At 63.1% G+C, this 54,715-nt stretch carries 56 protein-coding genes, 1 tRNA gene and 2 pseudogenes (1 of these 59 cut by a window edge); 33 read left to right on the forward strand and 26 right to left on the reverse strand.

Features of this window, described 5'->3' with window-relative positions:
- The 5 genes from N5A92_RS00005 to N5A92_RS00025 all read right to left on the reverse strand — a co-directional run.
- Positions 1-525 (reverse strand): hypothetical protein (locus N5A92_RS00005; protein ID WP_260899752.1); only part of this gene is annotated, 525 nt, incomplete at its 3' end.
- Between the two features lie 181 nt (positions 526-706).
- Positions 707-2,353, reverse strand: a complete 1,647-nt coding sequence (locus N5A92_RS00010) for a hypothetical protein (RefSeq protein WP_260899754.1) — start codon at positions 2,351-2,353, stop codon at positions 707-709.
- Between the two features lie 76 nt (positions 2,354-2,429).
- Positions 2,430-3,749: a DNA-packaging protein gene (locus N5A92_RS00015; protein ID WP_482155896.1), complete on the reverse strand. Its 1,320-nt coding sequence runs from the start codon at positions 3,747-3,749 to the stop codon at positions 2,430-2,432.
- On the reverse strand, positions 3,658-4,194 hold the full coding sequence (locus tag N5A92_RS00020; RefSeq protein ID WP_260899756.1) for a hypothetical protein: 537 nt from the start codon (positions 4,192-4,194) through the stop codon (positions 3,658-3,660). The genes N5A92_RS00015 and N5A92_RS00020 overlap by 92 nt, the downstream gene beginning before the upstream one ends.
- Positions 4,195-4,572: 378 nt before the next feature.
- On the reverse strand, positions 4,573-5,172 hold the full coding sequence (locus tag N5A92_RS00025) for a hypothetical protein (RefSeq protein WP_260899757.1): 600 nt from the start codon (positions 5,170-5,172) through the stop codon (positions 4,573-4,575).
- Here N5A92_RS00025 and N5A92_RS00030 point away from each other — a divergent pair.
- Complete coding sequence (locus tag N5A92_RS00030) at positions 5,166-5,336, forward strand: hypothetical protein (RefSeq protein ID WP_260899758.1); 171 nt, start codon at positions 5,166-5,168, stop codon at positions 5,334-5,336. The two genes, N5A92_RS00025 and N5A92_RS00030, sit on opposite strands and share 7 nt — an antisense overlap.
- Before the next feature lie 396 nt (positions 5,337-5,732).
- On the opposite strand, the gene N5A92_RS00035 is transcribed toward N5A92_RS00030, so the two are convergent.
- Entirely contained in the window at positions 5,733-6,716 is a 984-nt protein-coding gene (locus N5A92_RS00035; RefSeq protein ID WP_260899759.1) for an IS1595 family transposase, read from the reverse strand.
- 552 nt (positions 6,717-7,268) lie between these two features.
- Between N5A92_RS00035 and N5A92_RS00040 the strand changes: the two genes are divergently transcribed.
- The 5 genes from N5A92_RS00040 to N5A92_RS00060 all read left to right on the forward strand — a co-directional run bounded on the left by N5A92_RS00040 (position 7,269) and on the right by N5A92_RS00060 (position 12,312).
- The gene (locus tag N5A92_RS00040) at positions 7,269-8,177 is read left to right on the forward strand and encodes a hypothetical protein (RefSeq protein ID WP_260899760.1); all 909 of its coding nucleotides are present in this window, start codon (positions 7,269-7,271) and stop codon (positions 8,175-8,177) included.
- Between the two features lie 2 nt (positions 8,178-8,179).
- The gene (locus N5A92_RS00045; protein WP_260899761.1) at positions 8,180-8,719 is read left to right on the forward strand and encodes a hypothetical protein; all 540 of its coding nucleotides are present in this window, start codon (positions 8,180-8,182) and stop codon (positions 8,717-8,719) included.
- A 211-nt stretch (positions 8,720-8,930) separates the two neighbouring features.
- The gene (locus N5A92_RS00050) at positions 8,931-11,075 is read left to right on the forward strand and encodes a transglycosylase domain-containing protein (RefSeq protein WP_260899762.1); all 2,145 of its coding nucleotides are present in this window, start codon (positions 8,931-8,933) and stop codon (positions 11,073-11,075) included.
- A gap of 108 nt (positions 11,076-11,183) precedes the next feature.
- Positions 11,184-11,768, forward strand: coding sequence for a DUF1214 domain-containing protein (locus N5A92_RS00055; protein ID WP_260899763.1), 585 nt, complete (start codon positions 11,184-11,186; stop codon positions 11,766-11,768).
- The gene (locus N5A92_RS00060; protein WP_260899764.1) at positions 11,761-12,312 is read left to right on the forward strand and encodes a DUF1254 domain-containing protein; all 552 of its coding nucleotides are present in this window, start codon (positions 11,761-11,763) and stop codon (positions 12,310-12,312) included. The genes N5A92_RS00055 and N5A92_RS00060 overlap by 8 nt, the downstream gene beginning before the upstream one ends.
- 2 nt (positions 12,313-12,314) lie before the next feature.
- Here the strand turns inward: N5A92_RS00060 and N5A92_RS00065 are convergent, their stop codons facing one another.
- Positions 12,315-12,491, reverse strand: coding sequence for a hypothetical protein (locus N5A92_RS00065; RefSeq protein ID WP_260899765.1), 177 nt, complete (start codon positions 12,489-12,491; stop codon positions 12,315-12,317).
- A 235-nt stretch (positions 12,492-12,726) separates the two neighbouring features.
- On the opposite strand from N5A92_RS00065, the gene N5A92_RS00070 reads away from it, so the two are divergent.
- The gene (locus tag N5A92_RS00070; RefSeq protein ID WP_260899766.1) at positions 12,727-13,653 is read left to right on the forward strand and encodes a hypothetical protein; all 927 of its coding nucleotides are present in this window, start codon (positions 12,727-12,729) and stop codon (positions 13,651-13,653) included.
- Here the strand turns inward: N5A92_RS00070 and N5A92_RS00075 are convergent.
- From N5A92_RS00075 to N5A92_RS00085, 3 genes are all read right to left on the reverse strand, one after another.
- Positions 13,629-13,973, reverse strand: coding sequence for a DUF1491 family protein (locus N5A92_RS00075; protein WP_260899767.1), 345 nt, complete (start codon positions 13,971-13,973; stop codon positions 13,629-13,631). The two genes, N5A92_RS00070 and N5A92_RS00075, sit on opposite strands and share 25 nt — an antisense overlap.
- 199 nt (positions 13,974-14,172) lie before the next feature.
- Entirely contained in the window at positions 14,173-15,060 is an 888-nt protein-coding gene (locus tag N5A92_RS00080; RefSeq protein ID WP_313958369.1) for a peptidoglycan-binding domain-containing protein, read from the reverse strand.
- Positions 15,032-16,810, reverse strand: a complete 1,779-nt coding sequence (locus tag N5A92_RS00085; RefSeq protein WP_260899768.1) for a sensor histidine kinase — start codon at positions 16,808-16,810, stop codon at positions 15,032-15,034. The genes N5A92_RS00080 and N5A92_RS00085 overlap by 29 nt, the downstream gene beginning before the upstream one ends.
- Positions 16,811-17,265: 455 nt before the next feature.
- On the opposite strand from N5A92_RS00085, the gene N5A92_RS00090 reads away from it, so the two are divergent.
- Both N5A92_RS00090 and N5A92_RS00095 read left to right on the forward strand, forming a co-directional pair.
- Positions 17,266-17,607, forward strand: coding sequence for a DUF5330 domain-containing protein (locus N5A92_RS00090; protein ID WP_260899769.1), 342 nt, complete (start codon positions 17,266-17,268; stop codon positions 17,605-17,607).
- Between the two features lie 71 nt (positions 17,608-17,678).
- Positions 17,679-18,104: a SufE family protein gene (locus N5A92_RS00095; protein ID WP_260900951.1), complete on the forward strand. Its 426-nt coding sequence runs from the start codon at positions 17,679-17,681 to the stop codon at positions 18,102-18,104.
- 60 nt (positions 18,105-18,164) lie between these two features.
- On the opposite strand, the gene msrB is transcribed toward N5A92_RS00095, so the two are convergent.
- Entirely contained in the window at positions 18,165-18,572 is a 408-nt protein-coding gene (msrB, locus tag N5A92_RS00100) for a peptide-methionine (R)-S-oxide reductase MsrB (RefSeq protein WP_260899770.1), read from the reverse strand.
- Positions 18,573-18,793: 221 nt separating this feature from the next.
- On the opposite strand from msrB, the gene N5A92_RS00105 reads away from it, so the two are divergent.
- From N5A92_RS00105 to N5A92_RS00140, 8 genes are all read left to right on the forward strand, one after another.
- Entirely contained in the window at positions 18,794-21,166 is a 2,373-nt protein-coding gene (locus tag N5A92_RS00105; RefSeq protein WP_260899771.1) for a putative monovalent cation/H+ antiporter subunit A, read from the forward strand.
- 1 nt (position 21,167) lies between these two features.
- The gene (locus N5A92_RS00110; protein WP_260899772.1) at positions 21,168-21,587 is read left to right on the forward strand and encodes a Na+/H+ antiporter subunit B; all 420 of its coding nucleotides are present in this window, start codon (positions 21,168-21,170) and stop codon (positions 21,585-21,587) included.
- Positions 21,587-21,964: a Na+/H+ antiporter subunit C gene (locus N5A92_RS00115; RefSeq protein WP_260899773.1), complete on the forward strand. Its 378-nt coding sequence runs from the start codon at positions 21,587-21,589 to the stop codon at positions 21,962-21,964. Before N5A92_RS00110 ends, N5A92_RS00115 begins: the two co-directional genes overlap by 1 nt.
- Before the next feature lie 7 nt (positions 21,965-21,971).
- Complete coding sequence (locus N5A92_RS00120) at positions 21,972-23,531, forward strand: Na+/H+ antiporter subunit D (RefSeq protein ID WP_260899774.1); 1,560 nt, start codon at positions 21,972-21,974, stop codon at positions 23,529-23,531.
- Positions 23,528-24,001: a Na+/H+ antiporter subunit E gene (locus tag N5A92_RS00125; RefSeq protein ID WP_260899776.1), complete on the forward strand. Its 474-nt coding sequence runs from the start codon at positions 23,528-23,530 to the stop codon at positions 23,999-24,001. Before N5A92_RS00120 ends, N5A92_RS00125 begins: the two co-directional genes overlap by 4 nt.
- On the forward strand, positions 23,998-24,336 hold the full coding sequence (locus N5A92_RS00130) for a cation:proton antiporter (protein WP_260899777.1): 339 nt from the start codon (positions 23,998-24,000) through the stop codon (positions 24,334-24,336). The genes N5A92_RS00125 and N5A92_RS00130 overlap by 4 nt, the downstream gene beginning before the upstream one ends.
- A complete protein-coding gene (gene mnhG, locus N5A92_RS00135; RefSeq protein ID WP_260899778.1) occupies positions 24,329-24,694 on the forward strand; it encodes a monovalent cation/H(+) antiporter subunit G in 366 nt (121 codons plus the stop codon). Before N5A92_RS00130 ends, mnhG begins: the two co-directional genes overlap by 8 nt.
- Positions 24,695-24,972: 278 nt before the next feature.
- On the forward strand, positions 24,973-25,392 hold the full coding sequence (locus N5A92_RS00140) for a Ros/MucR family transcriptional regulator (protein WP_260899779.1): 420 nt from the start codon (positions 24,973-24,975) through the stop codon (positions 25,390-25,392).
- Positions 25,393-25,531: 139 nt separating this feature from the next.
- Here the strand turns inward: N5A92_RS00140 and N5A92_RS00145 are convergent.
- Positions 25,532-25,795, reverse strand: a pseudogene (locus N5A92_RS00145) (cytoplasmic protein); the annotation flags it as partial.
- 256 nt (positions 25,796-26,051) lie between these two features.
- Between N5A92_RS00145 and N5A92_RS00150 the strand changes: the two are divergent.
- The 3 genes from N5A92_RS00150 to N5A92_RS00160 all read left to right on the forward strand — a co-directional run bounded on the left by N5A92_RS00150 (position 26,052) and on the right by N5A92_RS00160 (position 29,509).
- Positions 26,052-26,432, forward strand: coding sequence for a helix-turn-helix domain-containing protein (locus N5A92_RS00150; protein WP_260899780.1), 381 nt, complete (start codon positions 26,052-26,054; stop codon positions 26,430-26,432).
- Entirely contained in the window at positions 26,429-27,250 is an 822-nt protein-coding gene (locus tag N5A92_RS00155; RefSeq protein ID WP_260899781.1) for a DUF6456 domain-containing protein, read from the forward strand. Before N5A92_RS00150 ends, N5A92_RS00155 begins: the two co-directional genes overlap by 4 nt.
- A 156-nt stretch (positions 27,251-27,406) precedes the next feature.
- Positions 27,407-29,509 carry a S9 family peptidase gene (locus tag N5A92_RS00160; RefSeq protein ID WP_260899782.1) on the forward strand — a complete coding sequence of 701 codons (2,103 nt, stop codon included), beginning with the start codon at positions 27,407-27,409 and terminating at the stop codon, positions 29,507-29,509.
- Between the two features lie 35 nt (positions 29,510-29,544).
- Here the strand turns inward: N5A92_RS00160 and N5A92_RS00165 are convergent, their stop codons facing one another.
- From N5A92_RS00165 to N5A92_RS00180, 4 genes are all read right to left on the reverse strand, one after another.
- A complete protein-coding gene (locus tag N5A92_RS00165) occupies positions 29,545-30,462 on the reverse strand; it encodes a cytochrome c (protein WP_260899783.1) in 918 nt (305 codons plus the stop codon).
- A gap of 6 nt (positions 30,463-30,468) precedes the next feature.
- A complete protein-coding gene (locus N5A92_RS00170; RefSeq protein WP_260899784.1) occupies positions 30,469-30,930 on the reverse strand; it encodes a c-type cytochrome in 462 nt (153 codons plus the stop codon).
- 188 nt (positions 30,931-31,118) lie between these two features.
- Positions 31,119-31,718, reverse strand: a complete 600-nt coding sequence (locus N5A92_RS00175; protein WP_260899785.1) for a superoxide dismutase — start codon at positions 31,716-31,718, stop codon at positions 31,119-31,121.
- A gap of 102 nt (positions 31,719-31,820) precedes the next feature.
- Positions 31,821-32,699: a branched-chain amino acid aminotransferase gene (locus N5A92_RS00180; RefSeq protein WP_260899786.1), complete on the reverse strand. Its 879-nt coding sequence runs from the start codon at positions 32,697-32,699 to the stop codon at positions 31,821-31,823.
- A gap of 151 nt (positions 32,700-32,850) precedes the next feature.
- Between N5A92_RS00180 and N5A92_RS00185 the strand changes: the two genes are divergently transcribed.
- Positions 32,851-33,513 carry a haloacid dehalogenase type II gene (locus tag N5A92_RS00185; RefSeq protein WP_260899787.1) on the forward strand — a complete coding sequence of 221 codons (663 nt, stop codon included), beginning with the start codon at positions 32,851-32,853 and terminating at the stop codon, positions 33,511-33,513.
- Between the two features lie 194 nt (positions 33,514-33,707).
- Entirely contained in the window at positions 33,708-34,457 is a 750-nt protein-coding gene (locus tag N5A92_RS00190) for a L,D-transpeptidase (RefSeq protein WP_260899788.1), read from the forward strand.
- A 30-nt stretch (positions 34,458-34,487) separates the two neighbouring features.
- On the opposite strand, the gene N5A92_RS00195 is transcribed toward N5A92_RS00190, so the two are convergent.
- Positions 34,488-36,017, reverse strand: coding sequence for a helicase HerA-like C-terminal domain-containing protein (locus N5A92_RS00195; protein ID WP_260899789.1), 1,530 nt, complete (start codon positions 36,015-36,017; stop codon positions 34,488-34,490).
- A gap of 221 nt (positions 36,018-36,238) precedes the next feature.
- On the opposite strand from N5A92_RS00195, the gene N5A92_RS00200 reads away from it, so the two are divergent.
- The 3 genes from N5A92_RS00200 (at position 36,239) to N5A92_RS00210 (ending at position 40,857) form a co-directional block, all read left to right on the forward strand.
- The gene (locus tag N5A92_RS00200) at positions 36,239-37,678 is read left to right on the forward strand and encodes a methylmalonyl-CoA mutase family protein (RefSeq protein WP_260899790.1); all 1,440 of its coding nucleotides are present in this window, start codon (positions 36,239-36,241) and stop codon (positions 37,676-37,678) included.
- A complete protein-coding gene (gene scpA, locus N5A92_RS00205) occupies positions 37,675-39,801 on the forward strand; it encodes a methylmalonyl-CoA mutase (RefSeq protein ID WP_260899793.1) in 2,127 nt (708 codons plus the stop codon). The genes N5A92_RS00200 and scpA overlap by 4 nt, the downstream gene beginning before the upstream one ends.
- A gap of 63 nt (positions 39,802-39,864) precedes the next feature.
- On the forward strand, positions 39,865-40,857 hold the full coding sequence (locus N5A92_RS00210) for a magnesium transporter CorA family protein (RefSeq protein WP_260899794.1): 993 nt from the start codon (positions 39,865-39,867) through the stop codon (positions 40,855-40,857).
- Here N5A92_RS00210 and N5A92_RS27230 read toward each other — a convergent pair.
- Positions 40,832-41,029 (reverse strand): annotated as a pseudogene (locus N5A92_RS27230) (cation transporter); the annotation flags it as partial. The gene N5A92_RS00210 and the pseudogene N5A92_RS27230 sit on opposite strands and share 26 nt — an antisense overlap.
- A 70-nt stretch (positions 41,030-41,099) precedes the next feature.
- The gene (locus N5A92_RS00220; protein WP_260899795.1) at positions 41,100-41,549 is read right to left on the reverse strand and encodes a GatB/YqeY domain-containing protein; all 450 of its coding nucleotides are present in this window, start codon (positions 41,547-41,549) and stop codon (positions 41,100-41,102) included.
- Between the two features lie 286 nt (positions 41,550-41,835).
- Between N5A92_RS00220 and carA the strand changes: the two genes are divergently transcribed.
- Positions 41,836-43,038 (forward strand): glutamine-hydrolyzing carbamoyl-phosphate synthase small subunit, encoded by a 1,203-nt coding sequence (gene carA / locus N5A92_RS00225; RefSeq protein ID WP_260899796.1) that lies wholly within the window; start codon positions 41,836-41,838, stop codon positions 43,036-43,038.
- A gap of 4 nt (positions 43,039-43,042) precedes the next feature.
- On the opposite strand, the gene N5A92_RS00230 is transcribed toward carA, so the two are convergent.
- The 4 genes from N5A92_RS00230 to N5A92_RS00245 all read right to left on the reverse strand — a co-directional run bounded on the left by N5A92_RS00230 (position 43,043) and on the right by N5A92_RS00245 (position 46,205).
- Positions 43,043-43,555 (reverse strand): DUF2937 family protein, encoded by a 513-nt coding sequence (locus N5A92_RS00230; protein WP_260899797.1) that lies wholly within the window; start codon positions 43,553-43,555, stop codon positions 43,043-43,045.
- A gap of 29 nt (positions 43,556-43,584) precedes the next feature.
- Entirely contained in the window at positions 43,585-44,478 is an 894-nt protein-coding gene (ypfJ, locus tag N5A92_RS00235) for a KPN_02809 family neutral zinc metallopeptidase (protein ID WP_260899798.1), read from the reverse strand.
- 80 nt (positions 44,479-44,558) lie between these two features.
- The gene (locus N5A92_RS00240) at positions 44,559-45,125 is read right to left on the reverse strand and encodes an NUDIX hydrolase (RefSeq protein ID WP_260899799.1); all 567 of its coding nucleotides are present in this window, start codon (positions 45,123-45,125) and stop codon (positions 44,559-44,561) included.
- 72 nt (positions 45,126-45,197) lie between these two features.
- On the reverse strand, positions 45,198-46,205 hold the full coding sequence (locus N5A92_RS00245) for an asparaginase (protein WP_260899800.1): 1,008 nt from the start codon (positions 46,203-46,205) through the stop codon (positions 45,198-45,200).
- A gap of 70 nt (positions 46,206-46,275) precedes the next feature.
- Here N5A92_RS00245 and N5A92_RS00250 point away from each other — a divergent pair, with 70 nt between their 5' ends.
- Positions 46,276-47,118 (forward strand): DUF3750 domain-containing protein, encoded by an 843-nt coding sequence (locus tag N5A92_RS00250; protein ID WP_260899801.1) that lies wholly within the window; start codon positions 46,276-46,278, stop codon positions 47,116-47,118.
- On the opposite strand, the gene N5A92_RS00255 is transcribed toward N5A92_RS00250, so the two are convergent.
- Positions 47,025-47,768 (reverse strand): SDR family NAD(P)-dependent oxidoreductase, encoded by a 744-nt coding sequence (locus N5A92_RS00255; protein WP_260899802.1) that lies wholly within the window; start codon positions 47,766-47,768, stop codon positions 47,025-47,027. The two genes, N5A92_RS00250 and N5A92_RS00255, sit on opposite strands and share 94 nt — an antisense overlap.
- Positions 47,769-48,189: 421 nt before the next feature.
- Here N5A92_RS00255 and betI point away from each other — a divergent pair, with 421 nt between their 5' ends.
- The 6 genes from betI (at position 48,190) to N5A92_RS00285 (ending at position 52,798) form a co-directional block, all read left to right on the forward strand.
- Positions 48,190-48,777 carry a transcriptional regulator BetI gene (betI, locus tag N5A92_RS00260; protein WP_260899803.1) on the forward strand — a complete coding sequence of 196 codons (588 nt, stop codon included), beginning with the start codon at positions 48,190-48,192 and terminating at the stop codon, positions 48,775-48,777.
- A complete protein-coding gene (gene betA / locus N5A92_RS00265; RefSeq protein WP_260899804.1) occupies positions 48,770-50,422 on the forward strand; it encodes a choline dehydrogenase in 1,653 nt (550 codons plus the stop codon). Before betI ends, betA begins: the two co-directional genes overlap by 8 nt.
- A gap of 17 nt (positions 50,423-50,439) precedes the next feature.
- The gene (betB, locus tag N5A92_RS00270) at positions 50,440-51,903 is read left to right on the forward strand and encodes a betaine-aldehyde dehydrogenase (protein WP_260899805.1); all 1,464 of its coding nucleotides are present in this window, start codon (positions 50,440-50,442) and stop codon (positions 51,901-51,903) included.
- A gap of 59 nt (positions 51,904-51,962) precedes the next feature.
- Positions 51,963-52,039: transfer RNA gene (locus N5A92_RS00275), tRNA-Pro, on the forward strand.
- Between the two features lie 66 nt (positions 52,040-52,105).
- The gene (locus tag N5A92_RS00280) at positions 52,106-52,315 is read left to right on the forward strand and encodes a glycine zipper 2TM domain-containing protein (protein ID WP_260899806.1); all 210 of its coding nucleotides are present in this window, start codon (positions 52,106-52,108) and stop codon (positions 52,313-52,315) included.
- Between the two features lie 123 nt (positions 52,316-52,438).
- Complete coding sequence (locus N5A92_RS00285) at positions 52,439-52,798, forward strand: hypothetical protein (RefSeq protein ID WP_260899807.1); 360 nt, start codon at positions 52,439-52,441, stop codon at positions 52,796-52,798.
- Positions 52,799-52,831: 33 nt separating this feature from the next.
- Here N5A92_RS00285 and N5A92_RS00290 read toward each other — a convergent pair whose 3' ends face one another.
- Positions 52,832-53,950 (reverse strand): glycoside hydrolase family 88/105 protein, encoded by a 1,119-nt coding sequence (locus N5A92_RS00290; RefSeq protein ID WP_260899808.1) that lies wholly within the window; start codon positions 53,948-53,950, stop codon positions 52,832-52,834.
- Between the two features lie 190 nt (positions 53,951-54,140).
- Positions 54,141-54,715, reverse strand: the final stretch of a protein-coding gene (locus N5A92_RS00295) for an ABC transporter substrate-binding protein (protein WP_260899809.1). It continues 691 nt past the right edge of the window; the window shows 575 of its 1,266 coding nt (coding positions 692-1,266); the start codon falls outside the window, past its right edge; the stop codon is at positions 54,141-54,143.

Here is a 54,715-nt window from a genome sequence, read left to right on the forward strand (position 1 = left end):
GCCGCCGGGATCGACCGTATAGTCCTGCCCGCCGAGCGTGGTGTCGTTGGTCTCGAGGACATTGCCCTCGCAGTCCACCACCATGTGCCGCAGGAACGGTTCAACCGTGCCGTCGGCCCGGATGTCGTAGAGAAGCTGCGTCGTCGGCGTCGGCGCGCATTCCGGATCCTGCGGGCATGGGCCGACGCTCACCCCCGCGGGGTCCGCAGTGTAGGCCACGCCGTTGAGGTCGGTGTCGAAGGGCTGGCCCGTCAGCTGCCCGTCCCTGGTGACGTACCAGCGCAGGAAGCTGGTCGTCCCGCCGTCGCACATGACCTTCATCTCGAGGTCCGTGCCGTTCTGGCAGGTTCCCACATCACCCCGCACCGGGTAGGCGGCGCCGTTCAGATCGGTGTCCTCGGGCGGCTGGGTGTTGCCGTCGGCATCCTTGCAGATCCTGCGGATGAACAGGGTCGTCGCCGTCCCCACCTTGTCGCACAAAAGGAAGACCTCGCATTCGGTGTATACGCATGTGGTCCTAGCCATTTCGGGCCGCTCCAGTAAATTGGGGGAGAAATTGGAAAGGGCGGCACTCGGGCCGCCCAACTCGGATTGCATTCGATTGGAAAGTCACGATGCCGGCGCGGGCTATCGGGCAGCCGACGCGCGGTGTCGTCGATGTTCAACCGTCACCAGTGCCGTTGTCGCAGGGATTTCCCTTGCGCGCCTAGCCGCAAAGCTGAACCTGCCCCTGTACCTTGTACTCCGTGCCGTCCAGATTCACGTTCACGACAGAAAGAACCTCTCCACCGCTGTCGAACGTGATGTGCCGCAGGAATTGTACTGAATCAGAGCCGCTGCTCCGTGGCGTAACGGTCAGTCTGAACAATCCCCAAGAAGCCAATGCATTGGGGGCGCTGAGAGCAAGACTGCTGACATTCGTCAGCCGGAAACGATTGGGGGATGCGGTATCCGTGAATACGAGGTCGCGGCGCAGTCGTTTTGTGTCGTCTTCCCAGGTAACATTGGGTTGCGTCCGCTCCAGCATCTCCGTGTCCCCTGGGAATTGCAGATATTTGGAAAGCAACGGCGGGATAAATTGCGTGTCGCGGATATCGAATTCCAGATCTACGGCCCCGTTGTGGAAAGTCCACTGGTGCGTATCGGTGTTGTTGCCAAGGGACAAATAGCCCGGATTACCGCCGTTGGGCGGCGACCAGGAGCCTTGGTTGACGGAATATACGACCCCGTTGGGGGCGGTGGCCTCGCTCACCGGCGTGGATGTTATCCCCCCGTTGTTCGCGGTGAAATCAAATGTATGCGGGGTAGCAGGGGGCGCGGGCAGCACATCGCACATCAATTGCGTCGTCGACGTCACACCGCCGGAATCGCTGGAACCGGAGCACTCGCCGACGCTCACCTCCCCTTGCGGAGCATAGTCACCACCGTCAATCGTGGTGTCGGTGAAATCGAGGACGTTGCCCTCGCAATCGAGGCAGACATGCCTCAGAAATTGGAAAGGCCCGGACGCTACGGGCGCCACGGTCAGATTACGCAGCCCCCACGAGAACGCACCCAGATCAAGCGCATTGAGAGGAAGGCTGGCAGCGTTTTTAACTCGGAAGCGATTCACTACTCTAAGTGATGTGTTGGCAGTGCTGCACGCCCGCCTGGTGTCCGGGTCCCATGTCATGCCCCCTGGATTCAACTCTACAGCCTCGGTCCCCTGCGGCAACTCAACGCAGCCAACAGCGCCGTTTGTAGAGGGGCGCAGGTCAAACACCAGATCGACCGGGGGGTCGAAATTCCACGTCTGCAATGGACCGTCGCCTGCCTCTCCGAAACGCAGTAGATCCGTCGGGGGCGAGCCGACCGGCTCGTTGGCGCACTGGTCAACCTGCCAATCGACGCCGTTGGACGACGTTCCGGATGCCGGGCAGGACAGGCCAGCGAAACTGATGTCAGCCGGGTCCCCCGCGGGTGTCCCTGCATCGCACATCGGTTGCGTCGTTGAAGTTGCACAAGCGCAGCAATCGCCCACTTTTACAGGATCGGCGGGCGCGAAGTCCGTGCCGGCAAGATCGGTATCGAAGGATTGGCCGGTCGCCTGCCCGTCACGGGTGACGTACCACCGGAGGAAGGTCATCCCCGCGTTGTCGCACATGACCTGCTTTTCAAGATCATGCCTATCTCCGCAAGTGCCCACGACGCCCTGAATAGCGTAGATATTTCCCTCTAGATCGAGGTTTTCCGACCGAACGCTCCCATCAGCCTCCTCGCAGAGCCTACGGATGAAGGGGGTCGTCGCCGAGTCTGTTTTGTCGCAGAGAAGAATGCTTTCGCACTCCTCATGCGTACAGATGACCTCTGCCATTTCAGATCGCTCCTTTGGGCAAGTGATGTACGGTGTTCCAAGCCCGTACAAATCGGACTTGGCCTTCACCTCTGTTTCAAAGAAAATCCCGTATGCGCGGCTCGCCTGTGCGCCCGAGCATCAGCTCCGTGATCGCCCAGACAAGCGCATCCACCCGGTCCGGCGAGCGCCCCTGCGAGAGCCCGTCCGTGCCGAAGTCGCACATCTCGTCCTCAAGCTCGGGAAATCGCCGCGCATGCCGCACCCGCCCCTGTGCGTAGAGTGCCGCCACCGGCTCGGCCCTCAGCCACTTCCCCCGGTTCGCCCGCACCGCCTTCACCGGCACGGCGGCATCCACCGTGCCGATCACGCTTCTCACCATGTCGCCGCCCTGGTTCACCTCGGCGACGATCATGTCGGCCTGGAACCGGCGATAGAGCGCCACCGCCCGCGCCGCCCAGGCCTCCGGCTTGGCCGCCCCCACCGTCCCGTCCTCCAGCACCCAGCCGGTCCCGTCGGCGCCGAGGCCGGCCACCACGATCCCGCAGGCGTCCGACGTGCGCCGCCCGCTCGCCGGCGGGTCCACCGCCACGACGATGCGGCGCAAGGCACGCGCCTCGCCCCAGCGCCCGGCCGCCGCCTCCAGCCCGGCGCGCGTCCACAGCGCGTCCTCGCGGTCCTCGATCAGTTCGCCGTCCAGTTCCTGCCGCCCCAGCCGCGTGCCGGCATAATTCCGCTCCACCGCGCGCAGGAACCGCCGCGCCAGGTTCTGCGCATTCTCCTCCGTGCGCATCCGCGTCACGGTCACGTCCGGGTTTGCCATCAGCCGCCGGATGAGCGGCATCGGCTTCGGCGTCGTCGTCAGCATCTGCACGGGCCGGCTCCCCAGCCGCAGCCCGAACTGCAGCATGTCGAAACACGCTTCCCCATTCTTCCACTTGGCGAGCTCGTCGCACCACGCGGCCTCGAATTGCGGCCCGCGCAGGCTGTCCGGATCCTCGGCGGAGAAGACCTGCGCTATCGCCCCGCTGTCCCAGACGAGCCGCCGCCGGCTCGGCTCGTAGCGCGGCCGGTCACCGCGCGAGATCGAAAGCAGCCCCGAAGACCCCTCGATCATCACCTCGCGTACGTCCCCCAGCGTCTCCCCCACCAGCGCGATGCGCCCGTATTGATGGCGCGAAAACGGCGGCAGCCCCCGCACCAGCCCGTTCACCCATTCCGCCCCCAGCCGCGTCTTGCCGGAGCCGCGCCCGCCCATCACCAGCCAGGTGTCGCAAAGCCGCGCCCCCACCGGATATTGCGGCAGCCGCCCGGAGCCGAACCACTCAGCCAGCGCCCTCTCCGCTATCGGTGGGCTCAACCTCTCCACCGCCCATGGTGGCAGCGAGTTCACATGCAAGCTCCACGATACGGGCATCGACAAGGGCGAGCGCGGCGGCCAATTCTTCATCGCTTTTCTTCTGCCTTTCCGCCGCGCGCTCGGGCACGCGGGTCATCTCGCCGATCTTCTCGACCATCCTCAGCATCGCCGACAGCGCATCGATCCTCCCCTTGTCGTAGGTTCCGGACGCCCGCCCTTCGCCAACCGCCGCCTCCAATTCGCTCACCAGCTCGTCCGAAAGCGCCACCAGCCGCTTCTCCAGCGCTTCCGGGTCCGTCTCGGCAGGTGACTCGGGGGCCTTCTCGTCAGGCGGCCGCTCGGCATTCGCCATGCGCCAGCCTTCGACCCTGGCGACGTCCAGCCAATGCTTTACCGACCGTCCGGTAAGGTCGGCCAGGTCATCGGGCGTTACCCGCCCACTCTCCATGACCTTCCTCGCCCTCCTGCGCACACGCATCGACGGCACATATCTCAACGGCATCCCGCCTCCCCCCGAAATCCGCGCAACAAAAAAGCGCCGGAGCCCAAGCGCCGACGCTCACGAAAACCCAGCCGAAAAGGAGGTCGAGGCCCGGCCACAGACCGAACCCTCAAAAGCGGCTCCCGCCGCCGAACCCACTTTTCCGACGATGCCTGAACCCTAACAAAGGGCCGTTACGATGTCAAGGACTAAATTCCTAATTATATACTTGACGTACCTAGATCGGAAAACCTATGATTCCCGAGCGTGACAGGCTGGCAAATGAATATCGTGGGCGTGAACTGCCGGAGGGTATGACGCCGCAGTGTTTCGATGCTTTGGAGGATCTATTCGCGGCGTATGAGCGGGGCGGTTTTGATGGCCTCGCCTCAGACGCTGCTATTCGCGCTTTTGAAGTCGCTCATAACCTTCGGGCGTGAACAGTTCCTGTGTGATGGTGCTCAGGAACTTATTTGCGGTTTGAACAGCCTCGGCAAAGTGGCGCATCTGGGCCAGCGGAACGTTTATGTGCCGGGAGTGAATGTTGCCGCCGACCATCTTCATGTGGTGCAGGACGAGCGTTTGCGTGTCGGCATCAAAAGAAGCTGGAATGGAGTGCAGGAGCACATTGCGGGACACGCCTACGGAAGTATCATCATCGGCAAGCATCTTGAGCCGAGAGGTGAGCCACCGCATATCCTCGGTGTATGAGGCTATGGGCGGGTAGCGATTGAACCACTTTTTGAGTAGTTTCACCTTGTTCCCGAACGATGCGGGGTGGTTCTTCTCGAAAAGAGATTGTGAGTGATCGGGCTTATTGATCTGGACGATCAGCGCATCGATATGGTGTTCCAGCCGCGACCACGAGGCCACCACCCTTCCTAGTGCTTCTAACGCCGGGCTCGCAAGAGCCGGGTCCGCATCGACCAGGCTGTGATAGAATGCAAATTCTAGGCTGCTTCGTTCCCAGCCATCGTTGTCGGCAGGTTCCCATGTCAAAGTCAGATACCCCCAAAGACAAGGACCATGAAAAAGGCGACGAGATATTACGCCGCCTGTTGAAGACCCCTCCCGACCCAAAAGGCGGGAAGAAAAAGGGCGACGACCGAAGCCGCCGCCCCCATTCAAAAGAAGATCGAGAGAATGGCCGCAATGCCAAATAGGCAAGGCGCGACATTCACTTTCACTTCTATTGTGACCGAGGGTTTCATGAACCGAAACTCCGGTCCGTGGCCACGGAACCAAAGGGTTTCATGAACTCGCGCCGGGTAGAACGGAACAACCCGCCGTTTCCCGGTTTATCGGTGTACTTTCCGCGTCACGTGCCGCATCCAGTACGCCCCGTGTGGCTCCGGAGGATTGTGCGGGCAGCGGCCCAATTGATAGGGCGGCTACCAGCACAGTTCCGGCACGGGCTGCGATCACTATCCTGCTTGGTGGGCCAGATTGCCAGTCCGGGTCAAGCAGACCGCCGCAGTGATTCGGATGGTACACCGAGCTATTTCTTGGAGTCGAATCGCTTGTTCTTGCGTTTGTGGAGAAGCTTTCGCGCCTTCTGCTTAGGCGTGATCGGCTTCACCAATCCGCCGATAGGTAAGGCGCTTGTCGCGGGCACCGCGCAGTAGGTCTTCGGCGCGTTCTGCATCGCTGATCTTGAGCGCGGCGCGGCGATTGTAACGGAAATCGAACTCGGCAAGGTAGCGGTGAAGGTGGGCTTCGCCGCAATGCTGATAGATACCGACCATGCCGCGCTTGAACACTGAGAAGACGCTTTCAATCGTGTTGGAGTGGATAACCGCGCCGTCTTCGTAGCGGACGTATTCCTTGGCTGAATGCTTAGTGGTGCCGTGCTTTGCGAACTCGGATCCTGTTTCCGTATAGAGGCGGCTTTCGTCCGTGTAGAGGATGGACTGGCGATCAGCGTTACGCACCAGCACGTCGCGCACCGTGGCTTTGGTGGCGTCGTTCAGATGGAACATGCGGGATTTGCCACCACGTTCTACAAGGCCAACCACAATGCGCTTCTGTGCGCCGCCTGCCTTACCTGACTTGGTGGGCTTGGCGATGCGTCCACGAGCCAGTTTGCGTGGCGTTTCGCGCTTACCGATATAGGTTTCGTCTGCTTCGACGGTCTTGCCCTCACCGCCAAGTGGGCCGGAGGACTTCACGTCTTCCTTCATGGCCTCACGAATGCGATGCGCCATGAACCAAGCAGTTTTGTAGGTAACACCAAGCATACGGTGAAGCTGGTGAGTGCTCATGCCCTTCTTGGAAGCGGCCATGAGATGCGAGGCCAGCACCCACTTGTTGAGCGGGATATGCGAGCGCTCAAAGACAGTGCCGACCGTGACGGAGAACGGCTTACGGCATTCATTGCACTTGTAGACGCCGGGGCGCGTGGACTTGCCCTGCATCTTCGTGATGCGGGCTGGATCGACGTTACCGCAATGCGGGCAGATAGGACCGTTCGGCCAATGGATGGCCTCCAGATGCTCGCGGGCCTTGTCGGCGTCGGTGTATATCTCGTTCGTCAGGTCAAACATGGCCGTAACTCCTTGACCTGATAATCGCAAATCCGGCCTAGTACGTCAAGTATATAATTAGGACTAAATTCCTATTATATAGGCGAGAAGTACGGGAAATATGTCCTATGATCCAGCTGACGGGGCCGGCACTGAAAAGACAGAGGAAATCCTTCCCCGTCTACGCCATGCGGCGCATATGGACGGTGTGGAATTGACCGGGCCAGCCTGGGAGGTCGTTTTCCGCAGAAAAGCCCAGCCAGAATTAGCTTAAAGTCTCTTGCAGTGGTCGCACTTCGGAAGACCACCTGTGCCGCTTACGCGATTTTTCTTTTCAATGTTGTTGCCTTCGGTGCACTTGTCATTGTCGTGATAGACTTTTGTACCCAAAAGCTTTGAGCGGAAGGGTGATACTTTAGCCATTGTCTGTCTCCTCCTATTTTCTAACGCAAAACGCATATCACGAAATTTAACAACTTGTAACTAATGAACCGTGCGCTGAGCGCACTTGGCTCGCCCAATTGCAAGAATCATGCTTCTATGCGCAACGGGCGCATGGAGGGGTACTGACGCATGCCATTTGCAATTGGGCTTCGTTTCTATCGTATTGGAATTCGCAGAAAAGCTGACAAGACGCCGATGAACATTGGTCCCGGCGCAGAACCTTGCGATCTGATCGACTTTGCCAATGACTTCGTTGCTCGAAAGAGCGAGCCGACCGTTGAAACGACTGAGCAGCGGACTTGGTTTTTTGAGCCTCGAGCCACGAACTCAATCCGCACGGTCCATGGACACATCAACTATGGCACCCACGGGTTCGAGAGCAAGTTTAAGGACGTTAAGACTCGAAAGGAAAAGTATCAGAGAAAGGCGACTGATCTGGAAGAAATACCACTCTACTTCCAGATATGGGTGCCGAGTGATTCAGATTTTGCCCTCATGGCATTCCAATCGTTCCAGGGGCGCTCATGCGTCTCGTTTGTACGGTCGTCCATGATTAAGGATTTCGAAGACCGTTTTCCTGGATACGCAATGACATTCAGGGTTGTTGCGTCGACAGCATCGTTTCTCGATGCCGCTCCCGTCAAGACTGTGACGTTCCTCAAGCCTAAGTCCATGAAGGATAAGGCCGATCGCTATCTGCTGGGTAGGCGAGTTGATGAGGTCGATTATGAGGTCACTGTGCGAGCTCGCAAACGAGGGTCGGCTTTATCAACCTACAAGGAGTTGCGTGAAAGATTTACGTCGAGCGGTGACGGTTTTGTTGAATTCGATGGACACGAGTTCGAGAGGGTAAAGGCCGACGTGACGGTGGGAAAAAAGCGCCGTACCGTCGGCGTATTTGGGTCAGGGTACGACGCTGGACTGATCGACGTTTCTGAAGATGTTAAGCGATATCCCAGCGGCCATCCGGTATTCGAGAGTATAGAGGACGAGGTTGATGGTCTTATGGAAGATTTCTACGACGGCATGAAGACATAGAAATGCAGAAGATCAATGTTTTTGGCATTGTTTCGTGGCATCTGAACACGCTCAGAAATGAGAAGGGTAGGCTTCTGTGGTCGGACATCGGAACATTCTACGGGGTGCCAATTGCAATGGGCTTGGTATTTTTCCTCTTAAACTGGAGGATTCCGAAGGATGCCTTCGGCCTGTCGATCACCGTTTTCTCTATCTTTGCCGCGCTGCTCCTGAGCGTTCAGGTTGCGCTGTATAGCGTGTCTCTTCGCCCGTTGTTGCCGCCCAACGATCCCAAGAAAATCAAGAACTTTGAAGACTTGAAGCGGTCTAGAGACAGTCTCATCAGGGAATTGAACGACAACATTTCGTACCTCATATTGCTGTCGGTTCTTTTCATTACGATGCTGCTGGCCGCCTACGTGATGCGATGCCAAGGTCCGCTGGTATCGGGTCTCGTCTTCGCGCTGTACGTCCACTTTTTTCTGACGCTTCTCATGATTGTGAAGCGCGCAAGCATTGTCTTTTCAAGAGAATATGAATCACGCAGCCACGACATTTCCTGAATCGAGCGATCTACCCTGCTCGAAGGTTCCGTTCGCCTCTGAGCTGGCGATATTTACCTTGTCGTACACAGTTCATCTCCCCAACAATTTCCCCCACACCCCATTCCCCAAAATATGCTAAACCTCCCTCAGGGGGACGACTTTGCGCACTTGCCGCGGCTTTTTCCGCGGCAGGTCGCCAAGCAAGGGGAAGAGACTGGGCGGTCCAGGGATGGAAGAGAAGCGCACCAGAAAGGGGCGGGCGCCGAGGGCAACGAAGCTCCTCGAGGTCGATGCGTGGATCGATTCCACGCTCTATGAGGCCCGCTTCAAGCTTTCCGAAGCCTGGGAAAACATCACCATCTTCTTCCGCCGCTTTCGCGTCTACGGGGCAAAGCGCGCCGCGGTAGAGCTCCTCAGCGAAAGCCTCACCCTCGCCACCGTCGGTGCCGTCGTCATGCTGGCGCTCGCCATCCCCGCCTTCGAGGAGACCTCCGCCAACTGGCGCGCCCAGGACGACTACGCCGTCACCTTCCTCGACCGCTACGGCAACGAGATCGGCCAGCGCGGCGTCATCCAGCGCGATTCCGTCCCCGTCGACGAGATGCCCGATCATGTGGTCAAGGCGGTCCTGGCAACGGAGGACCGCCGCTTCTTCGAGCATTTCGGCATAGACTATCTCGGCCTCGTGCGCGCCATGACGGAGAACGTGCGCGCCAACACCATCGTCCAGGGCGGCTCCACCGTCACCCAGCAGCTGGCCAAGAACCTGTTCCTCACCAGCGAACGCACGGTCGAGCGCAAGGTCAACGAGGCTTTCCTGGCGCTGTGGCTTGAGGCGAACCTTTCCAAGAAGGAGATCCTGCAGCTCTATCTCGACCGCGTCTATCTCGGCGGCGGCACCTTCGGCATCTCGGCCGCGGCCGATTTCTATTTCGACAAGCACGTCCAGGATCTGACCTTGGCCGAGGCGGCGATGATCGCCGGCCTGTTCAAGGCGCCGGCGCGCTACGCCCCGCATATCAACCTGCCCGCCGCCCGCGCGCGAGCCAACGAGGTGCTCACCAACCTCGTCCAGTCCGGCCTCATGACCGAGGGCCAGGTGCTGCCGGCCCGTCTCAATCCGGCAAGCGCCGTCGACCGGGGCGAGCGCGACAGCCCGGACTATTTCCTCGACTGGGCGTTCGAGGAGGTCAAGGAGATTGTCCCCGACGGCGCAACCCATTCGCTGGTGGCGCGCACCACCCTCGACCCCGACCTGCAGCAGGCGGTTGCGGAATCATTGGAGTACCACCTGCGCCAGCACGGCAAGGACTACGACGTCACCGAAGGTGCGGCCGTGGTCATGGAGACCGACGGCGCCGTGCGCGCTATCGTCGGCGGGCGAGATTACGGCCAGAGCCAGTTCAACCGCGCCACCCAGGCGCTGCGCCAGTCCGGCTCCTCCTTCAAGCCCTATGTCTATGCCGCCGCCATGGAAGCGGGTTTCGAGCCCGGCTCGGTCATCTCCGACGCGCCGATCTCGTGGGGCGGTTGGGCGCCGCAGAACTATACGCGCCGCTATGCCGGCCGCGTCGACCTCGCCACCGCGCTCATCCATTCCTACAACACCGTGCCCGTCCGGCTTGCCCACTCCCATCTCGGCCTTGAGCCGATCGAAAAACTTGTGGCGGCCATGGGCGTGGAGTCGGAACTGAACGGCCACAAGACGATGGTGCTCGGCACCTCCGGCATGACGGTCATGGACCAGGCCACCGGCTACGGCGTCTTCGCCAATGGCGGCTATGCCGGCACCCGCCACGGCATCCTGCAGCTCACCACCCATTCGGGCAAGGTCGTCTACGATTTCGCCCGTGACGCTCCGGCGCCGCGCCGCGTCCTTTCCGAAAAAGCCGTCTCCGCCATGAACAGCATCCTCGTCCAGGTTCCCGAGCGCGGCACCGGCCGGCGCGCCGCGCTTGCGGGCGTGCGCTCGGCCGGCAAGACCGGCACAACCCAGTCCTACCGCGACGCCTGGTATGTCGGCTATACGGGCAACTACGTCGCCGCCGTCTGGCTCGGCAACGACGACTATCGCCCCTCGCGCCGCATGACCGGCGGCTCGCTGCCGGCGATGGTCTGGCAGCGCTTCATGACCTATGCGCATCAGAACACGGAACTTCGGCCCATACCCGGCATCGAAAACCCGCTACCGGCGCCCGACGCCACCACGGTTGCCACGGCCAGCGAGGCGGAAGGCCAGATAAACGGCCTCGCCCGGCCGCCCCGCTCAATGCCGACAGCCACCAGCAACGTCTTGAAGGGCATGGCGAAACATTTCCGCCGCGCCCCGCCTTTGAAACCCACCGCCGGGCCGGAGACGCTGTCGGCCCTTTGAGAACATTGCACCACAGGCGCCCGCCGGGCAGGATGAAGTTTCGGTTGAATCGGAAAGGTGCATGAAAGTATCACGCGCGTCCCCCACCACCGGGAACACCGGCCTGCCATGCTGAAGACGCTTTTCCTGACCCTCCTCGTGCTCACGATCGCGGTCGGCGGGGGTGCCGCCAGCGTGTGGGTGATGCTGGAGGAAGCAGGCCCCGTAGGCGCCGTCAGCGCCGGCCCGTGGACGGCATTCCCGAGTGCCGGAACGCGCGAGGCCGACCCCTATTCACGCGCCCGCTTCGCCCGCCGGGGTGGCGTTCCCCTTGGCCCCTCGGAGGGCATCACGTTCACAGCTGGGCGGGATTCGAACGGCCGCGGCCTGAGGCGCGAGTGCGCCTACAGGATCGCAGGGGCGATGCCCGCGTCTCGTTTCTGGACCTTTTATGCGGCCGGCCCGGAAGGCGCGTTGCTGCCGCCCTTCAAGCGCCGCCGTGCCGCCCTTCATTCGCAGATGGTGCTGCGCCAATCCGACAATAGCTTTTCCATCGCCGTCTCCCGCCATCCCATGCCCTCCAACTGGCTGGCCGTCACTGGCGAAGGGCCGATGCAGCTTGTGCTGACTCTGTTTGACACGCCTGTCGCTTCCGGCGCTCGGGTCGATGAACTCTCCCTCCCGAGGATCACCAGGACGGCCTGCGATGGCTAGACTTTCCTACGCCCTCCTCCTCGGCCTCGTCGGCGCCGGCATCGTTCACCTTGCTATCCTCTTCCTGCTGCCGAGTTATTCCGTGCGCGATGCGTGGACGCGGCTTTCTGCCGTCGCCGCGCCCTACGACACAGTGCGGTTCGACCGCGAAAAGCTCGCCGGAAAGGTGCCCATCCCCGCTGATCCCTTCATCGAGGCCGCCGCCTGCCGCTTCGACCTTTCGCGCGGCTCGCTCCACGTTCACGGCGAAGGCTCGGTCCCCTTCTGGTCCATGTCCCTCTATGACCACCAGGGCCTCAACGTCTTCTCCATCAGCGACCGGGCAACTCCCGACGGGACGCTCGATTTCATTGTTCTCACACCGGCGCAGATGCAGCATGTGCGCAGCCGCTTTGCCCCCGACCTCGGCCAGTCCGTCTTCATCGAGACCGATGTTGAGGAGGGCATCGTGCTGTTGCGCGTCTTCGTGCCCGATGAAACCTGGGAAGGTGCCGCCACCGTCTTCCTCGACGGCATAAGCTGCGAACCGCGGCCGCTGGATTGAATTCAGCTTTTGGTACGGCGCTCGCGCTCCCGGTGCGGGTGGAGGGGTGCACCCTTGCCGCCGTCCCTGCGCTCGTAGCGTACACCGGGAAAAATGACGATCGCCGCCCCGCCTTTCGGGACCGGCAGGCGCCGGGTCATCCGCGGCGCCGCGCGCTTGAAGTTCAGGATAGTTGCCATGCTCACGTTCCCCGCTTCGGGCCGGAATGGTACGCAACGCCTCCACCCGCCATGAAACGCCTCTCATGGTTAATGGCTCCTTAACGCTCTCCCGGATGGTGAACGCAACCCTTAATTACGCGGTTAATGGGTCGCTAACGCATTGCCGATAATTTGAACGACGAGCCGGGAGGCCGCCTGCTTTGCGGGCCGCATCCCACCGACACAAGTGTTCTTGAGTATCAGGCGTTAAGGCGTGTCCACTGCGGACTTCAGGCATATCGCGTTCGGAGGGGGCCCGCGCAACTGCGAGCGGCTGTTCCGTGCCGCCATCTCCGCCTTCTGCACGCTCTCCCACCCCACGAAGCGCGAACTCGCCCAACTCGACGATCTGGCGCTCGGCCTGTTCGATGCCGTGCCTGCCGAGGCGCGCCGTTTCGCCGCCGCAGCGCTTTCCGAGTGCGACCCCGCTCCCAGGGATCTTGTTCGGCGGCTCGCCGAGGAGCCGGTGGAAACCTCCGCTCCACTCCTCGTGCGCTCTAACGCGCTTTCCGACGTCGACCTCATCGCCTTGATCGGCCGCCACGGCCTGCCGCATGCAAAGGCCATCGCCCGCCGCAACGGCCTTAACCCCGTCATCGCCGCCCTCATCCGGGCGCTCGTCGCGCGCGCGGAAAGCGAAGCCGAAATTGCCGAGAGGGCTGAGCCGGAGGTCGATGCGCTGGAGACGATTCGCTGCCAGCTTCGCGACCTGATGCAGGAGATACCGCCAGAAGACGACGAAGCAGGCGACGGACGGCCAGCCGCCGACCCTGACCAGGCCTACACCTCCCTGCGCGAGGCAGCACTTTCCGACGACAGGCAGGTCTTCGCCACCACCCTCGCCCGCTCCCTCGATGTTTCCATAGAGCGGACCCGCCGGCTTACCTCCGGCATCGGCTACGCCGACCTTTTCACGGGCCTCCGCGCCTTGGAGTTGACCGTGGAGCAGGCTTTCCTCGTCACCGCCGCCATCTTCCCGGCCCAGGTCGCCCACGCGGCCGCCATCCGCCTCTTCATCGAGCGCTACACCACCACGAGCACGGAGGCGGCCCGGAAAAAGGTTGAGGGCTGGCGGTGCAAGGACCGGCTGGAAGACCGGCAGCCGGCGGTTCAGGCTCACTCGGTGGCAACCGCCAGATAGCCGTCGATCTCGGCCGCCGTCTCCACCTCAACAACCCAGACGTCCGGATCGAAGCGCATCTCGCGCTCCAACCGCTTCTCCACCGCATCCTCCTCGGTGGTCGCCGTCACGCGAACGAACTGGCGTTCGGTAGGCCGCGCCTCGTCGTAACTCGTCTGTGGCGCGGGAGCATAAAACTCCAGTTCACCCAGCCGCGTACGCCGGATGATGAAGATCGCCCCCGCCTCCCGCGCTCCCTTGCGCCTCACCGCCGCAAAGCCGCCATCGGCGAAGACGCGCCTCACCAGCGCTGAAACCCACAACTCGCTGGTCACACGCATGCCGGCTCGGCCTTCTCGTTTGTACTCGCTCATTCAAGCACGTGATCAACGATACCCGATGCACTTGCAAGGTAATACCGGCAGGCGAACGGAGGCCTGGATTGTTCTGACGGCAGAATCCGTTATCCGTTGATCTTCAACTAAAATCTTAGATTGAAGGCCAGCAATCATACAACCGAACCTGCACGGCTCCCCCCCGTCAATTCGTCAGCCCGATCTCCCGCATCTTGGCCAGGAACGCTTGATCGGGCTCGCCCGTCACCGGCAGGCCGAACAGCGACTGGAACTCGCGGATCGCCGAGCGGGTATTCTCACCCATCACACCGTCCACTTCGATGCCGTCGTTGCCGAAAGCTTTCAGCCCGGCCTGGACGCGCTTGATCACTGGGTCGCTGCTGGCTGCCGCGGCAGCCCCGCTGTCGAGCGAAGCCGTCTGTACCGGATCGCTCTGCTCCTGCGCAGGCCGTGGCGCCGGTTTCGGTGCAGGCACTGCCAGTTCCGTCGCCGCGGGAGCCGATTCCGCTGCGCCCTCAAGCCCCAGTTGGCTCAGCAGCGGCGAATCGATCTCGGTGCCGGCCTCCAGCCCGACAATGCGGCGGTAGTTCTCCACCGCCCCACGCGTCTGTGGCCCAGTCAGCCCATCCACGGGACCGCGATAGAGCCCCAGGTCGCTCAGAACCTTCTGCACAGCGCGCACGGTGTCATCACCGCTGTCTTCTGCCACGGAGCCCGTCGATTCCGGTGCCGGCTCAGCCTCTACCTTCGGCGCCTCCACGCCATCCGTCACCGCACGCACCTCCTCGCGAGGGGCGGTGGCAGGACGGGGCGTCTCCTCCGGCGCAATCTCCATTTCAGGAGCCGCAATGAAAGCCGGCACCCGCGTCGACACAAAAGCGCTGGGGTGCACCTGCGGCTGATACCAAAGCGCGTTTGCCGAAACGAAGGCCAGCGACACGAAAAAGGCCGTCGTCCCGCCGACCGCGGCCGGATTGCGCGCGATCACCGCCCCCAATCCGGACAGCCCGGCGCGCAGCCATCCCCCCTCCTCTACGCCGTATTCAGGCCGTCTTGCGTAACGCGTCATCATTCCACTCACTGTTCAAGTTCGCCCCGCTCATCGCGGTACATTCTTCCTTCCCGCCCTCATCTTCCACGCCGCCCGCCGGCAGCGAGACGTGCACCCGCGTTCCCGTGCCCGGCGCGCTTTCGATGCTCATGGCACCGCCGGACAGCTTCACCAGCCCCTTAACCAGCGCCAGGCCCAGGCCGGTGCCCTGGCGCGTATAGCTGTTCTGCACCTGGATGAAGGGCGTGCCGACGCGCTCCAGGTCCTCCGCAGACATGCCGATGCCGGTATCGCTCACGTCGAGCTCCAACCGGCCGCCGCTGCGCCGCGCCGTCACCTTCACCTCGCCCGCCGGCGTGAACTTCACCGCGTTGGACAACAGGTTGATGAGCACTTGTTGGAGGGCGCGGCGGTCGCAGTTCACCACACCGATGTCTTCGGCGACATCGGCCTTCAGCGCCACCGACTTCCCCTCGGCCTCACGCGCCGACATGGCAAGGCAGAACTGCAACGCCTCCTCGAAGCGAAACGGATGCGCCTCCAGAGCATAGGAACCGGACTGCAGCTTTGAGACATCCAGGATAGCATTGACCACCGACAGGAGATGCCCGCTCGCCTCGCGGATGAGGTCGACATATTCGCGCTGCTTATCATTGGCGAAAGGGCCGAACATCTCGTTCGCAAGCACATCGGAGAAGCCGAGAATGGCATTGAGCGGCGAACGCAGCTCATGGCTGACGGAGGCGAGATACCGATCCTTCGCCAACGTAGCGCTATCGGCGGCATCCTTGGCACTCGCAAGCGCGGCTTCCAATTCGGCCGTCGCGGCATCGTCACGCACGACGGCGACAAGCCCCCTCCCGTCCGGCTCGGCGGCGATATCGGCGATCAGTGCACGATAGCACGCACCCGCCGGCACACCGGCCTGTGCCGGCGTGCGCATGCGCATACGCACAACGCGCCGGTCTGCGCCCTCGCGCAGGTCGGCCAGCGCCTGCAGATAGGCGATGCGATCGGCCACGTGGATACGGTCGAAGAATCCAGTCCCCAAAAGCATCTCCGGCGCCACCGCGAACAACTTCTCCGCCTGCGGCGAAGCCTCAACCACATCGCCGCCCTGCTGCATGCGAAGGACCGTTGCGCCGATAATCTCCTCGATCGGCTGTCCCTTCGTTCCGGCAACCGCCTCGCGCTCGCCGGTTAGCGGCATCCGAGAGAGGAGCGTCGCCATGTAGAGAAGCGGCACCGCCCACTGCCAGGCTGCGGCGGGCACCGCGCCGGCAAAGACAGTTGCGCTCAACGCCGCGCCGAGCCCAATGGCCGAGCAGGTCGCAGCCAGTCCAAATCCGAGCGCTCTCTTGGTCCGTCCGATCCAGCCTGCTTCCACGGCGAGTGCAGCCGCCATCGCCGTCAGCGGCGAGGAAAGCCCGCCGCCGGCGGCAGTCAAGACGCCGACCGCCACAGCCGCGAGCACGAGCGAGACAGGCTCGACAAGCCGCCGCCGGCCGGTGGCGATCAGCGCGAAGGCCGCCAGAAGACCGGTGCCAAATACCATGAAGACGGAGGCAAACGCGCCCGCCGCACCTCCATGCAGCGGCATCGCCTGCGCGGTGGCCATCGCTGCGAGCACAGGCCCCGCGAAAAGCGCCGCCAAAAGCCGCCGCTGCCGCGCGCGCTCATCCGCCTCCATGACGGAGGGATGCAGCAGGCGCTCGCAGGCCGCTTGCAGGCTCTCGGGCCAGTTCGTTGAAAGGGACGCTCGTGTACTCAACTCGACGCGCTCGCTCGTGTCCGCTTGACGGGCTCTTGTTCTGATCCGGACCCTCGCATCCAGCCTTTAAGGAAAGGATAAACGGGCGCCCGGGAAAGGCGCCGCAAGGGCTGAAACCTGCCTTATCTGGGGAAATGCCGGCAAGGGAATGCGTACATGGTTAACAAAAGATCGCTGGATTTGAACCGTCATCCGTCCACCTTCGCCACTCACGGCGAAGCCGCCCGAGCCGATTTTCCTAATCCGTACAATTCCTTAGCTGCCTGCACGAAGGTTGCCGCAATCGAGCGCTTTTAAAAGGAATTCGTTTCGAATGCCGACATTTTCGCATTTTCCGGTCATTTGCCTCCAATTTTAGCCAATTTCTCAAGAGCTCCTTTGCGCGCCTCTGCCATTGTCACTACCGGGGAAGCTCCGGACCAAAGGTTGCGGGGCGGATATTGAGGACTGAAGCCATGGGATTTCTGATCCGTTGCGCCTTCTGGCTTTCGCTGGTGCTTCTTTTTATCCCGTTCAACACGGGACAAGGGCCGGAGGCCGAGCAGGTCGGTCCGCTGCAGGCGCTGGTGGCGGCCCGCGAAGCCGTGCGTGATGTCGCCGGCATCTGCGAACGCCAGCCCGACGTCTGCGCGACCGCCAAGACGGCCGTCCACACCATCACCGCGCGGGCCAAGGAAGGCGTGCGCATTGCTCAAGATCTGATCGACGACGAGGCCGCGCCCGGAACGGAGACGGTCGAAGAGGCGGCGGAAGAACCGCAGGTGGCCGTCACCGACAGCGTCGCGCCGGCCGAATAATCCGGCGCCATGCGCTTCAAAAACCGGACTTTCCCCGTGACGGCCGCCCGCATAATCACTATATGCGGGCTATGACGACTGGTATCGACACCATCCGCGACGACTTCGCCTTTCTCGACGATTGGCAGGAGCGCTATCGCTATATCATAGAGCTCGGCAACGACCTGCCGACATTCCCCGAAGCTTCGCGCGACGACCGCCACAAGGTGCGCGGCTGCGTCAGCCAGGTCTGGCTTCATACCGAGATCGGCGAGGGCCGCGATCCGATCATCACCTTCAAGGGTGATTCCGATGCACACATCGTGCGCGGGCTGGTGGCGATCATGATGGCGCTCTTCAGCGGCCGCCACGCCAGCGAGATACTGACCACCGATGCCGAAGATACACTGCGTACGCTGGGCCTCGACGAACACCTCACCCCGCAGCGCGCCAATGGTCTGCGCGCTATGATCCAGCGCATCCGCCAAGAGGCGGAGATGGCGATGGCGGCGGCGTAGCAACCGCAGAATCCCTCATCCTGAACTTGTCGAAGGACAAGGGCGGTACACCGCTCCTGCCTACCGCTCCTCGAAATCCAGCGCGTGCCCGTTCATGCAGTAGCGCAAGCCCGTCGGCTCCGGTCCGTCGTTGAAGACGTGGCCTAGATGGGCGTCGCAATCCGCGCAGCGCACCTCCGTGCGCGTGGAAAACCATGAGCGGTCCTCGTTGAGCGATACCGCCTCATCTTCCACCGGTGCATAGAAGCTCGGCCAGCCCGTGCCGGAATCGTATTTCGTCTCGGAATCGAAGAGCGGCCGCCCGCAATTCACGCAGCGGTAAAGGCCTGGGCGCTTGTTGTCCCAGTAAGGGCCGGTAAAGGCGCGCTCGGTGCCCTCTTCCCGCGTCACGTGATACTGCTCGGGCGTAAGCTGTTCGCGCCACTCCGCGTCCGACTTCTCGACCTTCAACCGCGTTTTGCTCGTCATGATCGAATGCTCCCGTTCGTGCCGCAGCTTATGTAGGTGCAAACACTCGCTTTTGCAGCCACCCTTCTTGCTATTCGCATCGACAATTCGTGAATAACTGCACGGATTGCCGCGCCTGCCTTGCCCCGCTTGAAACGAACGTCTATGTCACGGCGGCGATCGAAGCGTATTCATTATCTTACCCGGATCGCAGGCTGCAAAACATCTAACGAGGGGAACCCATGGCAGCGGACGGGCAGTGGTTGACATTCCTTGTGCTGATCCTGCCCTTTCTCGGTGCCGCTGCAGCCCCTTTCTTGACCCGCGCCCTCGGGCACAATGCTGCCTGGGTCCTGGCGCTCATACCTGCTTTCATCTTCTACCACTTTGCTGGCTTCCTGGGAGCGGTCGCTGAGGGAGAGACAGTCGCCGCCGGCTACGCCTGGATCGAAAGCCTCGACGTCGACTTCTCCTGGTATCTCGACGGCCTGTCGCTCACCTTCGCACTCCTGATCTCCGGCATAGGCACGTTCATCGTGCTTTATTCGGGCGGCTATCTCAAAGGCCACCAGCATCTGGGACGCTTCTTTTCCTTCATCCTCATGTTCATGGGGTCGATGCAGGGGCTGGTGGTCGCCGACTCTTTCCTGACGCTGTTCGTCTTCTGGGAACTGACATCGATCACCTCCTTCCTCCTGATCGGCTTCGACCATTCGCGCGAAGCCTCGCGCCGCGCCGCGCTCCAGGCTCTGGTGGTGACGGGGCTCGGCGGATTGTCGCTGCTGGCCGGGCTTCTGGTCATTGCCAACATCACCGGCGCCACGTCGCTCTCGGCGCTTTTGGCCGAGGGCGACGCCTTGCGAGCTGCGCCGCTCTATATGGCGGCGCTCCTCCTGGTTTTGGGCGGCGCGTTCACCAAGTCGGCGCAGTTCCCGTTCCACTTCTGGCTGCCCAATGCCATGGAAGCGCCCACCCCGGTCTCCGCCTACCTGCACTCGGCCACCATGGTGAAGGCGGGCGTCTATCTTGTCATGCGCCTCAACCCGGTTATGGGCGAGACGCTGGCTTGGGAGACGATCCTGCCCGTCTTCGGCGGCACGACGCTCATCGTCGGCACGCTTCTGGCGCTGCGCCAGACCGACCTCAAGCTGATGCTCGCCTATACGACGGTCGCCTCGCTTGGCCTGCTTATCATGCTGACCGGCTTCGGCTCCAAGGTCGCGGTCGAGGCCGCCGTGCTCTATCTGGTGGCACACTCTATGTTCAAGGGTGCACTCTTCATGGTCGCCGGCGCCATCGATCATGAGACCGGTACCCGCGACATCACTAGGCTCGGCGGCATCGGCCGCGCCATGCCGGTCACCTTTGCGGCCGCAGTACTTGCCGCCCTTTCCATGGGCGGCCTGCCGCCTTTCTTCGGCTTCCTTGCCAAGGAAGAGATCTATGCCGGGCTCGCTACCGGCGGGGGCTGGGCAGCGCTCCTCACGGCCGTCGCCATCGCCGGCAACGCGCTGATGTTTGCCATCGGCTTCGCGGTGGCGCTGAAGCCCTTCACCGGCGAAAGAGCGGACACGCCGAAGTCGCCACACGAAGGGCCTATCCTCCTGTGGCTTGGACCGCTGGTGCTCGGGACAAGCGGGCTCCTGATGGCGCTCGTTTCCGGCTTCAGCCACCACATCATCTCCAGCCCCATGGCGAGCGCTGTTGCCGGCGAACCTGTCGCCGTATCGATCTCCGTCATACCGCATGTCGGACTGCCGCTTCTTCTGTCGGTCCTCACCATCGCCCTCGGCATCGCTTTCTACTTGACGCTGGAGCGCGGGCGCGCGGCAATGGCTGCGACGCTCACCGCCATTGGCTGGGGTCCCGACCGCGGCTTCGACCAGGCCGTGCGCGGCACGGTCCGGCTCTCGGCCTCCGTCACGGGCATTGTCCATAACGGGCGCCTCGACGTCTACATGACCGTGACCTTCATCGCCCTGGCGGCCGCCCTTTTCGTGCCGATGATCGCCTTCGGCGAGTTGCCTGCCGTTCCCGGGCTGCCCTCCCTGCCTTTCTATGAGGTGACGGTGCTCGCTGTCGGTTTCATCGGCCTTGGCGCCGTCATCTATGCGCGCGACCGGCTAACGGCCATCGTCTCGCTCGGCATACAGGGTTTCGCCGTGGCGCTGATCTTCATGCTGCTCGGCGCCCCCGACCTCTCCTTCACCCAATTCATGGTGGAGACGCTGTCGGTGGTGATCCTCGCCCTCGTCATGACGCGACTGAAGCTTTCACCAGCCGATCATCGGCCGACGCGCCAAAAGGTGCTCGACATCTCGATCGCCTCCCTGTGCGGCGCCGGCCTCGGCCTCATCCTGCTGCGCGTCACGCAGGTGCCGTTCGACGGTACTCTCAGCGTCTTCTTCGCCGAAAACGCCCGCGTCATCGCCCACGGCCGCAACATCGTCAACGTCATCATCGTCGACTTCCGCGGCCTCGACACGCTGGGCGAAATCGCCGTGGTGATGATCGCCGGGCTTGCCATCCTGGCTCTCGTGCGCATCCGTCCGGGGGTTGCACCCATCAAGGCGGAAAAACAGCGGGCCAAGGCCGTTGAAAAGGTGGAGGCATGACATGGACACGCTGATTTTCCGAACCATCGCGCCCTATCTTGCCAGCCTCATGGTGCTGTTCTCCGTCTTCGTGCTTTTGCGCGGGCACAACGAACCCGGCGGCGGCTTCATCGGCGGATTGATCGCGGCTTCCGCCTTCGCCATCTACGGCATCGCCTGCGGTGTGGCGCCGGTGCGCCGCGCGCTCTACTTCCACCCGATGGCCATCTCCGGCTTCGGGCTGCTGCTCTCGGCGCTGTCGGGCGCGGTGTCGCTGTTCATGGACATGCCTTTCCTGACCGGCCAGTGGACCGAAATCAGCGTGCTGGGGCTGCCCATAGACCTCTCGACGGTGCTGTTCTTCGATATCGGCGTCTATTTCGTCGTCGTAGGCTCGATCACCTCCATCGCGCTTGCGCTCGAGGAAAGGGAGCACGCGTAATGGAAACAATCCTCGCCGCCACGGTCGCGATTTTCTTCGCCGTGTCGATCTATCTGATCCTGTCCAAGCACATCATCCGCATCCTCCTCGGCGTGGCGATCTTCAGCAATGCCGTGAACCTGACGATCTTTACGGCGGGCCGCGTGGTGCGCGAGGTACCGCCGATCATCCCCGTCGAGCTCGATACGCCCGACCGCCTTACGGCCAATCCACTCCCACAGGCGCTTATCCTGACGGCGATCGTCATCTCGTTTTCCATTTTCGCCTTCCTTCTTGTCCTCGCCTTCCGCGCCTATCAGGAGTTGGGCACCGACGACACGGACGGCATGCGGGTCGCCGAGCCCGAGGGCGAAGATCTCCCGCCGCTTGGATATTGAGGAGCCAATGGCAATCGAACCCGGTCACGCAGTCGATCTTTCGGGAGCCATGGTGCTGGCACCCACCACACCTGCCGACTGGCTGGTTGTGGGGCCGGTGGCCATCCCGATCGTCACCGGCGCCATCCTGCTAATGGCGCGCCACGAGACGCGGCTGCATGCGAGCCTTGCCGTCGTCGGCCTCCTTGCCACGCTTTTGTGCAATATCGGCCTTCTGGCGCGCGTGCTCGACCAAGGCCCGCTGGTGATGACCATGGGACGGTGGCTGCCGCCCTTCGGCATCTCGTTCGCAGCCGATGCGCTGGGCGCATCGCTGGCGCTGGTGGCCACGCTGGTGGCCGTCGTCTGCGCTTTCTTCGCCACCGCCGATATCGGCGCAGTGGGCCGGCGCTATGGCTTCTATCCATTCATGATGCTGATGATGGCCGGCGTCGGCGGCTCCTTCCTGACCGGCGACATCTTCAACCTCTATGTGTGGTTCGAGGTCTTTCTCATCTCCTCCTTCGGTCTCCTGGTGCTGGGCTCGCAGCACAGGCAGCTCGACGGAGCGACGAAATACGCCATCCTCAACCTGGTCGGCACAACGCTGTTCCTCACCGCCACCGCCCTTCTCTACGGCACCTTCGGCACACTCAACATGGCCGACATCGCCCGCAAGGCGGACGGTGTCAGAGAGAGCGCGCCGCTGACCACGCTTGCCGTGCTCTACTTGCTCGCCTTCGGCATGAAGGCGGCCGCCTTCCCGGTCAATTTCTGGCTGCCCGCCTCCTACCATACGCCGCGGATCGTCACCGCCGCGCTCTTCGGCGGGGTGCTGACCAAGGTCGGCATCTATGCGCTGTTGCGCACGCTGGTGATGCTCTTCCCGCCGGAGCTCGAGCTCCTGTCCGGCCTCATCGCCTGGATCGCGGCGGCGACGATGGTGATCGGCATTATGGGCGCGCTTGCGCAGACGGACCTGCGCCGCGTACTCGGCTTCGTCGTCATCTCCGGCGTCGGCGTGATGCTGGCGGGCCTTGCGCTCGGCACCTCCGAGGGCCTCGCCGGCACGGTCTTCTACGCCTTCCACTCGATGATCGTGATGACCGCTCTTTATCTCCTCGCCGGCGTGATGAACGGCCTCGGCGGCAGCTACTCGCTCAGCAAGCTTTCCGGCCTTTATGCCACGAATCCCCTGGTCGCCGCCTTTGCGCTGCTCCTGATACTGGCCGCCGCCGGCCTGCCGCCGGCTTCGGGGCTGTGGCCGAAGGTGATGCTGGTGCGGGCCTCGCTCGATTCCGGCCAGCCTTGGCTTGCTTTCGCCATCCTCGCCACCGGCCTTCTCACCACGCTGGCGCTCGGCCGCGTCTTTATCCTCGCCATATGGCGGCCGCGGGTGGCCGCGGGGCCCAAGGTTCCGGCCTCGCCGCTTTTGGGATACGTGGCGCTTACTGCGCTTTCGCTGCCGGTAGTGGTGATGGGCCTTTATCCTGATCCGATAATCGCGGTCGCCGAGCGGGCAGCGGATGCCATCCTCAATGCGCCGGCCTATATCGGCACGGTCTTCCCCGAGGGGGCGGCGCAATGACCCTTTATCTCATCAACATCTTGCTGGCGCTGATCTGGACAGCTATCACCGGCTCCTTCACGCTTGCCAACATCGTCTTCGGCTTCCTGCTCGGCGCGCTGGCCCTCTATCTCATCCGCGAGCAGGTCGGTTCGCTCGGCTATTTCCGGCGCGGCTTTAAGTTGATAGCACTCGCTGCCCTGTTCCTCTACGAGTTGGTGCTTTCGGCCTGGCGGGTTGCCGTTCTGGTGCTGTCGCCGCGCATGGACCTGAAGCCCGGCATCTTCGCCTTTCCGCTGAAGGCCGACCGCGATTTCGAAATCACGCTTCTCGCTAACCTCATTACGCTGACGCCGGGCACGCTGTCGGTCGATGTGTCGGAGGACCGCAAGTTCCTCTACATCCACGCCATCGACTGCTCCGATCCGGACGCGCTCAGGCGCGAGATCGCGCAGGGCTTCGAACGCAGGATCATGGAGGCATTCCGATGATTACCGGACAGGATTTCCTCGCCTTCGCCGAGCAGGCGGCGCTCGCCATACTGAGCCTTTCCTTCCTGCTCACGGTGCTACGCGTGGTCATCGGCCCCAGCCTGCCCGACCGGGTCCTGGGGCTCGACATGCTGGTTATGATCGCCATCGGCTTCATCGTCGTCATCGGCATCCGCACCGGCTACACACTCTACCTCGATATCGCCATCGCGCTCGGCCTCGTCGGCTTCCTGGCCACCGTCGCCTTCGCCCGCTTCGTGATGAGCCGAAGTTTCGAGGAAGAGTTCATCTCGGACGAGGCACGCGGGCAATTCGTGGAGAAGAGCGATGATTGAGCTTGTGCAAAACCTCCTCGTGGGCTCGCTCATGCTCGTCGGTTCCTTCTTCACCTTCGCCGCCGCCATCGGCCTTCTGCGCCTGCCGGATCTCTACTCGCGTATGCATGCCGCCTCCAAGGCCGGCATGCTGGGATCCGGTGTGCTCCTGCTGGCACTCGCGCTCTTCGCTCGCGACCATTCGACTGTGACGCGCGCGCTGGCGGCGATCACCTTCCTCCTGCTGACGACGCCCATCTCCGCCCATCTCCTGGCCAAGGCCGCCTATGCTGCCGGCTACCGTCTTTGGGAAGGTTCGGTGCATGATGACATGGCCGAAGCGCCGAAGGGAAAGAAGCAGCCCGAGCGCTCTCCTTGACAAGCGGCGACCACAGCACGGTTTTGCTATCGCAAGGCTATGCCGACGCCGTGGTATCGGCCAAACCGGACTTCGTCAAAACTGGAATCAAGTATAACAAATATACAGCATGCCGGTGCTTGATAGAAATTGTGAGTTGACGGGATATATCAAAGCGTGAATAACCCGTTGTGCTTGAATGCGGGCACTGATAAGACTAAATAAATGCTGTTTGAATGCCGCTGTATGTAGAAGGTGCGGTGTCGGATCATTGATGACATTGGGGTAGGGTAGAGAACATGGACGAACCACAGACAAAAAATGATGAAGTGCTTATCGAACTGACGGCAGATGTTGTGGCTGCTTATGTCAGCAACAATCCTGTTCCGGTTTCGGAGCTGTCAAACCTGATTGCCGACGTTCATACGGCACTGGGCAAGGTGAACCGTACTGGCGAGCAGGCGCCGGCCGAAAAGCCGAAGCCGGCAGTCAATCCGAAGCGTTCCGTGCACGACGACTACATCATCTGCCTTGAAGACGGTAAGAAATTCAAGTCGTTGAAGCGCCACCTTATGACGCACTACAGCCTGACGCCGGAGCAATATCGCGAGAAGTGGGGCCTCGATCCCAGCTATCCGATGGTCGCTCCGAGCTATGCCGTAGCGCGCTCGCAGTTGGCGAAGAAGATGGGCCTCGGGCGCAAGCCGAAGAAGAAGTAGCGTTTCATCGCAACTGAGTGCTTTTGAAAGGCGGCGCCTCAGGGTGCCGCTTTTGCCTTTTTTGAGCCCGCACCGAGGTGAAGCGACGTCGGGCTGGTTTCTTTTCGGCTTCCGACTCACCTGCTCCGGCCACACCCGCCTTCAGCCGGTCATGGACCTGTTTGAGAGCGATATGGCGGTTGAGGTCGTAGCTCCAGTGCCGCCGTATACCCTTCAGCCGCTCCCGCTCGATCAGCCGGGTAAGCCGCGCCAGGATCGCCGTCCTTTCCTTTCCTGAAGACTTTAGGGCTACGGCCAGATCTATCCCTGAGACGAGGAAGAATACTGCGCATTGCCGCGCCTCCGCCGCCTGAAGCTTCTTTGCCTGGCGGAATGTCTTGACCTCTTCCTGAAACACGCTCATGCGCACAACCTCCATCTGTTGGAGCCCAGTGTGCAAGGTGCGTGCGCCGCGGGGATAAATTTGCGGCATTATTTTATGCGAAAAAAGAAAATGTCTTTTTGAAACAAATAGACGGGCTAACACGCTTCGAATTTTTGTTCCTTTTTTGTTCGCCCTTTCGGCCGGCGGCGGTATAAGGAATTTATTCCTGTTTCCAGTGGAGGGGATCCGTTCTGTGCCTTTGATCGCCGCAAGCCCGATACCGCACGAAAACGAAATGCAGGACCCGACTGCGCTCGCCCAAGCCTACATACGCAGGCTAAGCCCCGTTACCGACGAGCGGGTGATGGACGTCTGCGAATGCGTGATGGACATCGTCGCCGCCCTTTTCAACGTCAGCGGACGCGAGTTGCGCCGGCCTGGCAGGAGCACCGTCAGCGTGACCCGGGTACGGCAGATCGGCATGTATGTGACGCACGTGGTGCTGGGGCTTACGATGAAGGAGGTCGGCCAGGGCTTCGGCCGCGACCGCACTACAGTCAAGCATGCCTGCCACCTTGTTGAGGACATGCGCGACGACGAAGACCTCGACCGCATCGTACACATGGTCGAGCGCGTGACCGCAGCGGCTTTCCGGCAGACGGAGGTGCTTCCTTGAAACGACAGGAGATCGATTCGGCGCGTGCGCGCAAGGAACGGGCGCGTATCGTGCGCTTCCTCGCTGCGGGTCCCGCCATTCCCCGCGCCGCGGCCAAGGAGGGCACGGTCCTGCTCGACGGCGGTGAGCGCGGCACGGTATCGGCCGCCTCCGCAACGCTGACAGCCCTGGTGCGCGACGGGGTGATGCGGAGGGAAGGCGCGGGTCTTGCCCTTTCACCGGAGGGTCGAGCGCTCGCGAAACGCACGGAAGCGGGCGATGCGCCTTTCCGCACTCAGCACATGGACCTTGGAACGCGCACGCTGCTGACCGAGGCTGGCGAGCACACGGTCCAGGCTAACCTGTCCGAATCCCCCCTGGCGCAACTCGCCCGAAGGCGGACGAAGAACGGCACGCCTTTCCTCGACGACAACGAGTTCCGTGCCGGCGAGCGCTTGCGCGCAGACTATACACGCGGCCGCATCATGCCCCGGCTTGGCGCCAACTGGAGCGAGGCTGTGGCTGACGGCCGGCGCGGCAGCGGCGATAACGGCACCGCTGACCTCACCGATGCCGCGCTGGCCGCGCGCCAGCGGGTCGACCAGGCGCTTATTGCGGTGGGACCGGAGCTTTCCGGCGTGCTGGTCGATGTCTGCTGTTTCCTGAAAGGACTGGAGCAAGTCGAAGCAGAGCGCGGGTGGCCGGTGCGCTCCGCCAAGGTGGTGCTGAAGACCGCGCTTGCTGCTCTCAGCCGCCATTACGAGCCGCAGTCCCGCCCGCGCCGGCGCTCCGTGTTGCACTGGGGGGCGGGGGACTATCGGCCAAGACTGCGGCGGTAGAGGATATCTGCGGCGCCGCATGGTCGTTCCACAGTGCCAACCTTGCGTCGACCATCGATGGCAATTACGCCTTGAACCGAGGCCAAAGGCCCTGTTCATTTCCCATAAGAATTCGGTACCTCTCAGATTGTCCCCTTCGACAAGGATATCGCCACCATGCAGCAGAAGGCCGCCTTCGCCTCTCTCCCCGCACCCCGCCCGGAAAAGCGCCCGCGCCAGGACACCCGCCACGGCATCACCCGCACGGACGACTATGGCTGGCTCAGGGCTGAGAACTGGCAGGAGGTGCTGAAAGATCCTTCCCTGCTCGCCACAGACATCCGCGCTCATCTGGAGGCGGAGAATGTCTATCACGAGCAACTGATGGCCGACACAAAGGGACTTCAGAAGACGCTCTTTGCCGAGATGAAGGGCCGCATCAAAGAGGACGATTCCTCCGTTCCCATGAAGGACGGCCCCTATGCCTATGGCAGCGCATACCGGGAGGGCGGCGAGCACCCGCACTTCTTCCGCACGCCGCGCGAAGGCGGCGCGGAGGAGGTGCTGCTTGATGGCGACAAGGAGGCCGAAGGCAAGGCCTATTTTCATATCGGCGGCATCGGCCACTCGCCCGATCATAAGCACCTTCTGTGGGGAGCGGACGACAAGGGCTCGGAGTTCTACACGCTTAGGGTCCGTGCCCTCTCCTCCAGGCGCGACCTCGAAGACCGGGTGGAAAATGCCAGCGGCTCCGGCACCTTCAACGCCGACGGCAGCGGCTTCTACTACACGCGGCTCGACGACAACCACCGCCCCTCCAAGGTCTTCTTCCACGCACTGGGCGAAGACGCCGGAAAAGACCGGCTCATCTACGAGGAAGCCGATCCCGGCTTCTTCATGAATGTCTTCGGCAGCCGGCTCGACGACTGGATCTTCATCAACGTCTACGACCACGAAACCACCGAATACCGCGTTCTGCCGGCGAACGATGCGAACGCCACCCCACGCGTGGTGGCGGCACGCGAGACGGGCGTGGAATACAATCTGGAGCCGGCGGGAGAGGAGTTCTTCATCCTCACCAACGCCGATGGCGCCAAGGACTTCAAGATTATGGCCGCCCCCGTCGCCGATCCGTCGCGCGCCAACTGGCGCGAGGTGGTGGCGCATGAGCCAGGACGGCTGATCCTGTCGATCCTCGCCTTCAGGCGCTATCTCGTGCGCCTGGAGCGCAAGGACGGCCTGCCGCGCATCGTTGTGCGCGAGCGGGCAAGCGGCGAGGAACATGTGATCGACTTTGACGAGGAGGCCTATTCGCTGGGCCTCGGTGGTTCCCTCGAATACGGCACGGAGACCTTCCGCTTCACCTATTCCTCGATGACAACGCCGGCGCAGGAATTCGACTACGACATGCGCACGCGCCGGCGCACTCTCCTGAAAACACAGGAGGTGCCATCCGGCCATAACTCCGAGGATTACGTCACGCGCCGCCTGATGGCGGCAGCACCCGACGGCGAACTCGTGCCGATCTCCCTCGTTCACCGCCGCGGCCTTAAGCTCGACGGCACCGCCCCCTGCCTGCTCTATGGCTACGGCGCCTACGGCATCACCATACCGGCCGCCTTCCGCACCAACTGCCTCTCTCTGGTCGACCGCGGCTTCGTCTACGCCATCGCCCATATCCGCGGCGGCAAGGACAAGGGCTATAGCTGGTACGAAGATGGCAAGCGGGAGAAGAAGCCGAACACGTTCACCGATTTCATCGCCTGCGCCCGCCACCTGGTGGCGGCAGGCTACACCAGCCACGATAGGCTCGTTGCCGAAGGAGGCTCGGCCGGCGGCATGCTGATGGGCGCCGTCGCCACCATGGCACCGCAGGATTTTTGCGCTATCGTGGCGCACGTGCCCTTCGTCGACGTGCTCAACACCATGCTCGATGACACGCTGCCGCTCACCCCGCCCGAATGGCCCGAATGGGGAAATCCCATCGCCAGCCGGCAAGACTACGAGACTATCGCCGCCTACTCGCCCTACGACAATGTGCGCGAACAGCCCTACCCCACCATCCTGGCACTGGCCGGCCTCACGGACCCGCGCGTGACCTATTGGGAGCCGGCCAAATGGGTGGCGCGCTTGCGCGACAGCAACAAGGCCGGCAATCCCGTCATGCTAAAGATCAACCTCGACGCCGGCCACGCCGGCGCCTCGGGCCGCTTCTCCCGGCTGGAGGAGGTGGCATTCAGCTATGCGTTCACACTGAAGGCGGTGGGAAAGAGTGAGTAGGGAAGTATGGTCGCCGCCAAATTCGGCTCACTTCGCTACTCACTACTTGCTCTTATAGGCACCGCCTTCAAATACGCCGCAATCGCTTCCCGGTCCTCCGCCCGCAGCTTCGCCAGGTTCTCCTGCACGGCGACCATGGCGCCGCCGACGGAATCGAAGTCGGGCGTGAAGCCGGTTTCGAAGTAGTAGACGATGTCGCCCGGAGACCACGAACGGAGACCTTCCTCGCTCGGCGTGATGTTCGGTACGGACCCTTCCCCCTCCAGCGCCCGCGCGCCCGCCAGCCAGCGGTCGCCCTTCAAGCCGCCGGTGAAGAAGCGCGGCGTGTGGCACTCGCCGCAGTGCCCCGGCCCCTCCACAAGGTAGCGCCCGCGCAGCACTGCCTCCGGCGCACCGACGGGGAACGTCACCACCGGCTCCTCACTCAGATACAAAAGCTTCCACAGTCCGAGCCCACGCCGCAGTGTGTAGGGGAAGGAAAGCGTATGGCTTGGCGCATCCTCGGCAATCGGCGGCAGCGTCTTCAAATAGGCGAAGAGATCAGCCACGTCCTGCAGCTTCATCCGCGCATAGGAGGTGTAGGGGAAAGCCGGATAGTAGTGCTCGCCCTCCGGCGAGACGCCGCGCATCATGGCGTTGGCGAAGTCGGCCGCCTCCCACGCACCGATGCCATGTTCGGGATCGGGCGAGATGTTCGGCGCCACGAACGTGCCGAAGGCGGTCTCGAGTGCAAAGCCGCCGGCAAGCTCCAGTTCCGCCTCGCCCTCGGCGTCCGGCCGTACGTGGCAGGAAGCGCAGCCGCCGATCTGGAAAATGCGCTCGCCGCGGTCTGGATCGCCCGGCTGCACGCCGGCAAGGGTTGCCGCATCGAGCCGCTCCGGCTCGGTCGCGAACCAGAATACGCCGCCCACGACGAGAATCAGGACGGCGGCATAAAGCAGCTTGCGCGGCATCAATCGTCAGTTGTTCTTCACGCGGAAATCTTCGTGACAGCTACGGCAGTTGGTTAGCACCGGACCAACGGCCTGCTGAAAGGCGGCAAGATCGGCCGGACCGTCCTTGCCGGAAGCCTCGAGCGCCGCCGCCACATCGGTCTGAAACTTGCCCAACGCCTCCTGAAATCCTTCGGGATCTTTCCAAATCTCCGGCGCGGCCGTGGTGTCGCCGCCCGTCTCCGAGCCCCCGGGGAAATAGTCGCCATAGGCGTGCGCGGTCGCGTTGAAAGTGGCGAGCGCGGCCTTCGCGACGACCGGGTTATAATCGAGCTCGCCCTTCAACATGGCGCCAGACGTCGCCGCCGATGCCGCCATCGACTGCATCAGCGCCTTGCGTACGGCAACAGGATCGTCTGCAGCCGTCACGGCAGCCGCCGTGATGAAGAGTGCGGAAAGCGCGGAACAGGAAACCACGAATCTTTTCATCAGCTATCTCCGAAGGTTTACCCCCCGTCGTCACCATAGTCGCCGCTGCACCGGCTTGGCTCAAATGTAGGCCTGTTTAGATCACGCTTTCGTGAGCCGACCAACGAATCGACTCCTCCCAAATGCCGGCAAAAGAAAACCCGGCGCCAAGGCCGGGTTTCTTCAAACACTTCGCTGCCGTCTTGCGCTCAGCTCGCCTTCTCGTAGCACTCCAGGACGTAATCCCAGTTGATGAGGTTATCGACAAAGGCTTCCAGATATTTCGGCCGCGCATTGCGGTAGTCGATGTAGTAGGAATGCTCCCACACGTCGACGCCGAGGATCGGCGTGCCGCCATGGACCAGCGGGTTCTCGCCATTGGGCGTCTTCATGATTTCAAGCTTGCCGCCCTTCACGGCCAGCCACGCCCAGCCGGAGCCAAACTGGGTGACGCCGGCGTTGATGAAGTCGGCGCGGAACTTGTCGTAGCCGCCGAGATCGCTGTCGATGGCCTTCTGAAGCGCACCGGGCAGGCTGGTGCCGCCGCCGCCTTTCTTCATCCAGTTCCAGAAATGGAGGTGGTTGAAATGCTGGCCGGCATTGTTGAAGAGGGTCTGGTTCTTGCCGAAGGACTGCTTGACGACCTCTTCCACCGACAGGTTGTCCATGCCGGCTTCCGCCGCCAGCTTGTTACCGGTGTCGACATAGGCCTTGTGGTGCTTGTCGTGGTGGAATTCGAGCGTCTCCCTCGACATGTAGGGCTGCAATGCCTCGTAGTCATAGGGCAGGTCTGGCAGTTCAAAGGCCATATTCGGTCTCCCTCGTAACAGCGGTTGAAAATCTTGCGACTCGCAGATGGGGTCGGGTGTGCGCTTTGACAACTCCGCCCCGCACCGAACGTTCCTAGCAGGTCAGCCGGCGGGCGTCGAATGCGCCCATTCCCAATAGAGCTCACGCGCCTTCTTGGCCACAGGGCCCGGCTGAAGTACCCGCTCCTCGATACGGGTGACCGGTACCACCTTCGAATGGTTGCCGGTGGAGAAGATTTCATCTGCGTTGAGAAAATCCTGCACGCTCAAGGTCTTCTCCACCACCGGCGAGCCGGCATCGGAAAGCAGCATCATGACGCGGGCGCGCGTGATGCCGGAGAGAAACGTGCCGTTCGGCGCGGGCGTAAAGACCTGGCCATCCTTGACAAGGAAGATGTTGGAGGTCCCTGTCTCGGCGACGTTACCCAGCATGTCGAGCACGAGGGCGTTGTCGAAACCCCGCCCCTTGGCATCGAGGATCGCCCGCCCGTTGTTCGGATAGAGGCACCCGGCCTTGGCATTGGTCGGCATGGTCTCGATCGTCGGACGGCGGAAACGGGAGACGCCGATGGAAAAGCCTTTTGGTGAGATCATCGGCGCCTCATAGAGGCAGAGGCAGAAACGCGTGGAGGAAGGGTCCGCCGGCACGCTCATGTAGCCGCCGTGCTCGGCCCAGTACATGGGGCGGATATAGACGGCGGTCTTGCCGTCGAACTTCTTCAGCCCCTCCCAGGTCAGCGCGACGATCTCCTCCGCCGGCTTCAGTGCATCGAGGCCCAGGGCACGCGCCGAGGCGTTCACGCGCTCCGAATGGCGGTCGAGGTCCGGTGCCACGCCCTCGAACCAGCGAGCACCGTCGAAGACGGACGAGCCCAGCCATATGGCGTGGGTACGCGGTCCGGCGATGGCCACATTGCCCTCATGCCAGTCTCCGTCGAGGAAGGTCCAGGTGATGGATTGCGCCTCCGGCAGGGCATTCATGGCGTTTCGCCTCCTTATTCTTTCCTTGGGTGCTAGGGATAGCGCCTAGCAAAGCGCCGTCAATTGTCACATTCACCCAAGCGTCGGTCCAGCCGTTCTTGACCGCCGGCAGTACTTGCGGTCAAGTGTGGTTGTTTCCAAAGGTTTGGACATGCGCTTTTCCGCTTTCGTTTTCGATGCTTACGGCACGCTATTCGACGTGCATGCCGCCGTGCGCAAACACGCAGGCGAGATCGGCCCCGAGGGGCAGCTTCTTTCCGATATCTGGCGCGCCAAGCAGCTCGAATACTCCTGGGTCGGCACATTGATGGGCGAGCATGTCGATTTCTGGACGCTCACCGAGCGGTCGCTCGACTATGCCTTCCGCAAGGTTCCCTCGATCGACACCGGCCTCAGGGACAAGCTCCTCGAGGCCTATTGGCATCTCGATTGCTATCCGGAGGTGCCGAGCGTTCTCAGGGCGCTGAAGATCGCCGGCGCGCGGCTTGCCATCCTGTCCAACGGTTCCAAGGCGATGCTCGAGGCGGCGGTGCGCTCGGCGGCGCTGGAGACCGTTCTCGACGACGTCTTCTCGGCGGACGACGCGCGCAGGTTCAAGACGGACCCGGCCGTTTACGACTTGGTAACCATGTCGTGGCGTATTTATCCGAGCGCCGTCTCCTTCCAGTCATCGAACCGTTGGGACATTGCCGGTGCCACACGCTGCGGTTTTCGCACCGTGTGGATCAATCGGACACAACAGCCGGACGAATATGCTGACCATCAACCGGAGCTCATCCTGCCCTCGCTCGAAGGCCTTATCACGGCAAGTTGATGGAGACTGGCCCGCATCAACGCGTTGCAAATCGTAACCGGCCGGGTCGATAATGCGGTGCTGCCTTGCCAAATTCACCCTCCCGCCCGAATTACAGGTTTATGCTTGCGCCCTAGCCGACTCAGCCGTCCTCATCGTTGCCCAGCTTTTCACCGCATTGCATGAAACGTTTTTTGAGCGAACAGAAGAGACCGATGTCCACCTTTAACCCCTGCTCCCCCACCATGACACGCCGCCGGTTCCTTTCTGCCACGGCGGCCAGCGCCGCCACCGCGGCGCTCGCCGGTTGCGTGTCGGTACCTTCCACGCAGACGGCGTATGCACCGGCGCGCCCGGCACCGACGCCCAGCGTCTCCGAATTTCGCGTCATGTACGGCGCGATGGTGGACGACGGTCGCGAAATTCCCTCCGTCCCCATCGAGAAGCTGGACCCACGGCTCTACCGTCAGGAAGTGGCCGACCCGACGGGCGAGCAGCCCGGCACGATCGTCGTCGACACCTCGCAGCACTTCCTCTACCTCGTGCGCGGGGGTGGCCGGGCCTTGCGCTACGGCGTCGGCCTTGGGCGCGCCGGGTTCGAATGGGCAGGCCGGGCGCAGATCAATAAGAAGCGGGTGTGGCCGAATTGGCACCCGCCGGAGGAAATGATTGAGCGTCAGCCGGAGTTGGAGAAGTACCGCACGGAGTTCGACAAGGACACGGGCGAATGGCGTGGCGGCATGGAAGGCGGCATCATGAACCCGCTCGGAGCCCGTGCGCTCTATCTCTATGAAGACGGCAAGGACACGCTCTACCGGATCCACGGCTCGCCCGAATGGTGGACGATCGGCAAGTCCGTGTCATCGGGTTGCGTGCGCATGATTAATCAGGACGTGATCGACCTCTATGACCGCGTGCCAGAGGGAACGCCGGTCGTGGTGACCAGCGGGGTCTACACGGTTTAGTGTGGCGGTGTCCTCCCCTCGATAGGGAACTCAACGCCTCCTCAAGCTGCCTAGAACTCCCCGGATGATCTCGCGCCCCAATGTCGTACCGACCGAGCGGACGATGGATTTGACGGCAGCTTCCGTGACCGACTGGCGCCGATAGGAGCTCTTGCTGCCGGACGAGCGGCCGCCGCCAAAACCCGGCAACGACCAGCCCGATCCTTCCGCCTCCGCGGTCTCCTTGGACGGCTGCTCCTCCGCCTCGGTGGCTTTCTCGGCAGCGCGCTTCTGCAGCATCTCGAAGGCCGATTCCCGATCCAGCTCCTTGTCGTACTGCGCGGCGACCGGGCCTTGGCCCGTCACCGCCCGGCGCTCGGCATCGGAGATCGTGCCCATGCGCGAGGACGGCGGGCGGATGAGCGTGCGCTGGACGACCGAGGGAACGGCTTTCGCCTCGAGCGTGGAAACCAGCGCCTCGCCGACGCCCAATTTCGTGATCGCCTCGAAACAATCGAAATCCGGGTTGGGACGGAAGGTGTCAGCCGCCGTCTTCACCGCCTTCTGCTCGCGCGGAGTGTAGGCGCGCAGCGCGTGCTGCACGCGGTTGCCGAGCTGTGCCAGAACGCTGTCGGGCACGTCGAGCGGGTTCTGCGTGACGAAGTAGACGCCCACGCCCTTTGAGCGGATGAGGCGCACCACCTGCTCTACGCGCTCGACAAGCGCCCTCGGCGCTTCGTCGAAAAGCAGATGCGCTTCGTCGAAGAAGAAGACTAGCCTCGGCTTGTCCGGATCGCCCACCTCGGGCAGTTCCTCGAACAGCTCCGACAAGAGCCACAGCAGGAATGTCGCGTAAAGTCGCGGATTCATCATCAGCTTATCGGCGGCAAGCACGCTGACATAGCCGCGCCCGTCGCGGGTGGTGCGCATCAGGTCGGCGATCTCAAGCGCCGGCTCGCCGAAGAAATGCTCGCCGCCTTGTTGTTCGAGCACCAGGAGCGAACGCTGGATCGCGCCGACGGACTGTTTCGACACATTGCCGTAGCGCACGCCGATCTCGCCGGCCCGCTCGGCTATATGGGCGAGCAGCGCCTGCAGGTCCTTGAGGTCGAGCAGCAGCAGCCCCTCCTCGTCGGCGATGCGGAAGGCGATGTTCATGACACCTTCCTGCGCATCCGACAGGTTCATGAGCCGCGACAGAAGCAGCGGTCCCATCTCGGAGATGGTGGCCCGAATCGGATGGCCCTTCTCGCCGAACAGATCCCAGAAGATGACCGGCGTCTCACGGAACTCGTATGGATCCAGCTTGATCGTCTCGGCCCGCTTGGTCAGAACCTCCTTCTCCTCGCCCTTTACGGCAATGCCGGAGAGATCGCCCTTGATGTCCGCGCAGAAGACGGGAACGCCGGCATTGGAGAAGCCCTCTGCCAGGATCTGCAGCGATACGGTCTTGCCGGTGCCGGTGGCGCCGGTGATAAGACCGTGCCGGTTGGCGTATTTCAGCAGGAGCCGCTCGGCTTGCTGATAGCTATCGTCGTTGTGCCGACTGGCGCCGAGAAAAATGCTATCTTCGCCGCTCATGCCCTCTCCTTTTTCTTTCCCCTGCCGCTGCCGGCATCATCGGTCAGGTATAATCGGCGGTGCCCGCTGCCACAATGTCTTGTTCTTGAGGGGGCCTTCTCACGCCCTATTTACAACGTTCAAGAAAAGCGATTGCACACCGAAGGGTGCATTGCGGCAAACGTAACCTCATCCTAAACTCGGAACATGGCCACGCGGATACAAAGGGACAGGGGACGAAGATGGATCGAACGATCCTGACAAAGTCGGATTTTCCCGATGTCGACAGGAAGCAATGGCTGGAACTGGTTGCCCGCTCATTGGGCAAGGACACTGACTACGGGTCTCTCAGCCACCGTAGCGACGATGGCATCGGCATTGAACCGCTTTACGAGCGCGCCGAAGGCGCACGCCCCCTGCCGCGTCTCGACCCGAACGCCTCCTGGGCGCTCGTCCAGCGTATGGACGATCCTGACCCAGCACGGGCCGCGGCCCAGGCGAAGGAGGACCTGGCGCAGGGTGCCACTGGCCTCTCCCTCATCTTCGCCGGTGCACCGAACGCCTTCGGCTACGGTCTGCCGGCAAGCCCGGAAGGCCTGCGCGACGCACTTGCCGACGTGCCTTTGAGGAACGTCCATCTGCGCATCGACGTGCACCCGAACAGCCGCGCGTCCATCGATTGGCTGGTGCAGGTGCTGCGCGACAGGCGCGCCGATCCCGCCCGTCTCAGCCTCTCCTTCGGTGTCGACCCGGCCTCGCTCTTCGCCGGCACGGGAAGGCTGCGCATGTCCATCGAGGCGCTGGAAGCCTCAATGCCGCAGTCGCTCGCAGGCTTCTTCGCACTGGCATTGCCCGGCATTCTACTTGAAGCGGACGGACGCGTTTTCCACAATGCCGGGGCGACCGAGGCGCAGGAGCTCGGCATCATGCTGGCTTCCGCCGTCTCGCATCTCAGGATGTTCGAGGAGGCGCGCCAGCCGCTGGTCTATGCCGCCCCGCACATCGGCTTCGCACTCAGCGTCGACCAGGACCAGTTCCAGTCGATGGCAAAGATCAGGGCGCTGCGCAAGCTGTGGGCGCGCATGCTGGAGGCATGCTCCATCGATCCGATGCCCGTCGCCATCCACGCAGAGACCTCCTACCGCATGATGACGGCACGCGATCCGGAGACCAACATCCTGCGCACCACCATCGCCGCCTTCGCAGCGGCCACAGGTGGCGCCGATTCCATCTCCGTGGTGCCGCACACCATCACCCACGGCCTGCCCGACGCCTTCGCGCGTAGGCTGGCGCGCAACACGCAGCTCATCCTCGAGAAGGAATGCCGGCTTGAGTTCGTCGCCGATCCGGCCGCCGGCTCCGGCGGTATCGAGGCGCTGACGGATGGGCTGTGCGAGAAGGCGTGGGAGGAGTTCCGCCGCATCGAGGCCGAGGGCGGGGTGCTGAGAAGCCTCGCCGCCGGTCACATTCAGAAGCGCGTTGCGAGCGCCCGCATGGAGCGGCTCGGCAAGGTTCGCGAGGGCGAGCACAAGATCGTCGGCACGACAGTCTACACGATGGACCGCGAGCGCCCCGTCACCACGCTTGCCGCCGAGCGGCAGCCGATGCCGCGCGACGGGGCGGTGGCCTGCGATCCCCTGCCCGCCTCACGCCTCGACGAGGGGTTTGGAGAAACCGAATGATCCCTGACTTCTCGGCCCTCGCCTGGTCCCAACCGGCGAAGGCGGGTGGCGAGCGGCCGGAAGGCCGCCGCGACACGCCAGAGGGCATCTCCATTCGCCGCGCCTATGGCGAGGAGGACCTGAAAGACCTGCCCTTCCTCGACACCTATCCGGGCTTGCCGCCATTCGTCCGCGGCCCCTACCCCACCATGTATGTCCGCCACCCGTGGACCATCCGCCAGTATGCCGGCTTCTCGACGGCCGAAGAATCGAACGCCTTCTACCGCCGCAATCTCGCTGCCGGTCAGAAGGGCCTTTCCGTCGCCTTCGACCTTGCCACCCATCGCGGCTACGACAGCGACCATCCGCGCGTCGCCGGCGATGTCGGCATGGCGGGGGTGGCAATCGATTCCATCCTCGATATGCGCCAGCTCTTCGACGGCATCCCGCTCGACAAGATGACGGTGTCAATGACCATGAACGGCGCCGTGCTTCCGATCATGGCGCTCTACATCGTTGCGGCGGAGGAGCAGGGGGTCGCCCAGAGGGACCTTGCAGGCACCATCCAGAACGACATCCTCAAGGAGTTCATGGTCCGCAACACCTATATCTACCCGCCCAAACCCTCGATGCGGATCATCTCGGACATCTTCGCCTATACGGCCGAGCACATGCCGAAGTTCAACTCCATCTCCATCTCCGGCTACCATATGCAGGAAGCCGGAGCGACGGCGGACCTGGAGCTTGCCTACACCATCGCCGACGGCATCGAATATGCCCGCGCCGGCCTTGCTGCCGGCCTCGACATCGACCGCTTCGCCCCACGCCTCTCCTTCTTCTGGGCCATCGGCATGAACTTCTTCATGGAATTGGCGAAGATGCGGGCGGCGCGCATGTTGTGGGCGACGCTCATCAAGAAGAACTTTTCGCCAAAGGACCCGCGCTCGCTGTCTCTGCGTACCCACTGCCAAACCTCCGGCTGGTCCCTCACCGCACAAGACCCCTACAACAACATCGTGCGCACGATGGTCGAGGCGATGGCGGCGACGCAGGGGCATACGCAGTCGCTGCACACTAACTCCTTCGACGAGGCGCTGGCGCTGCCGAGCGACCATTCCGCCCGCATCGCACGGAACACGCAGCTCGTTCTGCAGGCCGAATCCGGCACCACACGCATCATCGACCCATGGGGCGGTTCGGCCTTCGTGGAGCGTCTGACGCACGATCTGGCAGCCCGCGCGCTTTCCCATATCGAGGAGGTGGAAAGCCTCGGCGGCATGGCTTCGGCCATCGAGAAGGGTGTGCCCAAGCTGCGCGTCGAGGAAGCGGCCGCCCGTACCCAGGCGCGCATCGATTCGGGCGAGCAGGCCGTCATCGGCGTCAATCAGTACCGACCCGAGACCGACCGTGAGGTGGAGGTCCTCAAGATCGACAACGCCGAGGTGCGCGCGCGCCAGTTCTCCAAGCTGCAGCGATTGAAGGGCACGCGCGACGTGGCCGGCGTGGAAAGCGCTCTCGATGCGCTCACCAGAGCCGCTGAAAAGGGCCAGAACCTGCTCGAATTCGCCATCCGCGCCGCCCGTGCGCAGGCGACGGTGGGCGAGATTTCCCAAGCGCTGGAGAAGGTCTTCGGTCGCCATGTGGCGGAGATCCGCACCATCTCCGGCGTCTACCGCAAGGAGATGGGCGACAACGAAGCGGTCGTCCGCGCCGAGGAGAAGGTTGCGGCCTTCCGCGACAAGGCCGGCACTCAGCCGCGCATCCTCGTCGCCAAGGTGGGTCAGGACGGCCACGACCGCGGCCAGAAGGTGATCGCCACGGCTTTCGGCGATCTCGGTTTCGACGTCACCGTGGGCGCCATGTTCCAGACACCGGAAGAGGTGGCGAAGCTCGCCGACGAGAAGGACGTGCATATCGTCGGCATCTCCTCCTTGGCCGCCGGTCATATCACCCTCATCCCCGAGCTGAAAGAAGCGCTTCAAAAACGGGGCCGCGACGAGGTCCTGATCGTCGCCGGCGGTGTCATCCCGCCTGGCGACCTCGAGGCAGTGCGGCAAGCCGGCGTGGCCGAAGTCTTCCCGCCCGGTACCGTGCTCGCGGATGCGGCGGGGCGGCTGGTCGATACGCTGCTTGAACGTCTCTGAAACTTTCAGCCGCGACAATGGTCTGTTATCCAGCCTCGGCGCGTCATTCGAGGAAACAATGCCATGATTCAAGTCTTTTGCATGGAGGGCGACTATCTTCGCCGGATCGACCCGAAGCCGGACGAGGCCCTACCCGCCGACGTGCTGTGGATCGACCTCCTCAACCCTTCCGCCGAGGAGGACAAGGTGGTGGAAACCTGGACAGGGGCCTCCATCCCGACCACCGAGGACATGGTGGAGATCGAGGAATCGAGCCGCTTCTATACGGAAGGAGGCGTGAAATACCTGACTGCGCCGATCCTCCACAAGGCCGAAATGGGGCAGCGGAAGATCGCCCCCATCTCCTTCGTGCTCACCGAGAGGCTGCTCGTCACGGTGCGCTACAGCGAACCCAAGGCGATTGAGCTCTACATCAGCCGCGCCACCAAACCTGGCAGCAACCTCCTCAGCCCCAAGTGCAGCGGCCGCTCCGTCATGCTCGGCATTATCGAGGCAGCCACCGACAGGCTGGCGGATGTCCTTGAGGACGTAACGGAGGAGATCGAGACCGCCTCGCAGGCGATATGGCAGAAGCAGACCGCCGAACGCCCCATGAGCACCAAGGAATTTCGCCGCCTGCTGACGCGGATCGGCAGCCAGGGCACGTTCCTATCCAAGGTGCGTGAGAGCCTGTCGGGCATCGGCCGGCTGCTCGCCTACGTTCAGGTGGCGGTGGAGGGCAGCGAGCCCCGCAAGGAGACGCGCACCTGGATCAAATCGCTGGAGCGCGACACGCAATCGCTGGAAAACTACGTCGACTACCTGTCAAACAAGATCACCTTCCTGCTCGACACTGTCGTCGGGCTCATCTCGGTCGAACAGAACGCCATCATCAAGATCTTCTCCGTCGCCGCTGTCGGCCTGATGCCGCCGACGCTGATCGCTTCCATCTACGGCATGAACTTCCGCTTCATGCCGGAGCTCAACGAGACCTGGGGCTATCCGGTGGCGCTCGGCGTCATGGTGCTGTCGGCGATCTTGCCTCTGTTCTACTTCCGCCGGAAAGGCTGGCTGTAACACCGATGCCGAAAGTGAAACGCGGTTTGCGGGCGTTGTGCCGTGCGAAGAAATAGCGAGCGCTCGACATGTGCCAGCCATCCGCGACGAGCGCCATCGAGCCGTAGATGGTCGCGGCGGTGACCTCGGCCACCATCATGGTAGCTGTCAGCGCGATGACGAACCACGTCCGTGATGATCGGCCCCGCACGTGCGCGCGACAAATACAGGAGCCGTGATCTTCACAGCTCCAGCCCGCCCCTTTACTGCAGCATATTCTTGACGATGCCGCTCGCCTTGCCAAGGTCCATGCGGCCGGGGAACTTCTCCTTGAGTGCGTTCATGCAGCGGCGCATGTCGCGCAACCCGTCGGCGCCCACCTCGTGGACGACCTCGGCGCAAACCTTCTTCATGTCGTCCTCGCCAAGGGGCCGGGGCAGGAATTCGGCAATGATGCCGATTTCCTCGCGCTCCTGCTCGGCAAGCTCCAGTCGGTTTCCCTCCTCGAAGCCCTTGGCCGATTCCTTGCGCTGCTTCACCATGCGGATGAGGATATCCATGATGTCCTCGTCGCTCACCGGGTCCTTGCCGGCTCCGCGATTGGCGATATCGCGATCCTTGATGGCCGTCTGGATCAGACGCAACGTCGAGATCCGTCGTTTGTCCTGTTCCTTAGCGGCGTCTTTCAGCGCCTGGGCGATCTTCTCGCGCATGGCATTCATCTCCCGTCGCAGCGGCGACCATAACGCCGACTGACTTGTGAAGCAAACCGTTTCGCTGTCCTGTAAGCTGCTGGGATTCTTATGCTAATCGGACACAAGCAATTCCAGAGCGGTAATTGACCGCTTGCTGGCCTTCGTCTATCGTCCGCGCCTTGCATGGACATCAACTTTGTTGGCGAGGGACTGCGGCTTTACGCCATCTCCCTTCGCATGTCGCCGGGCGATATGGCGCACGGCGGATTATATTTCAAGGCCTCCCTACAGATGGAGATTCTAAATGGCAATGACAAGCGCGCCCTGGGGTGAGACCAAGCCGACGGCGCTGCTCGTCCTGGCCGACGGCACGGTGATTGAAGGGCATGGGCTCGGCGCCATTGGCTCGGCCGTGGGCGAGGTATGCTTCAACACGGCGCTCACCGGCTACCAGGAAATCCTCACCGATCCCTCCTACGCCAGCCAGATCGTCACCTTCACCTTCCCGCATATCGGCAATGTGGGCGCGAATCGCGAGGACATCGAGGATCTGACCCCGGCTGCTCGCGCCGGCGCGGTGGGTGCCATCTTCCGCGCCGATATCACTGAACCTTCCAACTACCGTTCCGCCGAGCACCTCGACGAGTGGCTGAAGCGGCGCGGCATTGTCGCCCTTTCCGGAGTGGATACGCGGGCGCTGACCGTCCTCCTGCGCGAGAAGGGTGCCGCCAACGCCGTTATCGCCCATGCGCCGGACGGTACGTTCGACCTAGAAGCGCTCAAAGCCGAGGCGAAGGCCTGGAGCGGGCTCCTCGGCCTGGATCTCGCCAAGCAGGTTACCTCCGGCCAGTCCTCCACCTGGCGCGAGACTCCCTGGGCCTGGGACGAGGGCTACGGCACGACGGGCGAAACCGCGCTGCACATCGTCGCCATCGACTACGGAGTAAAGCGCAACATCCTGCGCCTGCTTTCAAGCCTCGGTGCCGAGGTGACGGTGGTACCGGCCACCAGCACGGCCGAGGACATCCTGGCCATGCATCCGGACGGCATATTCCTATCCAACGGGCCGGGCGACCCGGAGGCCACGGGCGAATACGCCGCGCCGATGATTCGCGAGCTCCTGAAGAGCGACGTGCCCATCTTCGGCATCTGCCTAGGCCATCAGATGCTGGCTCTGGCGCTCGGCGGCAAGACGGTCAAGATGCACCAGGGCCATCACGGCGCCAATCATCCCGTCAAGGATTTCACCACCGGAAAGGTGGAGATCGTCTCCATGAACCACGGCTTCGCAGTCGATAGCGACAGCCTGCCCGAAGGCGTGGAGGAAACACACGTTTCCCTCTTCGACGGCTCCAATTGCGGCATCAGCCTTGTGGGCCGTCCGGTCTTCTCGGTCCAGCACCACCCGGAGGCCTCCCCCGGTCCGCAGGATTCGCACTATCTCTTCCGCCGCTTCGTCAACCTGATCCACGAGAAGAAGGGCGAGCCGGCGCTGGCCGAGCGATAAGCTTCTATCGCCCTGGAACCCGCGCTGCCCGGCGGCGGCGCCTGAAGGGGAAGGCCAGCCCCTTGTAAAGGCCAAAGCCGGCGAGCAGCCCGGAGGCCGTCCAGATCATGCCGTGCGCCGTCAGCGGCACCGCTGGCTCGAAGTCCTGCATGGCACCCTTCAGTACATCTCCGTCAGGATTGACGAAGACCGCCAGCGGGCGCAAAGGGGGCGGCAATTCGGCGAGGCGCACGGACTGCTGCTCCAGACGCTCGAAGCGCTCGATAACCCGGCGCATGGACAGGCCGCGATCCCGCAGAAAGGGCTCCTCGGCATCGCCATAGACGGCCAGCGCCTCGTCAAGCCGCAATGTATGGCGGGCCGCATCCTCCTCGAAACGCGCTACGACCTTGGCAAGCTCCTCCAGCGCTCCATTGAGCCGCTGGCGGTACTGCTGCGCCAGTTCGGGCGCCTGCGAGGTCACGGCCCCACCGGCGAGCGAGACCAGGAGGGCCAGAACCGTTCCAACTCTCATCATTCCACAATCCCCTTCGGAGCAGTCGATAATCAGATGGGTCCGTTGAACGTGTCGCAGTCCGTCGGCCGGCCGCTTTCGATCCCGCGCGCGAACCAGCGCTGCCGCTGCTCCGAGGTCCCGTGGTTGAAGCTCTCGGGTACCACATAGCCCTGGGTTCGCCGCTGCAAGGTGTCGTCGCCGATCTGGTTGGCCGCGTTCAACGCCTCCTCGATGTCACCCTCCTCCAGAAGGCCCTTCTGTGCCGTGTGATGCGCCCAGATGCCGGCGAAGCAGTCAGCCTGCAATTCGACGCGAATAGACATGGCGTTAGCCTCGGCCTGGCTCATGCGCTGGCGCATCTGGTTGAAGCGCGGCAGCACGCCGATCACGTTCTGCACATGATGGCCCACCTCATGCGCCACCACGTAGGCCCGGGCGAAGTCGCCGGCCGCGCCGAATCGGTTGGCAAGTTCGCTGAAGAAATTGAGGTCGAGATAGACCTTCTTGTCGCCCGGACAATAGAACGGGCCGCTGGCGGAAGAAGCGAAGCCGCAGGCCGATCTGATCTGCCCGCCGAACAGCACCAGAGAGGGCTCCGGGTAGCGGTTGCCTTCGGCCTCGAAAAGATCGTTCCAGACGTCTTCCGTCTCGGCCAGGACCACGCGAACGAACTGGCTCATCTCGTCGTTGGCGGCACTTCTCTCCACGGTCCCACCGCTGGGCGCCCCGGGGCCTTCGGCCAGCATTTCCATCGGATCGATGCCTAAAGCGCGCAGGCCGAAAAACAGGATGACGAGAATGATGATGGTGGACAGACCGCCCCCCCCGGCGCGTCCCGCCCGCCCCATGGGCAGGCGTATCCGGCCGCCCGGAAATGCACTTGTGCCGGATCGCCCGCGCCGGTCCTCGACATTCGTGCTTTGGCGGCGCCCTCTCCAGCGCATAAGACTACTCCCGATTTCCACGCCCGCCAGCCGATGCGACGGAGGTTAGCCGAAGCGGTTCACGAAGTCATGAGCGTTGTTTACGTCACCCTCTCAAGACGCGCTGCTGCGTTCGGCGCGATATCGCGCAAGGCGGATACGGGCTTCCATATGGCGGCATGGACCTCCTCGCGCTGCGCTTTCAACGGCAGATGCGGGTCGGCCGTGAAAAGGTACTGCAGGTCGTGGTGGAGATGCGTCGCCTCGCCGCGCGCGGCCTTGCCCGGCACCTCGTGGCTGTCGATGTTGAACGGCAGGTCCTCGCCCCGGTGCCATTCATGCAGGGTGAGGCCGGCGACGCCGGTCTCCTCCACCGCCTCGCGCGCCGCAGACTGGTGAAAGCATTCCGCCGGCTCGTAATGTCCGCCCGGCTGGAGCCAACGGCCGAGAGCGATGTGGTCGATCAGAAGAGCCTGTTCATGGTCGGGCGAGATGACGAAGGCGCTGGTGGTCACGTGCCCCGGCATGGTGGCGCGGTCGTAGAGCGCATGGCGCTCGGCAATCTGCCAGCGCAGCACGGCGAGATGCTCGTGCGGTGCAGCGACCTCAGCGCGATAGCGGGAGACGAGTGTTTCGAGGCGTGCGAGAAAATCGAAGGTAGCGGCCATGCCGCTTCATAGCCGATTCCCGCCCTCGCCGACGAGACTGGCTCTGGAGGAGGTGCCTCCTCCCGCGAAAGTTCACCCCGCCAACGCTCCCGCCGGCCTGAGGCTGCCAACCTCGATGCCGCGCCAGTTCTTCAGCGCCGGCTGCGCCATCGCCGCAAGGGCGGTGCGCAACGGGTCGTCCTCAGGCAGGAGGTCGCGCAGCACCGCGGCGACCATCACTTCGGCGGCGCGCCCGGCGCCGTCGTCGCATTTGAGTGCAATGCCGAGGCCAAGCTCGAGGATAGCCGCACAGAAGACGCCCTCCGCACCTCCCTTGGTGAACAGACGCCCCCCGCCTGCTTCCATCATCACCGTGTCGGCACGGCCCGTGCCGGCAACGTAGAAGGGCTCGGCCGTGCAGGCGGCGAAGATGCGCCGTGCCGCGGCGGCGCGTGCGCTGGAAAGGCCGGTGCCGGACGCCATCCGGGCGAAGCCGTGGGCGAGGTTCTTCAGCGGCACGGCATAGGTGGGGATGGAGCAACCATCCGTGCCGCAGGCGTCGACGCTGTGAGCAGCGCCGGTCACCGTTTCCAGTGCCTCGCGCACCATCTCCTGAAACGCGTGGCCATGGCCGATATAGCCATGGTGGTCGATGCCATTATGCACGCACGTGCACAGGAAGCCGGCATGCTTGCCGGAGCAATTGTTGTGGAGTTGCGTCGGCACGGCCCCGGAACGGGCGAGCGCAACCGTGGTCTCATGGTTTGTCGGCCAGTGGGCGCCGCACTCAAGGGCAGGCTCGTCTAGACCAGCCCTGGCGAGCATCGCCTGCACCAGCTCGACATGCGCCCACTCCCCGGCATGGGAAGCCGAGGCGAGAGCGATTTCGCGGTTGCCGAAGTGATAGGCATCGGCGGTTCCGCTCTCGACAAGCGGCAGGGCCTGTATCGCCTTCACTGCCGAGCGGGGGAAGACCGGCCGCTCCACGTCGCCGATGGCGACAACTTGCCCGCCGTCGGCGTCGACCACCGCCACCGCGCCGCGATGCCTGCTTTCCACCACGCCGCCGCGTAGCGCCTCGACCAGAACCGGATTTGCCATGCTCTTACCAACATTGCCGGGATCAATAACTTCCGCATCATCGGCAGTTTGGGGTTAAAGAGCGGGCGCCGTGCGGAAAATCAAGCATATTGTCTTCTTTATTTTTGTTGCCTTCCTTCTGCCTGCCGGCCTTTTCGCCGGCTGGTGGATCCTCGAGGAACGGCCATCTTCCTGGGGTGCCGCCGATTGGAGCGCGACCGGCCTGCTGCCGCCGGCTTCGGTAAGCGAGGAGGCGGCCATCTACGTCCTCGCCGCCCGCACCGGCGGCATGAAGGGCGCGCTTTCCCTCCACACCTGGATCGTGCTCAAGCCGGAAGGCAGCGCCTACGAGCGCTACGAAAAGGTCGGCTGGGGCACGCCGGTGCGCCGGAACGCCTACGCGGCGGACGGACGCTGGTACTCCAACATGCCCTATGTGGTGAAGGCGCTCCACGGTGCGGAGGCCGCGCGGCTGATACACGCGGTACGCGCGGCCATCGATAGCTATCCCTATTCCCACAGAGGTGACTACGTTATCTGGCCCGGTCCCAACTCCAACTCCTTCGTCGCCCATGTGGCGAGCCAAGTGCCCGAACTGGGCGTCTCGATACCGCCCAACGCCATCGGCCGCGACTACAGGCGGGGCCTGGTCGTCTTCGAGCACGATGCGGACTGGACGGACTACCGCCTCTTTCTTGGCGGCTATGCCGGGCTGGCGCTCGGGCGGGATACGGGTCTGGAGCTTAATCTTCTGGGCCTCGTCGCCGGCTTCGACCTCCTGCGGCCGGCGATAAAGCTCCCTGGCTTCGGCCGCATAGACCTCTGGGATACCGCCTCGGCTCAATCCTCGCGCGGCAGTCCGGCGACCGAGAACCCTCCATCCACCACCAATGTGTGGCCGGTGATGAAGCCTGCCTCCGGCGAAAGCAGATAAGCCACCGCTGCCGCAATGTCGCGCGGCTCGGCGGCGCGGCGCTGCGGCGTGGCCTCCAGCCAGGCGCGGCGGCGCTCCATGTCCTCGTCGAAGGCGGCGGTGGAGGTTTCGACAAGGCCCACCGCCACGCAGTTGACGCGCACGCCGCGGTCAGCGAGTTCCATCGCCATCACCTCGCTCATCAGCTTCACGCCTGCTTTCGAGGCGCCATAGGCGGCATGGCCGCCATTGGCGCGCAGACCGCTGACAGAGGTGAGATTGACGATCGAAAGTCCCTCGCCCATGCGCGCGAGTGCCGCCTGGGCGGCAATGAAGGCACCCGCCAGGTTGATGTCGAGGACTTGACGGAAAAGTTCCGCGCTCGTCTCCTCGAACGGCGCCTCGCGCCTGATGCCGGCGCAATTGACGAGGGCGGCGAAAAGCCCCTGCGCGCCTACCGCCGCGTCAAAGGCATCGGCGACCTCATCCTCGTCCGTGACGTCGGCGGCAAGGAAGATCGCCTCCTCTCCAGCCAAAAGATCCTCCGCCTCGGCCAGTGCCGCGCGGTCGCTGTCGACCACCGCGACGTACCAGCCATCATCCAGAAGGCGCTCGGCTACGGCAAGCCCCACGCCTGAAGCGCCACCGGTGATGATGGCCGCCGGGTTCATCCTCTCCGCGTCCCGGCGATGCCCCTTCCTGAAGCTGCCGCCATCCTCGTCTCCTTGCCCGACGCATTGATAGCATATCGCAACGGCGCGGTCGCGGGGGATATCTTGTGCGCCAACGCTGCCCACTCCCCTCCCCCTTGCGGGGAGGCTATCGCATGTGGACGGAGTTTCGTTCGACTTTGCCGGCCCCCCACCCTCAATCCCTCCCCAACGCGGAGGGAAGCCGAGCCGGCACGCCATCGTTCCCCCCTTGAGGGAAGGGGTTAGGGGTGGGGGTCAAACAGACAGAACAAAAGTCGCGTGCGATCGCCCAAACCCCTTATGGGAAGGGGTGGCTACCTCGCAGCCTGCATCGCGCAGGAGGGCTTTTCTGTTAAATTTTTTCTTGATTGATGAATCAATTAAAAATAATCTGCCCTTCATGCCCAAGATCGGAATGGAACCCCTGCGCCGGCGGGCGCTCATCGACGCCGCCATCCGCGCCATCGGCGAGCGCGGCTCGCTCGACGTCACCATGTCGGAGATCGCCGGCCGTGCCGGCGTCTCGGCCGCCCTTGCGCACCACTATTTCGGCGCCAAGGAAGATCTGCTCTTCGCCACCATGCGCCACATCCTGGCCGAGCTCGGTCGCGACCTGCGTGATGCCGTGGCGGAATGTGCCGGCCTTGCCCGTGTACGCGCAATCATCGCCGTGAATTTTTCGCAAAAGCAGTTCCGGCCGGAGATCATCGCCGCCTGGCTCGCCTTCTATGTGGAAGCGCAGCGTACGCCGGCGCTCAGGCGCCTCCTGCGCGTCTATGCGCGGCGGCTCCATTCCAACCTGGTCTTCGCGCTGGAGCCGCTTCTGCCGCGCACGGAAGCCGAGCGCACGGCCGAAGGCATCGCAGCCCTTATCGACGGGCTCTACATCCGCCGCGCGCTGAAGGACGGTCCGCCGGACGCGGCCTCCGCCGTCGCGCTGGTGGAGGACTATGTCACGCTGAGGCTTGGAGGGCGACACGATGCTTGAGGCCGACTACGTCATCGTCGGCGCGGGCTCTGCCGGCTCCGCGCTCGCCTACCGCCTGTCGGAGGGTGGCAAATACTCGGTGATCGTCATCGAGCTTGGCGGCAGCGATTTCGGCCCCTTTATCCAGATGCCAGCCGCCCTCTCCTTCCCCATGAACATGGCCCGCTACGACTGGGGCTTCAGCACCGAGCCCGAGCCCCACTTGGGCGGCCGCCGGCTCGCCACCCCGCGCGGGAAAGTGGTCGGCGGCTCCTCCTCCATCAACGGCATGGTCTATGTGCGCGGGCATGCGCGCGACTTCGACCACTGGGCCGAAGCCGGTGCCAACGGCTGGGCTTTCGCGGACGTGCTGCCCTATTTCAAGCGCATGGAGAACACGAAGGACGGCGAGGACGGCTGGCGCGGCACCGACGGACCGCTGCACGTACAGCGCGGCCCGCGGCTCAATCCGCTCTACCAGACCTTCGTCGAAGCGGGCCGCGAAGCGGGCTTCGAATTGACCGAAGATTATAACGGCGCCAAGCAGGAAGGTTTCGGACCGATGGAGCAGACCATCCATCGGGGCCGCCGCTGGTCCGCCGCCAATGCCTATCTGAAGCCTGCGCTCAAGCGGCAAAACATGAGTCTCGTCAGAGGTTTCGCGCGGCGCATTGTGATAGAGAATCAACGCGCAGTCGGCGTGGAGATCGAAGCTGAGAAAGTGATTCAAGTTGTTAAAGCACAACTTGAAGTTGTCATTACCGCCTCAGCAATCAACTCGCCGAAACTGCTCAAGCTATCGGGCATAGGCCCGGCCGAGGAACTCACCCGCAACGGCATCAACGTAGTGGCCGACCGGCCGGGCGTGGGTCAGAACCTGCAGGACCATCTGGAACTCTATATCCAGCAGGAGTGCGTCAAGCCGATTACGCTCTACTCCAAGCTCGGTCTCTTCTCAAAGGCGCTGATCGGCGCCGAATGGCTGCTCTTCAAGACTGGGCTCGGCGCCTCCAATCATTTTGAGGCGGCGGCCTTCGTGCGCTCGCGCCCCGGTTACGACTATCCCGACATCCAATACCACTTCCTGCCGGCCGCGATCCGCTATGACGGCAAGGCGGCGGCCGAGGTGCACGGTTTCCAGGCCCATGTCGGCCCAATGCGCTCGAAGTCGCGCGGTACGGTCACGCTCTCCTCCCCCGACCCCTGGCAGGCGCCGAAGATCCGGTTCAATTACATGGCGCACGAGGACGACTGGGCCGACTTCCGCCACTGCATCCGGCTGACGCGCGAAATCTTCTCCCAGGATGCCTTCGCGCCTTATCGCGGGCGCGAGATCGCGCCGGGCGAGCACGTCACCTCCGATGAGGCTCTGGACGATTTCATCCGCGAGCACGTGGAAAGCGCCTACCACCCCTGCGGCACCTGCCGCATGGGCGACAAGGACGATCCCATGAGTGTCGTCGATCCGGAGCTGAAGGTGATCGGCGTGGAGGGTCTCAGGGTTGCCGATTCCTCCATCTTCCCGCGGATCACCAACGGCAATCTCAATGCACCCTCGATCATGGTGGGCGAGAAGGCCGCTGACCACATTCTCGGCAAGCCCCTCCTGCCGCCGTCGAACCAACAGCCGTGGATCAATCCGCGCTGGCAGGTTTCCGACCGCTAACCCCTTTGGAGAAGAACATGCGCGCCCAACCCAAGGCCTCGCACTATATCAACGGCGATTTCGCCGAGGATACGCAAGGCGCAGGCCTCGACGTCATTTATCCCGCCACAGCCGAGAGGATCGCCCAGCTGCATCTGGCGACGCCCAATGTCGTCGAGCTGGCGGTGGAGTCGGCACGCGCCGCCCAGGCGTCCTGGGCGCGAGTGAAACCCATGGAGCGCGGGCGGATCCTGAGAAAGGCCGCCGACATCCTGCGCACCCGCAACGAAGAGCTGGCGCGGCTCGAGACGCTGGATACCGGCAAGGCCATCCAGGAAACGCTGGTAGCCGACCCGGCTTCTGCCGCGGATGCCCTGGAGTTCTTCGGCTGCGCCATCGCCGCCCACAACGGCGATCACATCGAGCTCGGCGGCCCCTTCGGCTATACGCGGCGCGAGCCGCTCGGCGTGTGCGTGGGCATCGGCGCCTGGAACTATCCTATCCAGATCGCCGCCTGGAAGGCCGCCCCCGCGCTCGCCACCGGCAATGCAATGGTCTTCAAGCCGTCGGAAAACACCCCGCTTTCCGCCCTAGCGCTCGCCGAAATCCTTACCGAGGCCGGCCTTCCCGGCGGGCTCTTCAACGTCGTGCAGGGTGCGGGCGAAGTGGGTGCGCAGTTGGTCGGCCACCCGGCGGTGGCCAAAGTCTCGCTCACCGGCTCCGTCGCCACCGGCAAAAAGGTGATGGCGCTTGCGAGCAGCCAGATGAAACACGGCACGATGGAGCTCGGCGGCAAGTCGCCCATCGTCATCTTCGATGACGCGGATCTGGAAAACGCCGTCGGCGGCGCCATGCTCGGCAATTTCTATTCCACCGGCCAGATCTGCTCAAACGGCACCCGCGTCTTCCTGCAGAAAGGCATCTATGACCGCTTCCTCGACCGCCTGAGCGAACGCACGCGCGCCATCCGGCTCGGAGACCCGCTCGACCCCGATACACACCTGGGCCCGCTCGTCTCCGCCGAGCAGCGCGAGCGTGTCCTGTCCTACATCACGCTCGGACAGGAGGAAGGCGCGCATCTGCACCTGGGCGGCGGCGCCCCCAGCCTGCAGGGCTTCGAGAAGGGCTTTTTCGTCGAGCCCACCATCTTCACCGAGGTACGCGATGATATGCGCATCGCCCGTGAAGAGATCTTTGGACCGGTTATGTGCGTCCTCTCCTTCGATACGGAGGAGGAGGCCATTGCGCGGGCCAACGACACGGAGTTCGGGCTGGCCGCAGGCGTCTTCACGCGCGACATGGCGCGCGCCCACCGCGTGGTCGGCCAGCTGCAGGCCGGGAGCTGCTGGATCAATGCCTACAACCTGACGCCGGTGGAGCTTCCCTTCGGCGGTTTCAAGAGTTCCGGCATCGGTCGCGAGAACGCCCTTGCAGCGCTCGACCACTATTCCCAGATCAAGGCGGTCTATGTTGAAACCGGAAATGTCGAAAGCCCTTACTGAGGGCACGGTTTCAGCTTGCGGAGGGGCGGCATGCCCGTTATAAGCCCGCCGTCGGGTCACGGAGTGTAGCGCAGTCTGGTAGCGCACCTCGTTCGGGACGAGGGGGTCGCAGGTTCGAATCCTGCCACTCCGACCACTTCATTAATTTTTTACCCGAATCTCCCATTCATGCGCTTTCCCATGAATTTATGTGTGATGGATTATGACTAAGAAGCTTGCAACTTTCTGTCTCTTGGGCGGCTTGCTTGCCGCTACTGCCGGTTGTTCGACGACTGACAAGACGATCACCGGCGCAGCCGCCGGCGGCATCGGCGGCGCAGTGGCCGGTAATGCGATCGGCGGAAGCGGAGGCGCCTTGATCGGCGGCATCGGCGGCGCGGTCGCCGGCGGCATGATCGGCCGCAACCTCTGACGAATTTCCGTCGGATTCCTTCGCTAGTCCGTCGCTGACGGCCGATTAGCTGCAGTCATTATAGAATCGCGTTTGGGGCAATCCGGACGCGTTTTTTTATTATTTTTTCAAAGGATCATTTCCATGCTTATTTTTGCATCATTTGCTATATCTGTAATTTACGCCTCTTATTCCATTTATGAGTTTTACGACTTAATGCCATATGATATAATGTTCAATATATTATTATTTGCAGTTAATTTTGCACCAATATTCCTACTTTCTGTTTCTTCAATATTTTCAGATCTTGACGGAAAAATTGCCGCGATTATAGGGCAGGGTATCGTAATTTTAATTGCATTTCAGGGATATCAGCATGCAGGCGACATCGAAATCCATACAGCGATTGCCAGCACTCTGGCGGATAACATTAATCTTCTTCTCAACTTTTTCTTTCAATATCTCATTGCCATTTCCACCGCCATCATCGCAGTGAAGAAATGATCTTGCTCTGTCGACTTTGCGGGCCGGAGACCATCAGGCGTGGGAACGCAAAGGGCGCATGACCTCCGGCATGGCAGTACCGCGGATCGCTTCCGCCTTGGCCATCATCAGGGGCCCCACCCCCTTGGGGTCGTCGGCCACCACTGGCTCTGTTAGATAGTAGCCGGCGGTGCCGTCGCGGTAGACGCCGGAATAGCCGCCGAGGCCGGCTACGCGGCAGATACCGCCGAGGCGGACAACGCCGTCCTCGGATCTTTCCAGCGCCCGCTGTGTCAGCGCCAGAAGGCTTTCCCGGCCGAGCGCGGCAGCACCGTCGTGCAGCCCCAGCCTGCCGGCCTTGATGAGGGCGTATGTCAGCATGGCCGTGGCGGAGGTCTCCGCGTAGTTGCCGACAAGGTCGGGCCGGTCGATCACCTGCAGCCACATCGCCTCGGCGGTGCGGAAGGCGGCGATGCGCTCAAGCAGCGCGGCAGCCTCCTCGGCAATGCCCATCTCGCCGGCGTGCTCCGGCCCGATCAGCTCGATGATATCGACCAGCGCCATGGCGAGCCAACCCAGGGCGCGCGCCCAGTGGGCGGGCGAGCGGCCGGTGCGCGGGTCGGCCCACTGCTGCTTGCGGCTTTCATCATAGCCATGGGCATAGAGACCCGTCCTCGCCTCGTGGGTAAGCGAGAGCGCGACCTGCAACTGGAAAAGCGCATCGTAGATAAGGGTCTCGTCGCCCGTCATACGGGCGAACTCAATCTGGAAGGGCAGTCCCATGTAGAGTCCATCAAGCCAGATCTGCCAAGGATAGATCTTCTTATGCCAATAGACGCCCGACTCGGTTCGCGGATGTCCGCCAAGCTGCCGGGCGAGGAGCCTGGCGGCGGCGGCGTACTTCTCCTCGCCGCTTAGGCCGTAGAGATAGATTAGCGCCCTGCCGGAGAGCACGTGATCGATGTTGAATTCGTCGACGGAATAGCCCGCCAGTCCTCCCTCGGGTGAAACCTGCGCATCCACCAGGCGCGCTAGGTGCGCGAGCCACCGCTCCTCGCCCGTCGCAGCGTGCAGAAGGGCGAGCCCACGATAGACGCAGCCGTCTTCGTAGCACCAGGCGCCGCCCTTGTAAGGCGAGTAGGCCGCGGCATAAGTGTCGAAATATGCCATCATGCCGCGGCCACTCCCCCCGCCCTCCCCGGATGCTCCAAGCTCTCCCCGCACCTCGCCGAGGCGCGGCAAGGCACACCGAAAGGAGGAAAAACGGGCGCAGGGAGAACGGGATGGTCCGGGGTCATCGGTGCCATTCGAAAAAGAATTTCGGTAGGGAGCGGCGGCGGAAAACCCGCCGCCGCGGTGATCATCAGAACTTGGCCAGAACGCCGTTTACGCCGTCGACGATCTCAGTCGCGGCATCGGCTGCGGAGATATTGCCGTAAGCGAACTCCTCCAGCGCATCTTTGAATATCTCGCGCACCTCGGGGTGCTCGTTGAAAGGAGAGACTGTCGGACCCTCGGCCTCGATGACGAGCTTGTGCGCTTCCAGCAGCCGCGGGTTGATGGCGCCGCCTTCGGCGAGCGTCTCGGCCGCGATCCGGCTTGCCGGTATGCCGCGTGTATCGCCAAGCGCTTCGATGCCCTCGGACTCGTTCAAAAGGCAGTTGACGATCTGGGCGGCAGCCTCCGGGTTCTCGCTGTTCTTGGAGATGGAGAAGAGCATGGACGGCTTCCGGTACACACCCTCCGTCACGGCATCCTCCACCGTCAGGAGCCCCACGGGCACGAGCTCGCCGTTCTCGATGGGATCGTTGAACTTCCCATAGGTCGAATCCCATTCATAGGAGCCGGCAATCTTGCCCTCCGACCAGGCGGGCAGCTCGAACAAGTCCACGTTGCCGCCACCCGCAACTGTCTTCCAGTCGCGGATGCCCCCCTTGT

Origin of the sequence: Chelativorans salis, assembly GCF_025336525.1 — a bacterium.
In the GTDB taxonomy this organism is placed as follows: Bacteria; Pseudomonadota; Alphaproteobacteria; order Rhizobiales; family Rhizobiaceae; genus Chelativorans; species Chelativorans salis.

Excerpts from the sequence above, each read along its gene's own strand:
- N5A92_RS00010 (WP_260899754.1), bottom strand. The coding sequence starts at position 2,353 with ATGGCAGAGGTCATCTGTACGCATGAGGAGTGCGAAAGCATTCTTCTC.
- N5A92_RS00015 (WP_482155896.1), bottom strand. The coding sequence starts at position 3,749 with ATGCCCGTATCGTGGAGCTTGCATGTGAACTCGCTGCCACCATGGGCG.
- N5A92_RS00020 (WP_260899756.1), bottom strand. The coding sequence starts at position 4,194 with ATGCCGTTGAGATATGTGCCGTCGATGCGTGTGCGCAGGAGGGCGAGG.
- N5A92_RS00030 (WP_260899758.1), top strand. The coding sequence starts at position 5,166 with ATGTCAAAGTCAGATACCCCCAAAGACAAGGACCATGAAAAAGGCGAC.
- N5A92_RS00035 (WP_260899759.1), bottom strand. The coding sequence starts at position 6,716 with ATGTTTGACCTGACGAACGAGATATACACCGACGCCGACAAGGCCCGC.
- N5A92_RS00040 (WP_260899760.1), top strand. The coding sequence starts at position 7,269 with ATGCCATTTGCAATTGGGCTTCGTTTCTATCGTATTGGAATTCGCAGA.
- N5A92_RS00045 (WP_260899761.1), top strand. The coding sequence starts at position 8,180 with ATGCAGAAGATCAATGTTTTTGGCATTGTTTCGTGGCATCTGAACACG.
- N5A92_RS00050 (WP_260899762.1), top strand. The coding sequence starts at position 8,931 with ATGGAAGAGAAGCGCACCAGAAAGGGGCGGGCGCCGAGGGCAACGAAG.
- N5A92_RS00055 (WP_260899763.1), top strand. The coding sequence starts at position 11,184 with ATGCTGAAGACGCTTTTCCTGACCCTCCTCGTGCTCACGATCGCGGTC.
- N5A92_RS00060 (WP_260899764.1), top strand. The coding sequence starts at position 11,761 with ATGGCTAGACTTTCCTACGCCCTCCTCCTCGGCCTCGTCGGCGCCGGC.
- N5A92_RS00065 (WP_260899765.1), bottom strand. The coding sequence starts at position 12,491 with ATGGCAACTATCCTGAACTTCAAGCGCGCGGCGCCGCGGATGACCCGG.
- N5A92_RS00075 (WP_260899767.1), bottom strand. The coding sequence starts at position 13,973 with ATGCGTGTGACCAGCGAGTTGTGGGTTTCAGCGCTGGTGAGGCGCGTC.
- N5A92_RS00080 (WP_313958369.1), bottom strand. The coding sequence starts at position 15,060 with ATGATGACGCGTTACGCAAGACGGCCTGAATACGGCGTAGAGGAGGGG.
- N5A92_RS00090 (WP_260899769.1), top strand. The coding sequence starts at position 17,266 with ATGGGATTTCTGATCCGTTGCGCCTTCTGGCTTTCGCTGGTGCTTCTT.
- N5A92_RS00095 (WP_260900951.1), top strand. The coding sequence starts at position 17,679 with ATGACGACTGGTATCGACACCATCCGCGACGACTTCGCCTTTCTCGAC.
- msrB (WP_260899770.1), bottom strand. The coding sequence starts at position 18,572 with ATGACGAGCAAAACGCGGTTGAAGGTCGAGAAGTCGGACGCGGAGTGG.
- N5A92_RS00105 (WP_260899771.1), top strand. The coding sequence starts at position 18,794 with ATGGCAGCGGACGGGCAGTGGTTGACATTCCTTGTGCTGATCCTGCCC.
- N5A92_RS00110 (WP_260899772.1), top strand. The coding sequence starts at position 21,168 with ATGGACACGCTGATTTTCCGAACCATCGCGCCCTATCTTGCCAGCCTC.
- N5A92_RS00115 (WP_260899773.1), top strand. The coding sequence starts at position 21,587 with ATGGAAACAATCCTCGCCGCCACGGTCGCGATTTTCTTCGCCGTGTCG.
- N5A92_RS00120 (WP_260899774.1), top strand. The coding sequence starts at position 21,972 with ATGGCAATCGAACCCGGTCACGCAGTCGATCTTTCGGGAGCCATGGTG.
- N5A92_RS00125 (WP_260899776.1), top strand. The coding sequence starts at position 23,528 with ATGACCCTTTATCTCATCAACATCTTGCTGGCGCTGATCTGGACAGCT.
- N5A92_RS00130 (WP_260899777.1), top strand. The coding sequence starts at position 23,998 with ATGATTACCGGACAGGATTTCCTCGCCTTCGCCGAGCAGGCGGCGCTC.
- mnhG (WP_260899778.1), top strand. The coding sequence starts at position 24,329 with ATGATTGAGCTTGTGCAAAACCTCCTCGTGGGCTCGCTCATGCTCGTC.
- N5A92_RS00140 (WP_260899779.1), top strand. The coding sequence starts at position 24,973 with ATGGACGAACCACAGACAAAAAATGATGAAGTGCTTATCGAACTGACG.
- N5A92_RS00150 (WP_260899780.1), top strand. The coding sequence starts at position 26,052 with ATGCAGGACCCGACTGCGCTCGCCCAAGCCTACATACGCAGGCTAAGC.
- N5A92_RS00160 (WP_260899782.1), top strand. The coding sequence starts at position 27,407 with ATGCAGCAGAAGGCCGCCTTCGCCTCTCTCCCCGCACCCCGCCCGGAA.
- N5A92_RS00165 (WP_260899783.1), bottom strand. The coding sequence starts at position 30,462 with ATGCCGCGCAAGCTGCTTTATGCCGCCGTCCTGATTCTCGTCGTGGGC.
- N5A92_RS00170 (WP_260899784.1), bottom strand. The coding sequence starts at position 30,930 with ATGAAAAGATTCGTGGTTTCCTGTTCCGCGCTTTCCGCACTCTTCATC.
- N5A92_RS00175 (WP_260899785.1), bottom strand. The coding sequence starts at position 31,718 with ATGGCCTTTGAACTGCCAGACCTGCCCTATGACTACGAGGCATTGCAG.
- N5A92_RS00180 (WP_260899786.1), bottom strand. The coding sequence starts at position 32,699 with ATGAATGCCCTGCCGGAGGCGCAATCCATCACCTGGACCTTCCTCGAC.
- N5A92_RS00185 (WP_260899787.1), top strand. The coding sequence starts at position 32,851 with ATGCGCTTTTCCGCTTTCGTTTTCGATGCTTACGGCACGCTATTCGAC.
- N5A92_RS00190 (WP_260899788.1), top strand. The coding sequence starts at position 33,708 with ATGTCCACCTTTAACCCCTGCTCCCCCACCATGACACGCCGCCGGTTC.
- N5A92_RS00195 (WP_260899789.1), bottom strand. The coding sequence starts at position 36,017 with ATGAGCGGCGAAGATAGCATTTTTCTCGGCGCCAGTCGGCACAACGAC.
- N5A92_RS00200 (WP_260899790.1), top strand. The coding sequence starts at position 36,239 with ATGGATCGAACGATCCTGACAAAGTCGGATTTTCCCGATGTCGACAGG.
- scpA (WP_260899793.1), top strand. The coding sequence starts at position 37,675 with ATGATCCCTGACTTCTCGGCCCTCGCCTGGTCCCAACCGGCGAAGGCG.
- N5A92_RS00210 (WP_260899794.1), top strand. The coding sequence starts at position 39,865 with ATGATTCAAGTCTTTTGCATGGAGGGCGACTATCTTCGCCGGATCGAC.
- N5A92_RS00220 (WP_260899795.1), bottom strand. The coding sequence starts at position 41,549 with ATGCGCGAGAAGATCGCCCAGGCGCTGAAAGACGCCGCTAAGGAACAG.
- carA (WP_260899796.1), top strand. The coding sequence starts at position 41,836 with ATGGCAATGACAAGCGCGCCCTGGGGTGAGACCAAGCCGACGGCGCTG.
- N5A92_RS00230 (WP_260899797.1), bottom strand. The coding sequence starts at position 43,555 with ATGATGAGAGTTGGAACGGTTCTGGCCCTCCTGGTCTCGCTCGCCGGT.
- ypfJ (WP_260899798.1), bottom strand. The coding sequence starts at position 44,478 with ATGCGCTGGAGAGGGCGCCGCCAAAGCACGAATGTCGAGGACCGGCGC.
- N5A92_RS00240 (WP_260899799.1), bottom strand. The coding sequence starts at position 45,125 with ATGGCCGCTACCTTCGATTTTCTCGCACGCCTCGAAACACTCGTCTCC.
- N5A92_RS00245 (WP_260899800.1), bottom strand. The coding sequence starts at position 46,205 with ATGGCAAATCCGGTTCTGGTCGAGGCGCTACGCGGCGGCGTGGTGGAA.
- N5A92_RS00255 (WP_260899802.1), bottom strand. The coding sequence starts at position 47,768 with ATGAACCCGGCGGCCATCATCACCGGTGGCGCTTCAGGCGTGGGGCTT.
- betI (WP_260899803.1), top strand. The coding sequence starts at position 48,190 with ATGCCCAAGATCGGAATGGAACCCCTGCGCCGGCGGGCGCTCATCGAC.
- betA (WP_260899804.1), top strand. The coding sequence starts at position 48,770 with ATGCTTGAGGCCGACTACGTCATCGTCGGCGCGGGCTCTGCCGGCTCC.
- betB (WP_260899805.1), top strand. The coding sequence starts at position 50,440 with ATGCGCGCCCAACCCAAGGCCTCGCACTATATCAACGGCGATTTCGCC.
- N5A92_RS00280 (WP_260899806.1), top strand. The coding sequence starts at position 52,106 with ATGACTAAGAAGCTTGCAACTTTCTGTCTCTTGGGCGGCTTGCTTGCC.
- N5A92_RS00285 (WP_260899807.1), top strand. The coding sequence starts at position 52,439 with ATGCTTATTTTTGCATCATTTGCTATATCTGTAATTTACGCCTCTTAT.
- N5A92_RS00290 (WP_260899808.1), bottom strand. The coding sequence starts at position 53,950 with ATGATGGCATATTTCGACACTTATGCCGCGGCCTACTCGCCTTACAAG.